We start from the raw sequence: 42,844 nt of genomic DNA, 5'->3' as shown, positions 1-42,844 counted from the left end.
ACTCAAGGACTGGAGACGGGTCGCGACACGCTATGACAGATGCCCCACCATATTCTTCTCGGCGATCTGCCTCGCCGCAACCGTCATGTTCTGGCTATGAGTCCTGAGCCTAATCAGCCAACCACTTTCATCAGACACCGATAGACAGACGTGCGACCAATTCCTGCCGCCGGGCAATCTCGGTCGGGCTGATCCCCTCCGCATTCATGGCATGGATCTGGTCGCGGTCGAAGGACGGCCTGCGCGCCTTATAGACGCTACACTCCCTGGCCGCCGTGATGCCTTCCATACGGCGTTCTTTGCGGAGGTTAGTCTCGAACTCTACGAATACTCCGCATGATCCAGAAAAGGCTTAGACTCAGGACCTATTAATTTATTGAACTAAGCCTACCTCCTCGCCTGCCATCGCACAGATCCGACCTTTTCCGGCTCTGCCGGATGGCGATAGCAAAGCTGCCTGACACGGCGCGTCTGTCCTTCTCCCCAAACGACGATCCACTATGGCAACGAAGTTAATTCCTGTGATCAATGTGCAAAATCGCATATCGAGAGTGGCACAACCTGAACCATGACGGGAGACCACACCCTCCATGTATTATGGCAAGAACGCCTTTTCGCTGCTGTTACGCTACACACTGGCTCATGAGATCGAGGAATGGGGCTGGGAAATCGGGGACCATACGTATGGTGCCAAGGGCTCTCCCATCATCATAGAAGCCGAATATGCTGGCCTGAAGATCGGGAAATACTGCTCCATCGCCCGCGAGGTGCTGATGATCCTGGGCAACCACCGCCCGGATACGATCACCACCTACCCGTTCAAGAACCAGTGCAATTTCTGGCCAGAAGCGGCTGACGCGACTGATGACCATTCCACAAAGGGGGATATCGTCATCGGCCATGACGTGTGGATCGGCGCACGGGCCAATATCATGTCGGGCGTGACAATCGGGTCTGGCGCGATCATCGCCACGGCGGCGGTGGTGACCAGAGACGTGCCGCCTTACGCCATCGTGGGCGGCAATCCGGCCCGGGTCATCAGATACCGCTTCCCCGACGAGATCATCAGGCGAATGCTGGCACTGGCATGGTGGGATTGGCCCGAGGCGGTCATCCGTGCCCGGATGCCGTTATTGATGAGCGATGATATCGAGGGGTTCCTGCGCGCATACGAGGATGTTCCGGTATAGCGCTTCGGGTGTTCATGCGAGATGATCCGTTTCCGGATAAAGGAAGCGGGATATCCCCTTTCCCGGCCATGACAGCACCATCATGACCGGCAAAAGGATTGATATTACAGACCCAGCGTACGCTTCAGGCCCGCGCAGTACGCATCCATGAACCTGCGTGACAGTTCCGCATCCGGCACGAACATGTCGAATACATGATAGGCCCCCGGCACGACCATCACCTCGGTCGGCACGCCCGCGGCCATCAGGCGGCGGCTGTAGTCCAGGTCTTCACACAGGAACAGGTCCATCGACCCGACGCCCACAAAGGTTGGCGGCAGCCCGGACAGGTCCTTGGCCCGCGCGGCAGAAGCATACGCCGGCGTGTCATCGCCCCCTGCCGCAGCCCCCAGATACGCTTCCCATGCATATTTATTGGCCGAACGGGTCCAGACATATTCACCAAAATCAGGCGCGGGATCGACCTTGGTGGCCGTACGGTCGTCCAGCATGGGATAGATCAGCAACTGATAGGCCAGCCTGTATTCCTTGCGGTCGCGCGCCATCAGCGCCAGTGCGGCACTCAGTCCGCCACCGGCACTTTCGCCCGCAACGACAACCTTGTCACGGTTGATGCCCAGTCCGGCCGCGTTTTCATGCACCCACTTCAGGGCAGCATAACAGTCCTCGATCGCGCCGGGATATTTGACTTCCGGCGCCAGACGGTAATCGACCGAGACAATGACAAATCCCATCTTGCTGGCCAGCACCTGACACTTGGGGTCATCGACCTCCGGATGGCCCGAAACCAGTCCGCCGCCATGGATATAGACCATGGCCGGGGCGTTGGGGCGCCTGACGCGGGGACGATAGATCAGCACACGTACATCCGGTGCACCTGCGGGGCCGGGAATGTATTCTTCCTGCGTTTCGACATCCGGCAGGGGGCGTCCCTCGATCAGCCTGACCGCCGTCATGAATATCTCGCGCACTTCCGGCAGCGACCGCGCGGACAGGCCGTCAAACGACGGCATTTTTTCCAGGATCGGAAGAAATTCGGGATTTACGACATTCTTGGGCATGGTGAAGCGGGTCCTCTTCAATCAGAAGCCGCCCATGGATGGGGCGTCTTCACTATGCTCGAGGGTCACGCACGCAAGCGTGACCAACCATGACCGACATCAAATAATTTTCTCTGTATTTGTATATAAAATATAAAATTATGGTTTTTTCTTATCTATTATATTTGGAAAGCAATTCATTTTCATAATTTATATTTTCCATGCAGATATGAAATATTATTCCATTTCAGAAATGGAAAAACCGCCCACCCGCACGATGCCGGCAAGGTGATGCCCCGGCCCCCTCCCCCGCCGAACCCGACACCCGGTATCGACGTTTCCCTGTTCTTGTGCCGGATGACAATGGGACACAAGACCAGCGAACAAGAACTTCTGCCTTTTTTTATGGGCATAAATTCACACATGAGAACGCATACTTCCCCACGGCATCAATAAACCATATATTCCTGCACCTTACAAAAAATAAAAGTTCTCATTCCAAATTTTTATATATAGCCTGTTCGCGTTCTCGATAAGAAAGGTTCAAGATTGGCGAACATTACGGCACTTGTTCTTGATGCAGCCCTGTTTGTTCTTCTGCCATGGGGTGTATGGCGGCTGGTGCATCGGGCCATTCCCATTGTCGTCCTGCCGATCCTGCTCGGGATCGTGCTGGCCGTCATGCACGCGCCGGTGCAGGCAATCGGCATTCCGTCCGTCTACGGCAACAACCTTGGCTGGCTGGCCGTGCTGGTGCTGGCATTTACCGCCGGACTGGAAATGTGGCAGCCGCCCGATGCCAATGCATCCGCCCATACCATTCCCCCACCGCCGCTCGGCCGCCTGCTGGGGGGCGCGCTGGTGGCACTGGGGGGACCGTTCGTGATTGGGTCCGTCCTGGTCTATTATTTTTTTCTGCCGCTGCATGGATGGCATCCGCCGCATGTGGGCCGCCTGATCGGATCACTGGCCATTGGCCTGTGCATCGCGGTCAGTGCCCTGCCGGTACTGATCGGGATCGTGCGTGAACTCCCGCCGCTGCAACGCTCGATCGGGCAGCTTGCGCTCAAGCTGGCGGTGGTTGATGACGCGGCACTGTGGATCGGACTGGTCATCCTGCAGTTCGCCGCCCGCGGGCCGGCCGCGCTGCATGGGTGGACCGGGCTGGAAGGGGTGGCGGTCATCCTGCTGGTGGCACTGGCGGTTATCAGCAACTGGGCGACGCGCAACATGCGCAATCCGCCCCTGCCGGTTATCTGGACGGCGGTGCCGGTGTATCTGGCCGCCGGGTCATGGGCCAGCATGCAGCTTGGGCTGCATGAACTGATCGGGGCGTATTTTGCCGGTGCGCTCATGCCGCCACGGTGGGTTGCGCGCCTGCCGGTGGAACAGGTCGGGCGCTTTTCGCTGATCTGGCTGGCGCCGATGTTCTTTGGCCATAGCGGCCTGCACATAAATGGCGATGCGCTGACCTGGCCCTCCGTCACCGCGTCGCTACTGCTGGTGGTCATTTCCGTGCTGGCCAAGATCGGGTCGGTCTATGCCTTCCCGCCCGCGCCGGGACTGACGCGGCGGCAGGCGCTGGGCGTGGGCGCGCTGCTGCAATGCAAGGGGCTGATGGAAATCGTGGCCGCCACCATCCTGCACGCGCAGGGCATGCTGTCGGATTTCGCCTTTGCCTCCCTCATGGTACTGGCGGTGATCTCAACCGCCCTGACCGGCCCGCTGTTCCGGCTGTTCGCCCCGCGCACGGGAACTGACCAATCATCTATTCCGGGGTAATGTCATCCAGCCGGTCCAGACGCCACAGCCCGGGGAACATCCGGATCCACGCAATGGTTATGGCCAGTGTGCCGATCCCGCCCAGCGCGACCGAGCCAACCGGCCCGATCATGCTGGCCACCATCCCGCTTTCAAATTCCCCCAACTGGTTGGATGACCCGATAAACAGCATGTTCACCGCCGAAACCCGGCCCCGCATGCTGTCGGGCGTGCGCAACTGGACCAGCGCGCCGCGCACCACCACACTGACCACATCCGCCGCCCCCAGAACCGCCAGCGCCACAATGGACACCGCCATGGAACGCGACAGGGCAAAGACCACCGTGGCCACGCCGAACACCGCCACGGCCAGGAACATGCGTGCCCCGGCATGACGGTTGAGCGGCCGCCACACCAGCACGACGGAACAGACCACCGCCCCAACGGCTGGCGCCGCCCGCAAAAGCCCCAGCCCCACCGGCCCCGCATGCAGGATGTCACTGGCGAAAACCGGCAGCATGGCCGTCGCCCCACCCAGCAGCACGGCAAACAGATCCAGCGAGATGGCCCCCAGCATGTCAGGCCGGGCGCGCATGAAATCCATGACTTCGACAAACGTGGCCAGCGACAGCGGCACCCGTGGCCGGGGAACGTAAGCCAGACGGATGCGCAGCGTCCTCATGCAGGCACAGGCAAAGCCAAGGGCGCAGACAAGATAGCACGCCCCCGCCCCCGCGCCGTACAGCAGTCCCCCCACCGATGGTCCCGTCACCGCCGCCGCCTGGAACAGGGAAGATGACACCGCCGCCGCACGGGGAAAGACATGCGCGGGCACAAGGGAGGGCAGGAAGGTCTGCTGGCATGGCATTTCGAACGCGCGCGCCGCGCCAAACACCATGACCATGGCATAGATCATCCACGGCGTGGTCCAGCCGCCAAATGCCCCGATGGCCATGAACAGGGCGGACAGTGCCTCGATGCACTGGCACGTCACCACGATCAGGCGGCGGTTGAAATGATCCGCCGCATGCCCCGCCGGCAGCAGCAGTCCTGCCATGGGCAGGAACTGCGCCAGCCCCACCAGCGCCAGCGCCGTCGTACTGTGGGTCAGGGCATAGATCTGCCACCCCACCGCCACGGCCTGCACGCAGGCGGAAAATGACGATGCCGTACGGGCGGCAAGGAACGCGGGCAGGCCCGGATGCCGGTGCAGGGGCACGGTGTTCATGGAGTGTTCGGCAACAGGCGGCGGCGGTGGGACGGAAGCAGAAGGCATGATGCCGTCACCCTAACAGCAGCCGCGAAAAATATCCTGCGCTTTCGTCCTGAAAAGTACGTTCACGTGTTTGCAAATCAGCCCCGATACGGGCAAAAGCTGTTCCATGACAGACCCTGTAGAGCATGCAGCCGTGCCCGGCACGGCAGGGGACGTAACAGGCGCACGTGACTGGCTTGATATCCGGGCCGGCACGGTCGTGGATGCACGCCCCGTGCGCGAAACGCCACGGCATACCTTCCGGCTGACCATTGATTTCGGTCCCCATATCGGGGTCCGGTCGTCGGTCGTGCAGGTCAACCACCGCTATGTCCCCGCCCGGCTGATCGGTCGCCAGATCTGCGCGGTCATCAACGTGCCCCCGCGGCAGGTTGGTTCGCTGCGCAGCGAAGTGCTGACACTGGGCATGCCCGACAGCAATGGAGAGGCCGTCCTGATCCGACCCGACGGCCGTGTTCCCGATGGAGGAAAACTTTTCTGATGGCTACAAGCTACGCAACCGTAACATGGGACCAGCTGCACCGCGATGCCCGCCAACTGGCCAGCTCGCTGATGGCCCGTGGCCCCTTCAAGGGAATCGTGGCCATCACGCGTGGCGGCATGATCCCTGCCGCGATCATCGCCCGTGAACTGGACTGCCGCCTGATCGACACCATTTCCGTCGTGACCTACGACGAGGAAAAGATGGGCGAATCCAACGTGGTCAAGACGGCCGACGCGGCGGGCGATGGCGAGGGATTCCTGATCATTGATGACCTGGTGGATTCCGGCGTCACGGCCCAGCTGGTGCGCAAGATGCTGCCCAAGGCATTCTTCGCCTGCCTGTATGCCAAGCCGGCAGGGCTGCCGGTTACCGACATGTTCGTGGTCGAGGTTCCGCAGGACACATGGATCCTGTTCCCGTGGGATACGGCACCGCTGTTCATCCCGCCCCTGGCCAGCCAGCCCACCGAAAAGGCCTGATCGGAACACCCGTTTCCCATCACACGCCTTGTTGTTCGCCGCGCCCGTCCTCACTGCTTGCCGCAGGGACGATGGGCGCGGTATTTTTTTGCAAGAATGTGCTTGCCAGAACAGCAGTTGCCACATAGGTTCCCGCTCGTGGTCGCGGGGCGTGGCGCAGCCTGGTAGCGCGCGTGTTTTGGGTACACGAGGCCCCCGGTTCGAGTCCGGGCGCCCCGACCATATCCAGGGAGACGGATAGTAATGCGAGCCCGGATTTACAGGCAGTCCAAGCCCTCCACCCAGTCAGGGCAGGCCCGGACCCATACGTGGGTTCTGGAATACGGGCAGAGCCGCCCCCGCCATGTCGATACCCTGATGGGCTGGACAGGTAGCGCGGACACCCCGTCGCAGCTGCGGCTGCAGTTCCCCGATCAGGATAGCGCGGTTGCCTACGCCACGCGGGAAGGGATCGCCTTCGATATCGAAATTCCGGCCCCGCGCCTCCGCCGCCCCAAGGCCTATGCCGATAATTTCCGTTATGACCGGATCCAGAACTGGACGCATTAGGCCCGATCTGGCACAAGCACAGGCTCGCGCCCTTAGCTCAGTTGGATAGAGCAACAGCCTTCTAAGCTGTGGGTCGCTGGTTCGAATCCAGCAGGGCGCGCCAGTTTTCAATGACTTGGCGTCCGGAAAGCTTGCACGGTTTGCAGATGGTTTGCTGTGCACTATGGCCCATTACGGTTCTGCCTTATCCCAGATGGCCCGATGTAGCGGCGATGGAGGCCATCTTGCTGGTCTCCCGCTCCTGTTGCTGTTCCCACAACTGCATGCCCGCAATCGCGACCTCAGTGCGACGCGGCAGGTATGTGTCGATGATCCGTTGGGAATAATCGATCCCGTGGCTACTGATCGAAGCGATCTGGGGCGTCGTGCCCCTGCTTCTGCCAGGCGGACGATACCCGTGCGGCGCAGGTCACGGCGTTGCCTGTGATTTTCCCCAAGCTGCTCCCTGACTTTTTCTTTCGAAAAGCCTTCATGGAAAAGCTGTCCGGCCGCCCCTTGCGCCATTCCGGCCATGACCTGCCCCCATGCATGGCTGAAATTGCGCCGTGCCCACGTCCTTCCGGTTGGGCCCGCGGTTTGGCCTTCAAATGCAGCCGACGACATTCCCCTGCTGAATTGCCGTTTCCTGATCAATCTGACGCATGCTGTCAGGCAAGTGTCCCGCCAGACATTCAGCCACCTGCCCTTGCGCCCCTGATTGGTGCGCTTCATGGATCACGGGCGCGTAAGTGACGAATCAGGCTGTGGCGGTCACTCCGGGGTAATGGCCAGTTTTCCGTTCACGTGGGACATGCAGCACGCCCTTCCCATCTGCTGAGCGTGCGATGAAATCCGTGCCCTGCCCCGGCTTCCGTCATGGCCAGAACCGCATGCGGCCCGCAACCCCGCCAGAACCGATGCGTTACATATGCAGGCGGCCGGACGGTGCTGACAGGCCGGCGGAAAGTTTTCATTAAGAAAAATAATGATAAGCTTTCAATATGTCATTTTATTTTTATAATTTTTAAATAATATTCAATTATTTTTATAGATCAACAAACAATAAATTATTTATTATATTGAATTATATTCATGTAACAATTTTTTTACTCAGGATATTCAGAACATGACAGGAAGACCATGAAAAAAACGATCCTGTGTCTGGGCATACTGGCTGTAACGGGATGCGCCACCAGACCTGCCGAAATCAATGCGCAATATGTGAACCCTGAACCTTACATGCGGCAAAGCTGTGCACAGCTTGCCCTGCTGGATGAAACGGATACGCAGGCGCTGGCTGCAGCGAGTCCCCAGCGCACGACATACGCCCGGCCTGTCCAGCCCGGTCAGTTGAAAGGCGAACTGGAAGCCGTCCATACGGCCGAACGTGGCAAGAACTGCGTGGGACGGTATAATGCAGCGGATTATGACAGCACTGGCGCGGTCTATCCTGACAGGGTCCTGTCCGATCGTCCTGCCCCGGTGGAAACGACCATCCCCGCCCGCAACACCATCCAGACCGGCACCAGTCCGGACACAAGCATGAACACTGGCACTGGCACTGGCACTGGCACTGGCACTGGCACGCTTACGGCACATTCCTCCGTCGCGGCGCAAAAACTGTCCACCCCGACCTATACCACGCCAGCCACCCGCCAATCTGGTTACCCCACGCCAACCATGCCGGTCCCGGCGGCGGGCTATACAACCTCGCCATCCTATTCCGCCAGCCCGTTCCAGTAACCTGTCGGGACATCAGGAAGACGTTTCTGGTGATGCTTTTTTCAAAAAAGATGAAGGAGCGCCGCCTTTTTTGAAAAGGCGGCGCCCAGAAGCTTCTTCTATTTTCCAATCGGCTAACAACAGGGAACACAATCCTCAGATCGTGCTGAGCACCCCGCCATCAACACGCACCGATGCCCCGGTGGTGGCGGAAGCCTGCGGGGACGACAGGTAAACCACCATGTTCGCCACTTCATCAACTGTCGCGGCACGACGAATGATGGAGGAAGGACGGTGTTCCATGACGAATTCCGCCGCAACTTCCGTCAGCGGCTTGCCCGTCCTTTCCTGTTCCGGCTTCAGCATGTCCGCCAGCCCTTCGGACAGTGTGGGCCCCGGCAGCACGGAATTCACCGTCACCCCGGTTCCCGCCATCCGTTCCGCCAGGCCACGCGCCACAGAAAGCTGTGCCGTCTTGCTGAAGCCATAATGGATCATCTCGACCGGAATGTTCAGCGCGGATTCCGAGGATATGAACACCACCCGCCCCCAGTTCCGCTCCTTCATGCCCGGCAGGTAGGCACGCGACAACCGCACGCCGGACATGACGTTCACCTCGAAAAACCGGCTCCAGTCCTCATCCGGGGTATCGAAAAAATCCTTTGGTTCAAAAATCCCCAGATTATTGATCAGGATATCGCATGACGGGTGTGCAGCCACCAGCGCGGCACATCCCGCCGCCGTGCCCAGGTCACCTGTAAACCCCGTGGCTTTCCCCGCACCAAGGGCGGACAGTTCCCGCACCGCCCGCTCCACCGCTGGCGCCTTGCGTCCATTTACCACCACGTCCGCTCCGCTTGCGGCCAGTCCCCTTGCGATGGCCAGCCCGATGCCGCCGGTTGATCCCGTTACAATGGCCGTGCGGCCCGTCAGGTCAATGTGCATGGTCTTTACCTTCTGCAATATCTGAAAACGGGCCGCATCGTACACCAGACAATATCCCAGACAACCGGCCCGGCGTCCGCCATGCGGCATGAACGGACCAGCGGCGCGGCCTGTGCTGTCCATTCCGGCGGCATGGCGTTCAAACCCTCGTGATGACCATGCAGGGATCGCATTGCCTGCAACGTCACTCCCTGCCTTGGCTGCAGGCGCATGCGGGGGCGCATATCCCTCCGGGCGTGTCCCTGCCCTGTGTCTGGCGCGCATTGACAATATACAGGTGGATATAGTCACGATGGGGAGAGCATTCCCCATACAGGTCGCCCCTGCCCGCAGCGTTCCCTAACCAGACAACCTGTTGCCGCGTTGAGGGAACGCAAACATTCGTCCGGTAATAACGCGACGGCCTGCAAACCAGCCACAAAGGATATGACACCATGAGTCCCTATCGCACCATCAACCCGGCCACGGGAAAAACGGAAAAGGTCTTTGACCTGCATGACGACAAGGTCATGCTGGCAAAGCTGTCCACCGCCCACCAGTTCTGGGAAAGCGACTGGCGGCACCGCTCGATCGCGCAGCGCCGCACGCTCATGCTCAAGGCTGCCGACATCCTGCGTCGGGACAAGGAAAAGCATGCCCGCCTGATTTCCATTGAAATGGGCAAGATCCTGCCCGAGGCCATTGCCGAAATCGGACTGTCCGCCGACATCCTCACCTATTACGCGGAAAAGGCCGAAACCTTCCTCGCCCCGCGTGAACTGCCGGTGTCCCAGGGCCATGCAACCGTGACCAGCGAACCGCTGGGCATCATCTATTGCGTGGAGCCGTGGAACTTCCCCTATTACCAGCTGGCCCGCGTTGCAGCCCCCAACCTGATGGCGGGCAATGTCGTCATGGTCAAACACGCGCCAAGCGTGCCGCAATGCGCGGAGGCGTTCGAAGCCCTGTTCCGTGAAGCTGGCGTGCCCGAAGGCGCCTATACCAACCTGTTCATTACCAATGACCAGTCGGAAAAGCTGATCGAACGGCCGGAGGTGCGTGGTGTCGCCCTGACCGGCAGCGAACGCGCCGGCAGCGCCGTGGCGGCACAGGCCGGCCGGGCGCTGAAGAAAAGCACGATGGAACTGGGCGGTTCGGACGCGTTCATCGTGCTGGACGATGCCGACCTGGACAAGGTCATGCCCATGGCCATCCGCGGCCGCATGTCCAATAACGGTCAGGTCTGCACATCCGCCAAGCGCATGATCGTCCACAAATCACTGGTAGGGGAATTCACCGACCGCCTGAAAACCGCCGTCAATGAATTCCAGTATGGTGACCCGCTGGAACAGGGTGTCACCCACGGCCCGATGAGCAGCCAGGCCGCCATGGAACGTGCCGTGTCCCAGGTGGAAAAGGCTGTATCGCACGGGGCAACTCTGGTTGCAGGCGGCAAGCCGATCGACCGCGAGGGCTTTTTCATGAAGGCCGCGATCCTGACCCATATGACCAAGGACAACCCGATTTTCTACGAGGAAATCTTTGGCCCGGTCGCCATCATCCATTCCGTGGACAGCGAGGATGAAGCCATCGCCATGGCCAATGATTCGCCCTACGGCCTTGGTGGCTCCATCCACACCGGTGACGTGGAACGCGGGCGTCGCGTGGCGGCACGGATCGATACCGGCATGGTGTTCGTCAACGCCGTGACCGCATCGGCAGCGGATCTGCCGTTTGGTGGTATCAAGAACTCCGGTTACGGTCGTGAACTTTCGGAATTCGGTATTGAGGAATTCCTGAACCGTAAACTGGTCCATACACCCTGATCCAGCCTGATCTGGCCGCCCCCTGTTTCGGCATGGGGCGGTCTTTTCATCCGGCTTACCTGCCTTCCCCCTACGGCAGTCGCCCTGCCGGGCCACTGGCACCTACCACAGCACGGGTATGTTTCATTACCAAAACAAGTAATGGAATAACCAAGGATGCAATAAAGTCAGGCGCAGATTCATTTTCCAAAAGAAATTCTAATATATACCATTCATTAAATTGTATCTTACTGTAACGAACCTAAACATTTTATGTCTGAACCGACATGAAATGTATCCATCATTATAAACTGCCTTAATTTTTTATGTTTTGCATGCCAGAAGCATTCGCATGCGCATTGTCTACATCATCAACAGCCTGAATGGCGGCGGCGCTGAACGCCCCCTGCCCGATGTCGTGGCGCAGATGCGCCGATGCGGGCATGACGTTCATGTCCTCGCCCTGGCGCGCAAAGCCGGCAATGCGACGACATGGCTGGAAGAAGCGGGGATCGTTTACGATATCCTCTCCCCAAATCCGAACAGGTTTGCCAGTTTCCCCACCACCCTTGCCGCCATCCGCCGCCATGCCCCGGACCTGATCTGGACATCGCTGACACGTGCGACCCTGTATGGACAGATGGCGGGCATCATGCTGCGCAGGCCGGTGGTCAGCTGGCAGCACAATGCCTACCTGCGCCCGTGGAACCGCTGGGCCCTGCGCGCCACGCACAGGCTGACGGATCTGTGGGTGGCGGATTCCCGCTTCGTTGCGAAATGCACGGCCCGGCAACTGCATGTTCCCGAAGGCGACATCATTCCCTGGCCCCTGTTTACGGCACAGCCCGACATGCCGCAGGCCACGCCATGGGCCGGACCGGGTGACGGGCGCGTCTTCCGCCTTGGCACGCTGGGACGGCTGGAAAAGCAGAAAAATTATGGCCTGCTGATCGAGACAATGGCCTATCTGCGTGACCATGCACCGCAGTGCCGCATCCATCTTGATATCGGTGGCGAGGGCTCCCTCGCCCCGCAGCTACGGGCCCGGATTTCGGCACTGGGGCTGCGCAACGTCACTCTGTCAGGGTTCCAGACCGACCCGTTCACCTATTGCGCCGGGCTGCATGGCTATGTGCAGCCTTCGCATTTCGAGGGGCTGTGCATCGCCCTGCATGAAGCAATGCAGGCGGGTGTCCCCTCCATCGTAACACCTGTGGGCGCCATGGCCGATATTGTAACGGATGGGCAGACAGGCCTGTTCGTGAAACCGGAGCCCCCTTTCCGGGGACACCTTCATCCATAGACGTTCAGGGAACCTCACCTGTTTGAAACAGGGCGTCACCCGGCGCCCCTTGCTGTTGTCTGTCAGCCGTTCCGCGTGAAAGACACGCCTGAACCAGTCCCTATCCTTTCAGGTGGAATATGACCGGCAGCGTGACCTTCGCGCCGTCCGTCACGCCCCCCTCCGCCGTGCAGCGAACGTTGCGCGCGGCGGCAAGGGCTGTCCTGTCCAGATCATCATAGCCCGTGCTGCTGCGCAGGCTGGCCTGTGCCACCTGTCCCTGCGCCCCGATGACCAGATCCACCATCGCGGTGCCCTCTTCATGCATGTGCCGGGCCATGGCCGGATAACGCCATGCAGGCGGCGTGCATTGTAGCGAAGACACAGGCCGGGCCGCCGAGGCAGGCGGTGGCGCATGTCCGACAGCAGGAGGCGCGCTGACAGGTCGCGTGGCGGACGCAGGGGCTGGGACCGGTATGGCGCGTGGGCCGGCAGCACGTCCTGCCGCCCCCCAGGGAGATGCAGTGGGCACGCTGGCGGGAATATGGCGGCTGGTCGCGGCCTCCTGCGTTTCCTCTGCCCGCGGCGGCGCGGCCGGTGGGGCTGTGGGGTGTGGCTGTGGCTGTGGCTGTGGCTGTGGCTGTGGCTGTGGCTGTGGCTGTGGCTGTGGCTGTGGCTGTGGCTGTGGCTGTGGCTGTGGCTGTGGCTGTGGCTGTGGCTGTGGCTGTGGCTGTGGCTGTGGCTGTGGCTGTGGCTGTGGCTGTGGCGTAGCCGGTTCAGGGACGGGCGCAACCTCCGGCTGGTCGAAAAAGACCTGAATACTGCTTTTTTCACTGGGCGCGTCCGGCGCCTTCGTACGCCCCGGCAACAGCCACGCGCCGATCATGCCATGCCCCAGCACGGCCAGAAGCACCGCCCACCCCGCCACCATGCGCGCCCGGCGGCCACGCATGTGCGCGACTTCGGGGACAAGCAGCCTGCCTGTGGTCCTGTCTTGCTGTTGCGGCACGGTTCCATCCATTACAGCCGGTATGACGGCCCGCGCCCCATTTGACAAAAAGGGATGCAGCCACGAGAACATAAATCCGTTACCGCCTTATCTTACAACCAGAAAGAACCAGTTCAATCATGGGCCACGCCCGCCACCCCTTCATGCATGACATGCCTGTGATCCGCTGGATCATGGTGCTGTGCGCGTGCCTGGGGCTGTGGGGACAGTTGCTGATTGAAAGCCGCAGCATGCCGGGGGAACTACCCCGCGGCACCATAATGCGGCTGACGGGGATCGACATCGCCCCGCCGGGACACGCGGCCACCACGGTCCACGCATCCCCCCATCATCACGCCATGATGGACGGCATGCCCGTCCACCCGCATGATCAGCAGCCCCACGCGGGGGGCCACGATCACGCCGATGGGTGCCCGCTATGCCCGCTTCTGCACCTGCCCGCCCTTGCGCTGACGCTCCTGCCCTTCCTGCCCCTGCCCCCGCTGGCATGGGCACAGGCCCGGCATGAGCCGCGACAGCCCCGCGCGCCCCCTGTTCCCGTACTTGGTCTTCCCCCATCCCGCGGGCCACCTTCCGTTTCCTGAACCCATGCGCTGTCGCATGCCCATACGGGCGTGCGCATTTCCGTTTCCTGTTCAGGACATGAAAAGTGACTTCCATAAAAAGAACGGCCGCGCCCTTTGCCGTGGCCGCAGGCGGCTGCATGCTGGCCGCCTGCCTGCACCCCGTTGTGACACGGGCTGAAACCACCGTAACCCTGCCTGGCCTGTCGATCGAGGACACGGCCGAGGACACCCCCATGGGGGACCGGCTGCTATCGGCCAATTCCCCCTCGCAGGCCGCGCGGACCACCGCGCAGCTGAGCAGCCCCGACACCGCCAACCTGTTTCGCAACCAGATGGGCGTCAGCACCTATGCGGCAGGCGGCCTTGCGTCCCTGCCGGTCATCAACGGTATGGCGGATGACCGCGTGGCGACCGTGGTCGATGGCGTGCGCATTGCCTCGGGCTGTCCCAACCATATGAACCCCGCCCTGTCCTTCATCGACCCCGACAGCGTGGAGACCGCCACCGCCATTGCCGGGATCACCCCCGTCAGCATGGGCGGCGACAGCACCGGCGGCACGATTGATGTCGAACGCAAGAACCCGCAGTTCGCACGCCATGGCAGGATACTTGTGACCGGACATGTCACCGGTACCTATCGCAGCAATGGCGGCGGCTATGGCGCATCGGGCAGCCTGACGGTGGCCAATGACATGTTCAGCCTGCGCTACAATGCATCCTACAGCCAGGCGGGCGATTACAGTGGCGGCGGGGATGCGGGGATTGTCCGCTCCACCAGCTACCTCACCTACAACCACGACGTGACCTTTGGCCTGCACAAGGACAATCACCTGTTCACCCTGACATTCGGGCAGCAGGACACGCCGCATGAGGGCTTCGCCAACCAGTACATGGACATGACCAACAACCGCTCCACCTATGTGAACGGCAAGTATGTCGGCACCTTTGACTGGGGCGAACTGGAGGCACGTGGCTACTGGCAGCGCGAGGACCACGCCATGGACTTCCTGCCCGACCGCGCGAAGACCACCCACATGCCCATGAACACCAACGCCCGCATGGCGGGATACAGCATAAAGGCCACGATCCCGCTGGCGGAGGGACAGACCCTGCGGCTGGGCAGTTCGTTCGACCATTCCGGACTGAATGACTGGTGGCCGCCCGTTGCGGGCAGCATGATGATGGGACCGGACACCTATCACAGTATCAATGACGGGCACCGCGACCGGCTGGGCCATTTCGTGGAATGGGAAGCGGCATGGACGCCGCGCGTAACCACGCTGCTGGGCTTCCGCAATGATCTGGTCATGATGAATACGGGTCCGGTGTCCGGCTATTCCTCCTCCATGATGAACCAGACCAATGTTGCCGCGGCCAATGTCTTCAACGCCATTGACCGGGGCCGGACGGACGTGAACTTCGACGTGACGGCGCTGGTCCGCTGGAAACCGCGCCGCGACCTGACGATCGAAGGCGGCTATGCACGCAAGACCCGCTCACCCAACCTGTATGAACGCTATGCATGGGGGCAGTCGGCCATGGTCACCAGCATGATCAACTGGTTTGGCGACGGCAACGGCTATGTCGGCAATCCCGACCTGAAACCGGAAGTGGCCAATACCGCCTCCATCACCGCCGACTGGCATGATCCCGACGGGGACAGGTGGGACCTGAAGGTCCAGCCGTACTACACCTACACCCACAATTACGTAAACGCGCAGCGCCTTGCATCGGCGGGCCAGTTCTACACGTTGGGATTCGTCAACCACAATGCCCAGAGCTACGGCATCAACGGCTCGGGCAATTACCGGCTGTGGCAGAACGCCCGTTTTGGCCGGGGGGAGATCGTGGCCAACATCAACTGGGTACGCGGGCAGGATCTGACCAACGGCGCCGGGCTGTATCACCAGATGCCGACCAACGGCAGCGTGTCGCTGAACGAGCGGTGGAAAAACTGGAGCGGCCGCGTGGAAATGACCTTCGTCAAGGCCAAGGACACGGTGGACTGGGTCCGCAACGAACCCCGCACCCCGGGCTATGCCCTGCTGGGGCTGGGGGGGCAGTATCACTGGCGCTACATGACGCTGGACGCCAGCATCGACAACGTGCTGAACCAGAAATACGAACTGCCGCTGGGTGGCTGGTCGCTGGCGGATAACGCCGCAACCGGCATGCTGCGCGCACTGCCCGGCATGGGCCGGTCATTCAATGTCAGCCTGACGGCCAGTTTCTGAACGGCCACGATGTTCCGGGCGCCGCCTTTTTACGCAGGGGCGGCGTTCGCCGGTGCCATCTGAAAAAAAACTTCACCAGAACCGTCCCTGGAATTTACAGGGCGTTTTCAACCACCGCTACGGGATTACATTCCGGTGCTCTTTTCAGGCACGGACGGCACGGTGGCAGGCGGGACATCCCCGGTCGCCGTGCCTGTCGGCCTGCGCCCCGGCGCCATACGGCGGAACCACGCCACGACCGGCCGCAGGCAGACAGCCAGCATGATCAGCCCGGCCACGTCGGCCGCCGCCGCCGCCCCTTCCAGATGCCACGCCATGGTCATGCCGTACACCAGCGGCAGATAGGTCAGGGTAACGATGATCCGTCCCTTGAGCACCTGCGACACCTGCCCGATCACGGTCAGCAGCGGTTCCAGTGGCACGACCCCAAGGCCGAGTATCGCGCTGCCCAGCATCAGCATAATCAGGGATCTCCCCCCATGCCAGTGCACATGCAGCATCCATGTCAGCAGGATATTGCCCACCGCCATCGCCACACCCATCAGCAGGACAGAAAAACCGCCGATCATCAGGAACAGCTTGATCGTCACGCGTTTGATGCCATACCAGTCCTGCTCTTCTCGCAGGCGGATGAATTCGGGGTAAAGCGCGGGCATCATGAGCTGTGCAGGCTTGGCGATCCCCTCGCCAATCTGGCGGGACACGCGATAGACCGCCGCATCTGCCGGACCAAGGATTCCCCCCACCAGCAGCGTGCCGAACTGGTTGAATACCGACCCCAGCAGGTGGTTGCAGCTGGTGGACAGGGTAAAGCGCCAGATGCCCGGCGCATCGCCGGCCTTAAGCGGTGTAAACAGGCTGAAGCGCAGCGTCCCGCCCGTATGGCGCAGCTGCATCCACCCCAGCCAGGTACTGCTCAGGAACATGATCAGCTGCGTCATGCTCCAGACCAGAAGGTAATAATCCAGCCCCATATGGTACATGAAGCCGATGCCCGACCCCACGGTGCGCACCAGCGCGCCGGACAGGTCGGTCAGCATGGTCAGCCAGAAGGAATTGCACAGCCGGAACACCCCGGCCGACCAGCTTGTGTTCATGAACGCGATGGTCAGCATATAGGCGCAGGCCGCCCCCTGATCCGCCGCCGGCCACCCCATATAGGTACCGAACAGCGCAACCCCCAGCGTACCCACCAGCCACCCGAGGCCACCGCTGATGTAATCGGCACGGATGCAGAACGCCAGCACGCGTGAAAACTGCGCCTTGCGGCCATTGGTGAACGGATCCGTACCGTAATGCAGCAGAGGCTGCCACGACAGCAGGTGCGTGGCCTGCGATACGGCAGCCCCGAACGTCGTGACCAGCATCAGCACGCCGAACTGCGACAGCCCCAGGGCGCGCACCGCCCATGCGATATAGACGAAACTGCAGATCGCGTTCGTCGCCCGCCCGGCGATCAGGAAACCGGTATTGCCGAAAATGCGCTTGAGCGCATCCCGTTCAGAAGTGGACATGGGCGATCACACGTACAAAAACCCGCGCCTGGAATGATTCCGGACACGTTCCCTCAGAACAACAGGCGAAAACGATAGCGCAGGCTCCCCTTGCTGGATACGGGCGTGGGTCAGGGCAGACAGGCTGCATCTGCCGTCTGTCATTCGGCGCCGTCCACCCGGGGCACTGTAGTGCGCCGTGGCAGCCGGGGCTAGTCCCTGCCATGCACGTATTGCAACCGGGATGCAACTGGCGAGACCGCCAGCGCCCACCCCGTAACCATGAACAGCCACCCGCCCGAGGGCTGCGTCAGAAACGAACTGGTGGACGCCACCGGCCAGAAAACCAGCGTGGCAACCACCGCCAGCATCAGCCGCTGCGGGTCGCGTGCCGGGGTCAAGCCCCGCCATATCTGCACCAGCAGGCAGGCAACCAGCGCAATGAACAGTCCCATTGCCGGCATACCCCCCATCGTGCCCATCAGCAGGTAATAGTTATGGGGATGCAGGTTGCAGCCCGTAGCCCCCCCGTACGGTCCCTCGGCTATGCCCAGCCAGGGCAGGCCATGGAAATAGGTCGGATCAGGGCAGGCATGGCGAAACCCGTCAAACCCCAGCCCGAACCATGGGTGCTGCCTGATCATCACCCCCGCGCGGATGAACAGCATGCCATACGGGCTGTCGGCAAAGGCATGCATGTGCGCGATGAAGTTCACGACCAGCTTGTTATACGCCTGCGGCGCCAGCACGGGCGACAGCGCGACACCGCACGCACCCAGCACCCCCACTGCCAGCAGGCCGCCCCGCAGGCGCGGCACAAGCAGCCCGGCAAGACCCATCCCCCCCAGCATGAGGAACAGCGGCATGCGCTGCGCCACCAGCACCATGGTCAGGATCAGTCCCAGCAGCATGGCGGCCGCCATGATACGCCCGCGCATACCATCACGTTGCGACAGGCGGATGGCGACGGGAAACAGTCCCGGCAGCGCCGTCATGAACAGCCCGGACCCCACGCGCGGCGCCCATAATGGGCCCAGCAGGGCGCCATCCGCCCACCGGCCATATCCCCATATGTTGCGCCCGCAGATATATTGCTGCCAGCACCCCGCCACCAGCCATATGGCGACACCCCCATAAACCCGCGCCAGAACAGCGCGTATGCGGATATCGGGCAGGACCCATGTCTGCAGGGCGGCGACAAACAGGAAATACCGCCCGAAGCACAGCGACTGCATGACCCCATGCACCTCCTGCGCCACGACAGACGACATGATGATCTGCCCCCACAGCAGGACCGCCACCACGACCCATGGCTGGCGAAGCCATGTCCAGTGCCGGGTCAGCACGGCATGGATGACAAACAGCACGGCCACCACCGTCAGGACGATTTCCGCCGGGGCCAGCGCATACAGCAGCAGCACCGGCATGGGGACGACAAGGCCGGCGGCAATCCGCCACATCCAGTGTTCAACCTGCTGCATCGTCCTGCGTTCTCCCCGCCCGCGCCAGTTCAGGGGGGATGTATCGCAAGACAGCCCAGCCGCAAAACCGGAACCGCCCGCACATGGTGACGTTCCGGCTGCTGTCATGGCACAGTTGCCCCCACGCATTTGTCAAACCAGCCGAAGACCCGCATTGTGCATGTTGACGCATGAAACCCGGGAGACGCCACATGAAAGACGAAGACGGTATCGTAACCGAACGCAATGTTCTGCTTGGCGAAATACGCACCGACCTCGAACGCCTGTCCAACACGATGGATGACACGCAAACCATCACGGACGAGATTCGTTCCACCATCGCGATGCTGGGCGACAAGCTGGATGCACTGTCCGACCTGATGCGCTGATCCCTGCCTTGCATGGCAGCAGGCCGGCGGCCCCTGATGGGCGGAACAGGCGCCATCCTGCGCCTGTTCCGCCACGACTGACATCAGGGCGTTTATGGTGACGCGTTTCCCCAAAACGCATTCCGAAACGTCACCTTTTTGAAAAAAGCCGACACTCGGAAATTTTTGTGTTTTGTGTCAATAGGTTGGTTTTAAATACCCGAAACGCCCCACGGCGTTCGATAACGTTTCGGGTAACGCTTTTTCAAAAATTTCGACGCCCGGCCCTATCGCAGGGGCGTCCCCTTATCCAGACGGGCCAGATAGGCATGAATGGCGTCGATATCCGCATCACTCAGCGCGCCGGGGGGAAAGCCCTCCATGCGTGCGGCGGGCCAGTGCCGGAGCGCGCGCGGGTTGCGCACCAGCGCGTGAAAGCCCGCCGGGGTCAGGTAGCGCACGGCATTGACCGGCAGCCCCAGGTCCGGCCCCTTGTCTGCCGTTCCGTTGCCGTTGAGCCTGTGACAGGGCATGCAGTCGCTGAGGAACAGGGTCTGCCCCTGCCATGCGGGATCGCTCCGCGGTAACGTGGCAGGCAGCCCAAGCCCCGGCCACCGGGCAATGGCCGACGTTTCCCCCTGTATCGATACCAGCCGGTCAACCCACTGTTCCTGCCCGATCCGGCCTGCATTCGCGCCAACCCATACCAGCACGAACGGCCCAAGATCTTCCCCCTGCGCCGAATGCCAGGGCCGGACGGGGTCTTCAATGGCGATCCACGGCTGCACGCCATATCCGGCAGCCGTAGTGACCGTATCCATGGGCAGTTCCGCCACGAAGCCATCCACTGCCTCCAGACGCAGGACATCTGGCGTCATGCCGGAACCCGTCACAGCGGCAAGCGGCACGGCTTCGACCTGCGGGCCGATATGTTCGGGATCGACTGCCAACGTAACCGTGCGCCGCTGCGGCAGGGCCAGCAGGGCCGCGCGGGTATAGGCCTGCTCCTTTGCCTGTCCCGCCGCCGTAACGGCCAGCGTTCCCGCCTGCGTGGCGGCAGTGGCAGGCGAGCCATATGCCCCGGCCATCATAACGACTGCCATGCAGGCAAGGGCCGCCACCATACCTGCCCGTCCGCGCCTGCCCCGCGCCTTTCGGCCCGTAGGGGACTGGCAGGTAGCGCGACCCATCCTGGCCTGCGCGGTATTCTCCCGGACATGGTGCACCAAACCGGGGCGTATCATGTCGGGGGGGGGACAGTCTGGCATTCGTAAGTCCTTGCGATACTGAAACAGACTGTATTGAGATCGTGCCAGCCCGATCACGTCAAGACCGAACCACTGCAACCTGCCTTCCCTGATCCGAGCGGAATGTGTCGGGTCACGCCAAGACGGGACAGCCCGGCTGCTGACTACAGGTCAGAAACCGAAAGCAGGGCATGATAGGGCACGCGTGAATTGTAACTTTATGTTGCCAAACGGTCGCCATATTCGGGGAGCCATACTTTTCCGCCGGCGTGCACCGCCGGAAACAGGAAAAGGAACGCAACAATGCGCAAATCCGCTTCACTTCTCGCAGCCCTGGCTGCAATTGCCGTTGCCACGCCCGCCATGGCGCAGGGCACGAATGATTTCTGCAAAGCGGTCACCAAACAGCCCAGCGGAGAATGGAAAATCAACTCGGACACCACTGTCATGATCGGGGGCGCGCGGGTCGATCTGAAGCCACAATCGGTCTATCGCGGCGAAATCAAGATCAATGAAGAAGACCTCCACAACGAATTCGACAAGAACTGCAAGAAGTAACAGGGATTCTGTCCCTGTCAGGCGACCCGGCAAACCTGCCTGGGTCCGGTAAGGGCCGCTTCGCACACGGGGCGTGTCCTTACCTTAAAAATTTCCTTATCCCACCGATACAAAATGACATTATCCCGACATGTCCCGGATACACATACCGGTTAGGACGCTTTTCTTACCTGAATGGAGGGCGTCATGATCAAGAAAATCGTCTTTCTGGCGCTGGCCATGCTGACGGCGGGACTGCTCAGTTATCCAACCATCACCAGTGCCCATCGGATTATCGGCCCGATTTCCCTGTTCGACCAGCATCAGGATACACCGGTCCGCTCCCTCTCCCGCCGCAATATCCATGACGTCCGCCCGCCTTTGCCATGAAATGGCTTATGCCGGACGATACCAGACCGACTGCCGCCTAATGGCACATACCGGGATATGGCAAGCACATGAATGTAGCGGTTTTTGTGCGCAGTAACATCTAGACGGCGGCGGAATACCTAGCTAAACAGACGATATGGAGAGGTGGCCGAGCGGTTGAAGGCAGCGGTCTTGAAAACCGCCGTGCGTGTGAGCGTACCGTGGGTTCGAATCCCACCCTCTCCGCCAGATTAGCATCCCACTCGTCACCAATCTGTTTCAGAAGGCTTGGTTTTCTCCCCTTCTGTCGGCATTCTCTGCACCTATTGTTCCCATTTTGCTTCACGCTGTTCCAGCCCATTGCGGGCATGAAAAAGCAGGAAGCGGGTAAGGGAAAATCCACATACGGACAAATCCGTTCAGACAAACTGAAAGCCAAAGCATATCGGCGTACAGATACTGACGGATTATTTGTGTATGTCATGCCAAGTGGCAGGAAAATCCGGCGGCTTCGTTATAAATTCCAGAAACGGACAAAAACGCTGACGCTGGACAATTATCCATCCGTCACCCTGCCGGACGCGCGACGGGAACAGGAAATGGCCAAGCATTTCCTGCGTAAAGGATGTGATCCGGTCCCATTTTCAGTTCCAACCGGAAGGACTGCCCCCACCACCATGATGAAACAGGTCTGGGCAGGGTATCAACACGACCGGTATTCAAACGCCGCCCCGACCAGACACCATTCATCACCAAATATCAATAAATCCACAACATATATACCGACTCCAAAATAACGCATCAGAAACAAAAAAAGGATCATCCAGATAGATGATCCTTTTTCATTTACAAGGCGACGTTATTTCACGACACCCCGGTTCTTCAGCATGGCCAGAATTTCCGGTGAAGGGTGACCATATATCTTGTTATATGTATGCGTATAATGTGCATCCATGTTTTCCAGATAACCCCAGTAATGACCATTGCCATCAAATGCAATCGTCGTGAAATTCATGCACATATGCGGCTGGCAACCGGAAATATAGGCGATGTTATTGACAACGCTTGCAGGCCCCACGACCCCGTGCAGGAACTCGTTGATAACCTTGTAATCGCTTCCCGTCAGTTTCTTGATATCAGCATTGATGTCACCTGCGCGGGAATCCTTCAGGACATCTGGCGTATACGTCTTGTTGACCCAGGAAATATCTTCAGCATGGGCGACGACCGGCAGGGCGACTGCCACAAATCCTGCCATCAGCAATTCTTTTATTTTCATTCTTCTGCCTTTCAAAATAAATGCCTATCCAAACAGCACCCTGAAAACCCCAGCCTATACCAGCTTTAGCTGATCTGAAATATGAATACCGTATTTCGTAATACCGGTTCCTGCCATGCCGTATCGTTCCCTGACTGAACGATACGATGTGCCTGCACATTCACCATACAAGTCCGGATATGGAAGACATAATCACCATGTCCAGGTCATCCACGCCGGGGAACGCAGGCGGTCCCGACCGCCCGCGCGCCCTTTATGTCACTCGGATACGTGCCCGGACATGCGTGCTGCCTCGTCGGCAATCGCCTGTTCGCGCACGCGACGGCGCGCACGCGCGCGCAGCCACAGCCATGCCCCGGTTCCCAGCATGACCGCACCCACCACACCACACAGGTACATCAGGACTGGATGGTGCGACAGGAACCAGTCCACCCACATCCAGAAGGGCAGATGACCAACCGTATAGGTGGGTGACGTGCGGTATGTCGCGAACCTGTTGCCATTTTTCAGCACAAGATCACCCTGCAGGCTGGGCAGGGCCTTACGATCATGCAGGCTTGCAATCAGGTCGTGGATATGCGCCCCGTCGTCACCCAACAGCGCCAGTACCGAACGATGCCGGACGTAGGGTGATTCAGCCCCGATCATCATGGCGGTATTGCGGATCGGGGCGCTCAGGTTGGCCGTGACACCATTACGCAGGCCGCTCCTGTCACGATCCTGGAATATGTACCAGATCCCCTGCAGGCCCATATCCTGTCCAACATGGATATGGCCGTCATCAATCTGGTACGCCGAACGCGACAGCAGGGATGCGGCAGGCCCCATCTGCTGCGCTGGCGCCAGCAGAATGACATCGCCCGAGGGCGGATGTTCGGCAAGATCCGTTGTTGTCACAAGGTGCATGCCTGCGGTGGGATACCATGTAACCGAACCAAAAAAGCCCATAAGGTCAAGATAGGCCCCGATCGTGTCGGTATCCGGCACAGGGGGCAGGACCACCGTCGTCTCCCCCAGATCGGCCATGCGGGAAAACGGGAAACCGATTGATGCGAAATAGGACAGGTTGGGCAGCGTCGTGAAATGCACCCCACGCCGGAAATCCAGCATGGAATCCGAATCAATCCCCATACGCAGGTTATCAGGCGTGCGCCGGCAGGCACCACGGTCTACCGGGCGGGTATTGAAATTGAACTGCAGGTCATTCTGCCCGAACAGAAGCCATGACGGCAGGGCCGTTACATGTCCCACGGCGCCCGCGTGCTGGGTCACCATGCGTTCGGACCATGTACGCCACAGGCTGTGGGGCAACAGCCCATAGCTTTGCAGGTAAGAGTTATTAAGACTGACATCCAGACGCGAGGCGCTGATATCCACCACCGGGTTATCCGGCGTGCGTATCCACAGATCCATCAGGAAAGGCAGACCGCGCCATGTGTACAGGTCGGGCGGCAGATGAAATGGTACATGCAGCGTGCCGGGTGCAAAACCACCCGCCTGCAGGTCGCCCGCGGTCACCAGTTCACCAAAACGCACCGGCCGGTCCGTCGGAATGAAGGCCGGCGCATCATAAGGCTGCCGGGCGCGCAGGGTCACGTCCTGCACCACGGCGGATGGCCCGCTGCCCAGCGTATCGGGGGAAAAGACCAGCGCCCGGGCCGCAACCTCCACTTCCTGCGGTGTGCGCCCGGTTACAACCAGAACCGTGCCCCACCTGTCATTCGGGTTGGCAATTTCCAGCAGCGTCGGTCCGGCCGGCGCGTGCCCCTGATCATCAACGGGAATGTTTTCCCCGATTTCAATGGCATTCCCGGTTGCCGGAATGCTGCGGGAAACGGGAAAGGACAACTGGCGCGCATCGGCCATCTTGCCGAACCATGATGCGACAAGTCCCCCGGCCTGCATGATTTCCGGCTTCGGTGTCGCAGCGGGCATGACGACCGGCACGCGCATGGCGACTTTCAGGTTGGGATCGAAAAAGGGCGTCGGCAGGCGGCCCAGATCCCGTTCGGGTACGATGCGCGCGGTGGTCAGGGTAATGCTGGACTGGTCCGATATCTGGGCCCACAGCACATCATTATACAGGTCGTTGCAATCCCGCCTGTATTCACCGGCGAAATGGAAATTGAGCTTGCTGTCCCCCGTGAAATAAAGGGGATCAACCGGGAATTCCAGTGGCCCGAAGTTCGGATGCGCGGGATCGATACGGATCGTGCCGACATACTGTTCATTCAGTGTCACGGTCAGCGCCGTGGCTTCCGGCAGGAGCGATGGCGAAATCGCCCCCGACAGGGTCAGCACCGCATGGGTTACGACCCGGTTGGCGGGCACCACCACGTCGATCCCCTGCAGTGGCGAAACCCCCCGCAGGGTCAGCGGCCCGTTTTCCAGCCCCAGGTCACGGAAGGAAATGGTACGCGTGATTTCGGTGTCTGCCACCCGGTCCGCCAGCGCCCGATCCACCGTACCGCCCATGGGGGGGATATCACCACTGTTGGTATCCCCCAGCGGGGTCAGGCGCGAGACGCCGGTCGTGCTATAGGATGGGGGCGGCAGGGGCTGGGTCGGCGCCGCGGCGACAGGGGCTGCGGCGGGGACATCGACTGGCGCGGGGGCTGGCGTGTCCTGTGCCTGCGCCGGCAGGGCCATGGACAGCAGCCCGGCCATACCCGCCACCAGCAGGGTCATGCCATAGCCGACCCCCCGATAGGTGGGTGGCAGCACAAGGCTTTTCTTTTCCAGCGTTTCTTCCTTTTGCACGCTCTCGTCACTTTCCCCGGTTTCCTGCGCCGGGCTGAGATCCCACAGATACGGCGGAGACAGAAGACCGCGTATGCTTTTTATGACCTGATATATGCTGTTCAACGGCCGGTCTTCCTTGAAATCAGCCCAGTTATGCCATGCATCGCTTCGGCCGAACACCAGGCTGACAATCTCGCGTTCCTGATCCAGCGTCTCGATTTTCCATTGCAGGTGCAGCCACGACCCGCGCTGCCCCAGGATCGTGGCGGGAACGGACACGCGAATGCCGTCATCGGGCTTGTCATAACGCAGGGTAATGTCCTGCGGGGTGTCCATCTGCCGGGGCAGCTTGAGGGTAACCCCCGCCCCGCCAAGCGAAATATCGGTGGTATGGGCATGGTATTCGGTGCCGTCTTCGAAACAGATATCAACTGGCAGCCTGACCCGCACCCGTGGCTTGTGTCGGATCTGCCGCGTCTCTCGCCCCACCGCGATGGAGGCAAGCACCACGATCAGGCTGATGCTGATCCAGAACGTGTTGAGCACGAAGGACTGGAACGCCAGTTTCTGATGGTACTGGAAAATCATGCCCACGATGCCCCGCACCATGCCCAGGAACAGGATCCCGGCCATGATGACGTTGGGGTACACCGCGCTGAAATCGAAATATCCCCGCGCCAGCAGGCCACCCTTGTCCGTCACGTTGAACTTGCCTTTGTGCGGCTGAAGCAGGGTGACGATGGTGATGCGCACCAGAAACAGTGCCAGCGAGGTCTCGTAAATTTCACTCCAGAAGGAATAGCGCCACCGTCCCTCGATCCGCGACAGGGTCATGATGGAATGAAAAATATGGGGCAGTGCATAGACCATGATGGCGAACGGGGACGCCGCAATGATGTTCTGCCCGAAAAACAGGAACCCCAGTGGTGAGACAAGGAAGGTCACCCGGGGGATGGCGAACAGGAAGTGCGACATGGCTGACAGGTAGCACAGCCGCTGTTCCCACCGCAGGCCCGGCCCCAGCATGGGGTTGTCCAGCCGCATGATCTGCAGCATGCCACGCGCCCAGCGCACACGCTGGCCGATATGCAGGATCAGCCGTTCGGTCGCCAGCCCCCCTGCCAGTGGCTGACGCAGATAGGCGGTCCCCCATCCCTTGCGCTGCATCTTCAGCGCGGTATGCGCGTCTTCCGTGACCGTCTCGGTCGCGAAGCCCCCCACGCTCAGCAGCGCCGAACGGCGGATGGCGGCACAGGACCCGCAGAAGAACGTCGCATCCCAGAAGTCATTGCCGTCCTGCACCAGCCCATAGAACATGTTGCCTTCGGGCGGCACGTCATAACCGGCGGCAAGGTTACGCTGGAACGGGTCGGGGGAATAGAAGTGGTGCGGCGTCTGCAGCAGGGCAAGCTTGGAATCGGCCACCATCCAGCCAATGGTCTTGAGCAGGAAGGACCGGGTTGGCACATGGTCACAGTCGAAAATCACCACGTACTCGCCCTTGGTGATCTTCATGGCGTGGTTCAGGTTGCCCGCCTTGGCATGGTTGTTCTCGGAACGGATGATGTAACCCGCGCCGGATTCCTGGGCAAAATCGTAGAAGGACTTCCGCCGTCCGTCATCCAGGATATAGACATTCAGCTTGTCCGCAGGCCAGTGCAGGTCCAGCGCGCCCAGCACCGTGGAGCGCACAAGGTCCAGATCCTCGTTATATGACGGGACATAGACATCCACCATCGGCCAGTCATCGGGATTGTCAGGCAGTCTGTGCGGCCTGCGCCCAAGGGGCCACGACATCTGGAAATAGCTCAGGCACAGGGTGGACAGCGCGTAGCCTTCCGCCATCAGCAGGGCGACCGACATGACAATCTGCAGCGGCCCCGTGAACTGCACCGTACTGCCCAGCCGCCAGATCAGGTACCTAAAGGACACGAACAGCGACAGCATCATGAGGATGCAGGTGATATGTCGCCCTTTCCTGCGGTTCAGCACAAAGAACAGCGCTACCGTTCCCACGGAAATATAGGCCTGCTGCCCCGGATCAAGGGTAATGTTGCCAATGGACAGGCAGAGGAACGCCCCCCCTGCCGACAGGAAGAGGATAAGCCAGTTCAACCCGCGCGGCGTGGCCATGAACGCCTGACCGCCCGACTTCAGCCACAATTCCCTTAGCATAATTTTACAACCAGACTGACCTGAATAAAAACCTGCCGATATACCATGCCCTGCAGGCGCCGGCATGGTACTGCGCCCCTGCGCCACGTATGATCTTGTTTTCTATGGTAAATGGTTCCGCTGAAAAAAGTGTCTCTTTCCCGTGGCTTTCTCAATGGGAAGGAACAATAAATGACGCACTGTCGGAACCGCAAGGTCTTATGTGAAATGCAGATTTATTTTTGAATACCGCCTGCCCGAAATAAATCTCGTCCCGCGTGCATAATATCGGCATGGATACAAATCATGAATATACATTGCATGACAAATCATCGCGACCGGATTACTCGGTAAAAGCTACCTGCACTGCCCTGCCCCGCTGATAAAACGTAAAAAAGGCACCCGGTCACATGGACCGGATGCCTTTCCCATATCATCACACCGGGCGGAACCGCCGCGTATGGTCAGACCGCGCGGCGCGATGCACCGCCCGGGCGGCCACCGCCGCCGGGACGGCCGCCACGACCACCACCGGGCGGACGGCCACCACCCGCCGGGCGACCACCGCCACCGGGGCGTCCGCCACCGGAACGGCCACCGCCGCCACCGCGGCCACGACCACCCCCGCCGCCCAGCACGGGCGGACGCATGGTGGAGTTCTCGGCCCCTTCCGAATGGTAGGGATGTTCGGACACGACCGGGATCTTCTTGCCGATATTCTTTTCAATATCGCGCAGCCACGCCCGCTGTTCCGCATCACACAAGGAAACGGCCCAGCCTTCACGCCCGGCACGCGCCGTGCGGCCAATGCGGTGCACATAGCTTTCGGGCACGTTGGGCAGGTCGTAATTGAACACGTGGGTCACGTCATCCACGTCAATGCCACGGGCGGCGATATCGGTCGCCACCAGCACCTTGACGTTGCCCGACCGGAACCCGGACATGGCACGTTCACGCGCACCCTGCGACTTGTTGCCATGAATGGCTTCGGCCGTGATTCCGTGTTCGTTCAGGAAGGCCGCCACCTTGTTGGCTTCATGCTTCATCAGCGTGAAGACCACGGCACGTTCGACCTTGGGCGAATCAACCAGCAGCTTCAGCGCCTCGCGCTTGTTGCCGGTATCGACAAACATCACGGCCTGGCGGATACGGTCCACCGTGCTGGATGGCGGGGTGACCTGCACCGTGGCGGGATCACGCAGCAGGCCATGCGCCAGATCGGAAATGGTCTTGGGCATGGTTGCCGAAAACAGCAGCGTCTGCCGGTCGGTCGGCAGGGCCGCGACAATCTTGCGGATATCGCGCACGAAGCCCATGTCCAGCATGCGGTCGGCTTCGTCCAGCACCAGTACCTCAAGCCCGGACAGGTCGACATGCCCCTGTCCCATCAGGTCCAGCAGGCGGCCGGGGGCGGCAACCAGCACGTCCACGCCACGGCGCAGGGCCTCGATCTGGCGTCCCTGACCTACGCCGCCGAATACGACGGCATGGCTGAAGCGCATGTGGCGGGCGTAGGATGCGAAGCTTTCCCCGATCTGGGAAGCCAGTTCGCGGGTCGGCGCCAGCACCAGCGCGCGCGCGCCCTTGGGGTGGGCACGGCCCTTTTCGCGGAAAAGCCGGTCAAGGATCGGCAGCGCGAAAGCCGCGGTCTTGCCTGTTCCGGTCTGTGCCAGCCCCAGCAGGTCACGCCCTTCCAGCAGATAGGGAATGGCGCCAGCCTGAATGGGGGTGGGCGTGGCGTAGCCTTCCTCGTCCAGTGCCCGCAGCAGCGGCTCTGCAAGATGAAGATCGGCAAACGTTGTCATGAATGGCGCCTCCTGGCGCGAAAAAACAGGGCCGCGGGGCGTACAGGAACCTGCATGCCCGGATGGCGAACTGACAGACATACCCGACACCGGCCCTTGTATGCACGGGGGCACTCGGTCTGTCGTCGCAAGGATATCATGTAAGGGATAAAGGCCGGTCCAGTCTGCTTCTGTATCGTGTCCCCCGCGTCAAGGACACGTGCAATCAAACCAGCACAGGGAACAGGCGCGGTCTGTTCCCAAGCGTGAGGCTGTATAGGGTTGCAGGAAGGACCGCAAGCTTTTTCATGCAGCCTTCCTCCCCTTTTTGTCCCGCCATGCGGGACGCCCCCGGTTCAGGCCGGGGGAAAGCGGTCAGTCAGGATGACCTCGGCATCGGGCAGCCTGCCCACGCGCGGCGGGGCCTGTTCCGTGCCTTTGCCAATGACGACAAACATCGCCACCACATGGTCGGCGGGCAGGTTGATCAGCCGGCCGACCGCATCATAATCGAACCCGTCCATGGGACAGGACTGGTACCCCCTGGCCGTCGCGGCCAGCATGAGGGTCTGTGCCGCAAGCCCTGCACTGCGCATGGTTTCGTCCTGCTGGACCCATTCGCGACCGTCGTAATAGCCCCGGATCATGTCGGCCATGCGCTGCTTCACGTCATCGGGCGCGCCATCGAAATAACGGGCCGGATCCTTCTTCCACGCATCACGGTCGGCACAGATCACGATCAGGGCGGAAGCATCGGTCACATCCGGCTGGTCCCACGCCACCTTGCGCAGTTCACGACGCAGGGCCGGGTCCTTCACCACTACGAAACGGCAGTGCTGGATATTAAACGCCGAAGGGGCATGGCGGGCAGCCGACAGCAGTTCGTGCAGGTCCGCCGGACTGATCTCATGCGTCGGGTCATACGCGCGGATGGCGCGCCGGGTCCGGATGGCCTCAAGAGTATCCACTATCACTTCTCCCCACCGTGGCGACTTTATTTCCGGGGGGTGGTGTCCTTGCGCCGCAACAGAAACAGCGCCTGCTCCCCGAACAGGTTGGCCAGCCGGATCGAACGCCGCCACGGTGCACGCTCGCCGTCTTCATCAACGGCCATCCACTGCTGGACAACATAGCCCTCATCGCGACACAGCGTCAAAAAGTCGAGGATCGTGCATGGGTGGATGTTGGGCGTGTCGTACCACGGCGTGCTCCACACGCTGGTCATGGGCATGCGCCCACGCAGCAGAAGCTGCAGGCGCAGGCGCCAGTGGCCGAAATTGGGAAACGACACGATGGCGTACCGCCCGATGCGCAGCATCTGGCGCAGCACCTCACGCGGGCGCTCGACCGCCTGCAGGGTGCGCTGCAATACCACGTAATCGAACGCATTATCGGGATAATGGACAAGGTCATGGTCCGCATCACCATGCATGACCGGCAGGCCATGGGCGACCGAGCGCGTAACCTCGCGCATGTCGATCTCGATCCCGCGCGCGTCACACCCGCTGTTGCGGAACAGGTAATCCAGCAGCGCGCCGTCACCGCTGCCCACATCCAGCACGCGGGTCCGTGGACGGATCATGCCTGCGATCAGGCGCTGGTCAAGCCGCATGGTCAGCCAATCCCCGCATGTTCGGCAGCCCCGCACAGGAAGCCGCGGATCGTCCGGTCAAAATCAGGCTCATCAAGCAGGAAGGCATCATGCCCCTTGTCGCTATCGATCTCGACAAAGGACACGTTTGCCGCGACCTGATTAAGTGCCCGCGCCAGAAGCCGCGCCTGCGAGGTGGGGAACAGCCAGTCGGACGAAAACGAGATGATGCAGAACCGCGTGCGCGTTCCCCTGAACGGACGCGACATGTCACCATCATGCTCGGCGCCAAGGTCGAAATAATCCATCGCGCGCGTTATGGTCAGGTAGGAATTGGCGTCAAACCGCCGCACGAACGTCGATCCCTGATGCCGCAGGTAGCTTTCCACCTCGAACATCTCGCCAAACAGCGCGCCAGGTCCCCCTGCCGTCCCCCGTCCGGGGGACGTGCGCACGCGGCGGCCGAACTTGCGCGTCAGCGCCGCTTCGGACAGGTAGGTGATGTGCGCCATCATGCGCGCCACCGCCAGCCCCCGGGCCGGGATCTCGTTACATTCCCAATAGCGGCCGCCATGCCATTGCGGGTCGGCGAATATGGCCTGACGGCTGACCTCGTTGAACGCGATGTTCTGCGCCGAATGGAAGGGCGATGTCGCGATGGGCATGGCCGCGAACACCTTATGCGGATAGGTCGCGCACCATTCCAGCACCTGCATGCCGCCCATGGACCCGCCCACCACCGCCAGCAGGCGGTCAATGCCCATATGTTCGATCAGAAGATGCTGCGCACGCACCATGTCGCGGATGGTGATGGCGGGGAAATCCGTGCCCCATGGCTCTTCCGTGCCGTCTTCGCGCACGCGCAGGCTGCGCGGACCGGTCGTACCCATGCAGCCGCCCAGGACATTCACGCAGATGACGAAAAAACGGTCGGTATCAATCGGCAGCCCCGGCCCGACCATGCGCCCCCACCATCCGGGCTTGCCCGTCAGGGGATGGGGGTCGGCCACGTACTGGTCGCCCGTCAGCGCATGGCAGACAAGGACCGCATTGTCACGCGCGGGCGACAGGGTGCCATAGGTGCGGTACGCCACATCCACCGGGGCAAGGTGGAAGCCACAGTCCAGCTGCAATCCGTCGGGAAAGGTAACGTGCTGGTGCGACAGGGTGGTAGCGGGATTGGTCTGGTCCATTCTGTATCCGGCATTGCGTCGACAGGGACAATGAAAAAAACAGGCAGGGGTTGCGTATGACACCGCAGCCCCGCACATGCAAGGTTCATGACATCCCTGCCCGCGCTTTGGCTACGGGCCTAGAACTGTTCCACTTTACCCACGCCTTCGATGGCCTTGATCATCTGCGCCACGCGTGGCGTTACACGGTAGCGTTCGGCCAGCGTCAGTTCCACGTCGCGCGTTTCCGCAACCGATGGTAGCAGGATCACCCGCCCCCGCCCGTTGCCATTGCCCTGCAGCACGTCACGGATCGGTTCCAGCGCATCCGCCCGGTCGAACCATATGCGCAGTTCGGCCGCCGCTTCCGCCGCCGCCTGTTCCAGTTCCATCACGTCGGACGCGGTGATGCGCAGTGCTTCGCCATCCATCTTCAGATCCGCCGAGACAACCACCGCATTGCCCGCCACCAGGATTTCGCGCGATCGCGACAGCACTTCGGAAAAGAACGTGATCTCGCACCCGCCAGATGCATCGGACAGGCGCACCCACGCCATCTTGTTACCCGTGCGTGTGGGGCGTTCCTTTCGGTCCACCACGCAGCCCGCGATCTTGACGCGGCCGATGCCCGCCTGTGCCGCCGCCTCCAGCCCCGTGGCCCTGACCGCGCCCAACCTACGCATAAGCGGACCATAGGAATCCAGCGGATGCCCTGTCAGATGGAAGCCGATGGCGTCCGCTTCCATGTTCAGCCGTTCGAATTCAGGCCAGTCGGCACAGCGCGGCAGGCGCAGCGGTTCACGCTGGGCCGGTGCGCTGCCGCCACCGCCAAACAGGCCGATCTGGCCGCTGGCCGCTTCCTGCGCATTGGCCTGCGCGCGCCGCATGACGGTTTCCGCCGCCCCGCAGGCCTGCGCACGGTTGGGCAGGATGGTATCGAACGCCCCCGCGCGGGCCAGGTTTTCCAGCTGCATCTTGTTGACCTGCCGGGGGTCAAGACGCGCGGCCAGATCCTCCAGATCCCTGAATGGCCTGTCACCACGCACCGCCACCAGCGACTGCATGGCGCTCAGCCCCACCTTCTTGACCGCCGCCAGCGCGTAGCGGATGCCATAGGTCTGGCCATCGGGCATTTTTTCCACCGTGAAATCCGCGCCGGAAGCATTGATGTCGGGCGGCAGCAGCGGAATGCCCAGCCTGTCCGCTTCCTGCCGCAGCCCCGCCAGCTTGTCGGTCTTTTCACGCGCAAGGGACATGCACGCGGCAATGAAGGCAACCGGGTGGTTCGCCTTCATCCACGCCGTCTGGTACGACACCAGAGCGTAGGCGGCGGCATGGGATTTGTTGAACCCATAATCGGCGAACTTGGCCATGAGGTCGAATACCTCGGCGGCCTTTTCGCGCTCGATGCCGCGCTTCATCGCCCCTTCGGTAAAGATCACGCGCTGGCGGTCCATTTCCGCACGGATCTTCTTGCCCATGGCGCGCCGCAGCAGGTCGGCCCCGCCCAGGCTGTAGCCCGCCATTTTCTGGGCGATCTGCATGACCTGTTCCTGATAGACCATGATGCCGTAGGTCTCTTCGAGGATATCGCGGATCTCCTCGTGCGGTGGCTCCCACGGCTCGCCATGCTTGCGCCGGCAGTAATCGGGAATGTTGGCCATGGGGCCGGGACGGTACAGCGCCACGGCGGCGATCAGGTCCTCCAGCCGGGTCGGGCGCATCTGCTTGAGCACGTCGCGCATGCCCGCGCCTTCAAACTGGAACACGCCCCCCGTATCACCACGCGCCAGCATGTCGTAGGTCAGTTCGTCATCCAGCGGCAGGGCCGACAGGTCAACCTCGATCCCCATGCCATGCAAGAACTGCACCGCGCGTTGCAGAATGGTCAGCGTGGTCAGGCCGAGGAAGTCGAATTTGACCAGCCCCGCCTGCTCCACGAACTTCATGTTGTACTGCGTGACCAGCATGTCACTCTTGGGGTCGCGATACAGCGGCACCAGTTCCACCAGTTCGCGGTCGCCAATCACCACGCCGGCCGCGTGGGTGCTGGCGTGGCGGAACAGGCCTTCCAGCTGCTGGCCGATTTCCAGCAGGCGGCGGATGGCCTCGTCCTCGTCGCGCATTTCCTGCAGGCGCGGCTCGCCCTCGATCGCCTGCTTCAGCGTCACCGGCTGGGCGGGATTGTTGGGAATCAGCTCCGCCACGCGGTTGACCATGCCAAACGGCAGGCCCAGCACGCGCCCCACGTCACGCACCGCCGCGCGCGCCTGCAGCTTACCGAACGTGATGATCTGGGCCACGCGGTCGGGACCATATTCATTGCGGACGTAGCGGATGACCTCGTCACGCCGGTCCTGGCAGAAGTCGATGTCGAAGTCAGGCATCGACACGCGTTCGGGGTTGAGGAAGCGTTCGAACAGCAGGTTGAAGGGAATGGGGTCGATATCGGTAATGGTCAGCGCCCATGCCGCCAGCGACCCGGCCCCCGACCCACGCCCCGGTCCCACGGGAATGTCGTGCGCCTTGGCCCACTGGATGAAGTCGGCCACGATCATGAAATAACCGGGGAAGCCCATCTGGGCGATGATGTCGAGTTCGAATGCCAGGCGCTCTTCGTATTTCGTGCGCGTTTCGTCATCGACAGTCATGCGCGACAGGCGGTTTTTCAGGCCGGTCACCGCCATATGCCGCAATGTCTGCTCTTCGGTCTGTCCCTCTTCCACCTTGGGGCAGACCGGCAGCAGGGGCTTGCGCGTTTCCACCGCAATGGCGCAGCAGCGTGCGATATCCAGCGTATTGTCGCATGCTTCGGGCAGGTCGGCGAACAGTTCGCGCATGACCTCCGGCGGCTTGAACCAGTGTTCGGGCGTCACCCGCCAGCGGTCGCGTTCGGCCATGGTGCGGCCCTGCGCAATACACAGCAGCGCATCATGCGCCTCGTACATATCCGGTTTCGGAAAAAAACATTCATTGGTGGCCACCAGCGGCAGTCCCATGCGGTCGGCCATGGCGATCATGCCCGGCTCCACCGCGCGTTCCGCCGCCTGTCCATGGCGGTGCAGTTCCACCGCCATATGGCTGCCATAGGCTTCATGCAGGCGGTCCATGAGGCGCGCGGCCTCCCTCTCCTGCCCCTCGGCCAACATGTGGAATAATGGCCCCCGGCTGCCGCCCGTCAGCAGGAACAGCCCGCCCGCGCGTTCGCACAGAAGTTCCACCGGCACGGTCGGTTCATCCGTTTCGTGCTGCAGGAACCCCGAGGAGGACAGGAACTGCAGGTTGGCCAGCCCTTCCGCATTGCGCGCCAGCAGGACGACGGGCTCCGCCGGGCTACCGGGCTTGTCACTGCGCGACGGCAGGCCGATCTGGCAGCCGATGATGGGCTGCACGCCCTTCTTGCCGCAATATTGCGAAAACTCCAGCGCGCCGAACATGTTGCCCGTATCGGTAATGGCGACGGCGGGCATGCGCATGTCATGCGCCAGCGCCACCAGTTCGGGCACGCGGATGGCCCCCTGGCTGAGGGAATAGGCGGAATGGACACGCAGGTGAACGAAATCGGCATGGGACATGGCCGCATCCTACCCCACACCGCATCTGATTCGCACGCCCCCATGCGCGGGGCGTGACCTGCCTCCCCCTGAAAATGATAAAAGTTTCCGGGCGCCGCCTTTTTTCAAAAAAGCAATATTCTCTGAAGCTTTTTGAAAAAGCTTCACCAAAACCTTTTTACGGTTTTTCAGGCAGCGGGCGCGACCGGCACAACCAGCCCGTCCCGCAGGGTCACGATCCGGTCCATGCGGCGGGCAAGGTCCATGTTATGGGTCGCGATCAGGGCAGCGACCCCATGGGCCCGCACGGTTTCCAGCAGCGCGTCAAACACTGCGTCAGACGTATGCACGTCCAGATTACCCGTCGGTTCATCCGCCAGCAGGACATGCGGGCGGTTGGCCAGCGCACGGGCAATGGCCACGCGCTGCTTCTCGCCCCCCGACAGCTTGCCCGGCAGGTGATCCAGCCGGTGCCCCAGCCCGAACAGGCCCAGCAGTTCATCGGCCCGCGCACGCGCCGCCTTACGCGCAACACCCGCGATCATCTGCGGCAGCATAACGTTTTCGCGGGCACTAAATTCAGCCAGCAGGTGATGGAACTGGTACACGAACCCGATCCGGTCACGCCGGATTTCGGTGCGCCGGGCATCCGTCAGCGCGCCCGTGTCCTGCCCCGCCACCATGACGCAGCCCGCATCCGGGTGCTCCAGCAGTCCCGCCAGATGCAGCAGCGTGGACTTGCCCGTGCCCGATGGCGCCACCAGGGCCACGATTTCACCGGGGTGCAGCGTCAGGTCAGCGCCACGCAGCACATCCAGCGTTTCCTCCCCGCTGACGTACCGGCGCGCCACGCCGTCCATACGCAGGGGGGCGGCATCCACACTCAGGACGTCACTCATGGCGCAGGGCCTCCACCGGGTCCGTCTTCGCCGCCCGCCATGACGGGTACAGCGTCGCCAGCAGCGACAGCACCAGCGCCATCGCAATCACCTCGATCACCTGCGACCAGATCAGTTTGGATGGCAGGTGTTCAAGGTAATAGACCTCGGGATTGAAAAGGTTGGTGCCGGTAATCCGCTGCAGGAGCTGGCGGATATGTTCGATATTCATGCAGAACACGATGCCAAGCCCCGTACCGGCGAACGTGCCCGTCACCCCCACGGATGCCCCGCACATGAGGAAGATGCGCATGATCGCCCCACGTGTCGCCCCCAGCGTGCGCAGCACGGCGATATCTGCGCTCTTGTCCTTGACCATCATGATCAGCGACGAAATCACGTTGAAGGCCGCGACAAGGATGATCAACGTCAGGATCAGGAACATCACGTTCTGTTCCACCTGTACCGCGCCGAAGAAGGCATTGTTGGTCTGTGTCCAGTCCATCACGCGCACGTTGCCATCCATGGCTTTCTCGATCGCCTGACGGACCGGGATCACGTTTTCCGCGTCCCGGGTCATGATCTGCACCTGCGTCACCTGCCCCGGCATCTGGAAATACACCTGTGCGGCATGCAGTGGCAGGAAGACATAGCTGGCGTTGTAGTCATTCACGCCCGCGTCGAATATGGCCACCACGCGATAGGCGCGCACGCGGGGCATGGTGCCGAACGCCGTCGCCGCCCCCTGGGGGGAGACTAGCGTCAGCCTGCCGCCAACCGTCAGCCCTGCGCGTTCAGCCAGCGTGGTACCGACGATGATGGTGTCATCCCCGCCAAAATCATCCAGGGCCCCTGCCACAAGGTTGTCGCTGATTTCATGCAGCCCCAGCAAATCGGCCTGCGTCATGCCGCGCACCAGCCCGCCGGCGTTGTAGCTGCCGGAATTGAGCAGCACCTGCGATTCAACCAGCGGGGCCGCCGATACGACACCGGGCACCCTGCGCACCCGGGCCGCCACATCATCATAATCGCTGATGGTGCGCGTGACGCCGAATACGCTGAGATCGCCATTCAGCCCGAGAATCCGCCCCAGCAGGTCGGCCTTGAACCCGTTCATGACCGACATGACGATGATCAGCGTAGCAACACCCAGCGCAATCCCCACAAGCGAGAAGATCGCGATGACGGACACGAACCGCTCCCCCCGCCGGGCATGCAGGTACCGCCCGGCGACCATCCGCTCGAAGGGACCAAACATCAGGCGCGGATTTTCGCGATAAGGGCCAGTGCAGCGTCCACCGTTTCCTCCGTGCGTTCACCCGTGCGGCGGTCCTTGACTTCCACCTTGCCATCCTTCGCCCCGCGCGGGCCGACAATCAGCTGCAACGGATGGCCCAGCAGGTCGGCATCGGCAAACTTCGCGCCCGCGCGCTCGGCGCGGTCATCATACAGCAGGTCGTCAGGGGCTGCCGCGTACAACTTTTCACAGATGGCGTCGCACTGCGCATCACCATTCTTCAGATTGATGATGACGGCCCGGAAAGGGGCGACGGATGCCGGCCAGATGATGCCGTTATCATCATGGCTGGCCTCGATGATCGCCGCGACAAGGCGCGAGACGCCGATGCCGTACGACCCCATTTCCGGATACAGCGGTGCACCGTCGGGACCGCTTACGGCAATATCCATGGACTCGGTATACTTGCGCCCGAAGTTGAAGATATGCCCGACCTCGATGCCGCGCCCCTCGCGCTGGCGTTCGGCGGGCACCTTTGCCCATGCATCCGCATCATGCATTTCGTCCGTCGCGGCATAGAACGCGGTCATGCCGGTGAAGAACTTCTCAAGCGAGTCCCGGCTGGTCACATCCACGTTTTCACCCAGCCAGTCCTGGTCCTCCAGCGCGCTGTCGAAGAACACGCCGCTTTCCCCCGTGGGGGCCAGGATCAGGAATTCGTGGCTCAGTTCGCCACCGATCGGCCCGGTATCGGCCCGCATGGGAATCGCGCGGACGCCAAGGCGCTGGAACGTGCGCAGGTAGGCCAGCATCATGCGGCGATAGGTATCGACGGCAGAGTCATGATCAAGGTCGAAGCTGTAGGCGTCCTTCATGTAGAACTCACGCCCACGCATCACGCCGAAACGGGGGCGGACCTCGTCACGGAACTTCCACTGGATCTGGTACAGAACCTGCGGCAGTTCCTTGTAGGACTTGACCGCCTGACCGAACAGGTCGGTGATCATTTCCTCATTGGTCGGACCGAACAGCATGTCGCGTTCATGGCGGTCACGGATGCGCAGCATTTCCGGGCCATAGGCGTCATACCGGCCCGAGCGCTTCCACAGGTCGGCTGACTGCATGGTGGGCATCAGCAGTTCCTGCGCGCCCACGGCGTCCTGCTCATGGCGCACGATGTTCGCAATGTTGCGCAGCACCCGCAGGCCGACCGGCAGCCAGGCATAGATACCTGCCGCGGTCTGGCGAATCATGCCCGCACGCAGCATGAGCCGGTGGGACGTGATCTGGGCCTCGGCCGGATTTTCCTTGAGAGTCGGCAGAAAACTGCGGGACAGACGCATATCCGTATGAACCTTGAAGTATGAGAACCGATAATGCTGCGGACCCTAAACCAATCACAACGCCCGTGGAATGGGGCATGTGCGTGTCCCCTCCCCGCGCCACACCGAAGCGTGATGGACAAAGCCCCCCGAAGCGAAAACATCCGCGTGAGGGGGCATGGCGGCAGCGACGTCCGGGGCGTAAGCTGCGCAGGCAAATCTGGTTGCACAGAAAAACGCCGGGTTTAGGGAAAACGTACCAAAAAAAATGGCAGGGAACGGCCCGTCCGTTCCCTGCCATAATCATTTGCGGCCCCTGCCCGCAGCCCCTTACACCCGCAGCAGGTGGACATCCACCAGCGGGCGCTTCTGCAGCTTGCGGCCCAGTGCGCGGCGCAGGGCGGTCTTGGCCGCTTCGCGGAAGGTGGCGTCGTTTTCACGCAGTTCATCGGGGATTTCATCCAGCGCATTGCCGAATTCCTCGGTCACGCGCTGCGTCTCGGGGTCGTCAGCATCCAGCAGGCCCGGCGCGCTGACCTTCGGATCCCCGATCAGGTAGCCTTCATCATCCACCGCGAAGCTGCCCATCACCATGCCGTTGAACAGCATCCGGCGCCGTGCCGACAGCACGCCACCATTCATGGGCAGGATACGCCCGCCATCCAGCACCAGCCGCCCGGTGGGGGCAGTATCGCCAATTTCGACCCCGTCGGCACGGATATCGAGGATATCCCCGTCTTCCAGCAGCACGGGTTCGATATTCAGTTCCTGCGCAATGGCGGCATTGGCGGTCAGGTGACGCCATTCGCCATGCACCGGGATCAGGAAGCGCGGGCGCACAAGATCATACAGCCTGCGCACGTCACCACCCGTGGCATGGCCCGATACGTGCACAAGATGGTCCTTGTCGGTAATGACATGCACGCCACGCCGGGTCAGGCTGTCCTGCACCTGGATCACCGCCTGCTCGTTCCCCGGGATCATGCGGCTGCTGTAGATGACCGTGTCCCCCTCACCCAGCGCGATGTTGGGGTGGGTGTCTGCCGCGATGCGCGACAGGGCCGAACGGGGTTCGCCCTGGCTGCCGGTCACGATCAGCAGGATCTGGTTGTCGGGGATGGAGTTGGCGTCCTGTTCCGACAGGAAATGCGGCACGTCCGACAGGTAACCGCATTCGCGCGCCGCGACCTCCAGGTTGCGCAGGCTGCGCCCGACCACTGCAACGCGGCGGCCAGCAGCCTTTGCCGCCATGGCCAGCGTTTCCACGCGGGCGACGTTACTGGCGAAACAGGTGACCGCAATCCGCCCCTCGAGAGAGGCGATGAGGCGCGTCATCTCACGCCGCACGTCGGCTTCGGACGCGGACGGACCTTCGGTACGGACATTGGTGCTGTCGCACACCATGGCCAGCACGCCCTCGCGCCCCAGTTCGGCGAAGGTTTCAAGATCGGTGGGGGGGCCGACCTGCGGGTCGGGATCGATCTTCCAGTCACCGGTATGGACAATGATGCCCTGCGGCGTGCGCAGCACCAGCGACTGTGATTCCGGCACTGAATGCGTGACCGAGACGAAACGCAGGTCAAACGGCCCGACCGTAAAGGCGCTGCCGGGCGCGACCACATGGATGGGCACCTGCTGCAGCAGGCCCGCCTCCCCCAGCTTGCGGCGCAGCACGGCAGCGGCAAACGGGGTGACATAGACCGGGCAGCCAAGCTGCGGCCATAGATGGGCAATGGCGCCCAGATGGTCTTCATGCGCGTGGGTGACGACCAGACCGGCCAGCCTGTCCCTGCGTTCGGCAATGAAAACCGGATCCGGCAGGATGATCTCCGCCTCCGGCGTATCATTGCCGCTGAAGCCGATGCCACAATCCACCGCCAGCCATGTCTCACCCTGCCGGTACAGGTTGAGGTTCATGCCGATTTCGCCTGTTCCGCCCAGCGGAAGGAATGAAACGCCTGTCATATCATTCATCAATAAATCCTGTGTCAGTTACCATTGTTTCAGATGCGTTTGAAAAATGGGCCCGGAACGCCTGTTCCGTGCCGATCTGCGTGCCCTGCTGTCAGCCCGGTCGGGGCCAAAATCCTGTCTGGCGCCAGCATGCCGCCGGTCCGCCTGCCCTGCTGGCGCGGGTGGAGCAGCGCATCCCCCTGCCCGGATGGGGGACGGCGCTCGACACCTTTCGCCATAAAATCCTGCACGGGATTATCATGTAATCCCGCCAACTTAAATCTCTTTCCTTGATCCGGGCCGATTATTCTCGGTTCACCGGGGCCAGCAGCACCTCGCCCGTCACCACGCGCCGCACACCCGCGGACGTACGCAGCAGCAGGATACCGTCATCCTCCAGTCCTGCAAACGTGCCGGTAAACTGCTGGTTTCCCGCCGCAACCCGGATGGGGGTGCCAATCGCGTGCCCACGTTCCAGCCAGGCCGCGCGAATGGCGTCAAAGCCATGCGCGCCATACCGCGCCAGCCACAGGTCAAGATGGTGAAGCAGGGCGCGCGCCATCTCGGGCGCCGCAGGCACGTCTCCCCCGCAATCCGCCAGGCAGGACAGCGCGCGGCCAGCGATATCAGGCCTGCCACGCAGGTTCGCACCAATGCCGATCACCTGCCATGACACGCCGCCTTCCGTTCCAGTCTCGATCAGGATACCGGCCATCTTCCGGCCATCCAGCAGCAGATCATTGGGCCATTTCAGTTCCAGCGCGTGACCCGGGGGAACATAACCCGCCATGGCGTCATGCAGCGCCAGGCCGGCGATGAACGGCCACAGCCCCACCGGCACCACCGCCCCGGGTCCCACCAGCATGATGGACAGGGCCAGGTTGCCACCGGGATCATGCCATTCCCGTCCCCGGCTGCCCCGTCCCGCCGTCTGTTTCAGCGCCAGGATGGCGATGCCATCCTCCCCTTGTCCTGCATCAAGCCGGTTCTTGCACAGGTCGGATGTCGATCCCAGCCTGTCATGCACCTCCATCCGCCATGCCCCCCCATTGCCACGGGGTATGGATACGACGGAGGGGCAGATGGCGGGTTGGGTCATGCGTTACCTGAACAGTGCGCTCGCCGCCGCCTGTGCTGCTGTCGCGACAGGACCAAGCCCCACCACGAAGAACGTGGTCACCAGCCCCATTCCCACCGATACGAAGGAGACGGAAACAGGCGAGCGGTCCAGCGCCGGGGCAGCGGCATCGAAAAACATGATCTTGACGATCCGGATATAGTAATACGCCCCGATCACGCTGCTGACGATACCAATTGCCGCCAGCGCGTAAAGATGCGCGTTGATCGCGGCATAGAACACCATGAGCTTGCCAAAGAACCCCGCCAGCGGCGGCGCCCCCGCCA

General features: G+C 61.7%; 35 protein-coding genes, 3 tRNA genes and 1 pseudogene (1 of these 39 only partly in view). 18 read left to right on the top strand and 21 right to left on the bottom strand.

Annotation, left to right across the window (positions count from 1 at the left end):
• A pseudogene (locus HNO79_RS05850) lies at positions 1–100 on the top strand (IS5/IS1182 family transposase); the annotation flags it as partial.
• Between the two features lie 30 nt (positions 101–130).
• Here HNO79_RS05850 and HNO79_RS05845 read toward each other — a convergent pair.
• The gene (locus HNO79_RS05845) at positions 131–289 is read right to left on the bottom strand and encodes a hypothetical protein (protein WP_244987438.1); all 159 of its coding nucleotides are present in this window, start codon (positions 287–289) and stop codon (positions 131–133) included.
• A 301-nt stretch (positions 290–590) separates the two neighbouring features.
• Between HNO79_RS05845 and HNO79_RS05840 the strand changes: the two genes are divergently transcribed.
• Positions 591–1,190 (top strand): CatB-related O-acetyltransferase, encoded by a 600-nt coding sequence (locus HNO79_RS05840; RefSeq protein WP_200409530.1) that lies wholly within the window; start codon positions 591–593, stop codon positions 1,188–1,190.
• Between the two features lie 104 nt (positions 1,191–1,294).
• On the opposite strand, the gene HNO79_RS05835 is transcribed toward HNO79_RS05840, so the two are convergent.
• The gene (locus tag HNO79_RS05835) at positions 1,295–2,251 is read right to left on the bottom strand and encodes an alpha/beta hydrolase (protein ID WP_048855527.1); all 957 of its coding nucleotides are present in this window, start codon (positions 2,249–2,251) and stop codon (positions 1,295–1,297) included.
• A gap of 528 nt (positions 2,252–2,779) precedes the next feature.
• Between HNO79_RS05835 and HNO79_RS05830 the strand changes: the two genes are divergently transcribed.
• Positions 2,780–4,012: a cation:proton antiporter gene (locus HNO79_RS05830; protein ID WP_010512986.1), complete on the top strand. Its 1,233-nt coding sequence runs from the start codon at positions 2,780–2,782 to the stop codon at positions 4,010–4,012.
• Here the strand turns inward: HNO79_RS05830 and HNO79_RS05825 are convergent.
• Entirely contained in the window at positions 3,999–5,267 is a 1,269-nt protein-coding gene (locus tag HNO79_RS05825) for an MFS transporter (protein WP_214165903.1), read from the bottom strand. The genes HNO79_RS05830 and HNO79_RS05825 overlap by 14 nt on opposite strands.
• Before the next feature lie 106 nt (positions 5,268–5,373).
• Between HNO79_RS05825 and HNO79_RS05820 the strand changes: the two genes are divergently transcribed.
• The 6 genes from HNO79_RS05820 (at position 5,374) to HNO79_RS05795 (ending at position 8,501) form a co-directional block, all read left to right on the top strand.
• Positions 5,374–5,748 (top strand): tRNA-binding protein, encoded by a 375-nt coding sequence (locus HNO79_RS05820; protein ID WP_048855550.1) that lies wholly within the window; start codon positions 5,374–5,376, stop codon positions 5,746–5,748.
• Positions 5,748–6,230, top strand: a complete 483-nt coding sequence (gpt, locus tag HNO79_RS05815; RefSeq protein ID WP_010512982.1) for a xanthine phosphoribosyltransferase — start codon at positions 5,748–5,750, stop codon at positions 6,228–6,230. The genes HNO79_RS05820 and gpt overlap by 1 nt, the downstream gene beginning before the upstream one ends.
• Before the next feature lie 145 nt (positions 6,231–6,375).
• Positions 6,376–6,452: transfer RNA gene (locus tag HNO79_RS05810), tRNA-Pro, on the top strand.
• 21 nt (positions 6,453–6,473) lie between these two features.
• The gene (locus tag HNO79_RS05805; RefSeq protein WP_010512981.1) at positions 6,474–6,779 is read left to right on the top strand and encodes an ETC complex I subunit; all 306 of its coding nucleotides are present in this window, start codon (positions 6,474–6,476) and stop codon (positions 6,777–6,779) included.
• A 26-nt stretch (positions 6,780–6,805) separates the two neighbouring features.
• Positions 6,806–6,882, top strand: a tRNA-Arg gene (locus HNO79_RS05800).
• A gap of 1,016 nt (positions 6,883–7,898) precedes the next feature.
• Positions 7,899–8,501: a hypothetical protein gene (locus HNO79_RS05795; protein ID WP_214165902.1), complete on the top strand. Its 603-nt coding sequence runs from the start codon at positions 7,899–7,901 to the stop codon at positions 8,499–8,501.
• Between the two features lie 135 nt (positions 8,502–8,636).
• Here the strand turns inward: HNO79_RS05795 and HNO79_RS05790 are convergent, their stop codons facing one another.
• Positions 8,637–9,425: an SDR family NAD(P)-dependent oxidoreductase gene (locus HNO79_RS05790; protein WP_029329223.1), complete on the bottom strand. Its 789-nt coding sequence runs from the start codon at positions 9,423–9,425 to the stop codon at positions 8,637–8,639.
• 434 nt (positions 9,426–9,859) lie between these two features.
• Between HNO79_RS05790 and HNO79_RS05785 the strand changes: the two genes are divergently transcribed.
• On the top strand, positions 9,860–11,230 hold the full coding sequence (locus tag HNO79_RS05785; protein ID WP_010512977.1) for an NAD-dependent succinate-semialdehyde dehydrogenase: 1,371 nt from the start codon (positions 9,860–9,862) through the stop codon (positions 11,228–11,230).
• A 331-nt stretch (positions 11,231–11,561) separates the two neighbouring features.
• Positions 11,562–12,512, top strand: a complete 951-nt coding sequence (locus HNO79_RS05780; RefSeq protein WP_244987437.1) for a glycosyltransferase — start codon at positions 11,562–11,564, stop codon at positions 12,510–12,512.
• A 100-nt stretch (positions 12,513–12,612) separates the two neighbouring features.
• Here the strand turns inward: HNO79_RS05780 and HNO79_RS05775 are convergent, their stop codons facing one another.
• Positions 12,613–13,512 (bottom strand): energy transducer TonB, encoded by a 900-nt coding sequence (locus HNO79_RS05775; protein WP_214176803.1) that lies wholly within the window; start codon positions 13,510–13,512, stop codon positions 12,613–12,615.
• A gap of 107 nt (positions 13,513–13,619) precedes the next feature.
• Between HNO79_RS05775 and HNO79_RS05770 the strand changes: the two genes are divergently transcribed.
• Together HNO79_RS05770 and HNO79_RS05765 are read left to right on the top strand one after the other, a co-directional pair.
• Positions 13,620–14,084: a DUF2946 family protein gene (locus tag HNO79_RS05770; protein ID WP_234448263.1), complete on the top strand. Its 465-nt coding sequence runs from the start codon at positions 13,620–13,622 to the stop codon at positions 14,082–14,084.
• A gap of 65 nt (positions 14,085–14,149) precedes the next feature.
• The gene (locus HNO79_RS05765; RefSeq protein WP_214164972.1) at positions 14,150–16,300 is read left to right on the top strand and encodes a TonB-dependent receptor; all 2,151 of its coding nucleotides are present in this window, start codon (positions 14,150–14,152) and stop codon (positions 16,298–16,300) included.
• A gap of 125 nt (positions 16,301–16,425) precedes the next feature.
• Here the strand turns inward: HNO79_RS05765 and HNO79_RS05760 are convergent, their stop codons facing one another.
• Together HNO79_RS05760 and HNO79_RS05755 are read right to left on the bottom strand one after the other, a co-directional pair.
• On the bottom strand, positions 16,426–17,814 hold the full coding sequence (locus HNO79_RS05760) for a lipopolysaccharide biosynthesis protein (protein WP_214164973.1): 1,389 nt from the start codon (positions 17,812–17,814) through the stop codon (positions 16,426–16,428).
• A gap of 191 nt (positions 17,815–18,005) precedes the next feature.
• Entirely contained in the window at positions 18,006–19,382 is a 1,377-nt protein-coding gene (locus tag HNO79_RS05755) for an O-antigen ligase family protein (RefSeq protein WP_244987435.1), read from the bottom strand.
• An 83-nt stretch (positions 19,383–19,465) separates the two neighbouring features.
• Between HNO79_RS05755 and HNO79_RS05750 the strand changes: the two genes are divergently transcribed.
• The gene (locus HNO79_RS05750) at positions 19,466–19,642 is read left to right on the top strand and encodes a hypothetical protein (RefSeq protein WP_010512969.1); all 177 of its coding nucleotides are present in this window, start codon (positions 19,466–19,468) and stop codon (positions 19,640–19,642) included.
• A gap of 266 nt (positions 19,643–19,908) precedes the next feature.
• Here HNO79_RS05750 and HNO79_RS05745 read toward each other — a convergent pair whose 3' ends face one another.
• Positions 19,909–20,724 (bottom strand): cytochrome c, encoded by an 816-nt coding sequence (locus HNO79_RS05745; protein WP_244987434.1) that lies wholly within the window; start codon positions 20,722–20,724, stop codon positions 19,909–19,911.
• Positions 20,725–21,171: 447 nt separating this feature from the next.
• Between HNO79_RS05745 and HNO79_RS05740 the strand changes: the two genes are divergently transcribed.
• The 4 genes from HNO79_RS05740 to HNO79_RS05725 all read left to right on the top strand — a co-directional run bounded on the left by HNO79_RS05740 (position 21,172) and on the right by HNO79_RS05725 (position 22,571).
• Positions 21,172–21,426, top strand: coding sequence for a hypothetical protein (locus HNO79_RS05740; protein WP_010512967.1), 255 nt, complete (start codon positions 21,172–21,174; stop codon positions 21,424–21,426).
• 186 nt (positions 21,427–21,612) lie between these two features.
• The gene (locus HNO79_RS05735) at positions 21,613–21,795 is read left to right on the top strand and encodes a hypothetical protein (protein ID WP_214164975.1); all 183 of its coding nucleotides are present in this window, start codon (positions 21,613–21,615) and stop codon (positions 21,793–21,795) included.
• A gap of 138 nt (positions 21,796–21,933) precedes the next feature.
• A tRNA-Ser gene (locus HNO79_RS05730) sits at positions 21,934–22,023 on the top strand.
• 119 nt (positions 22,024–22,142) lie between these two features.
• Complete coding sequence (locus tag HNO79_RS05725; RefSeq protein WP_214164976.1) at positions 22,143–22,571, top strand: Arm DNA-binding domain-containing protein; 429 nt, start codon at positions 22,143–22,145, stop codon at positions 22,569–22,571.
• Between the two features lie 62 nt (positions 22,572–22,633).
• Here HNO79_RS05725 and HNO79_RS05720 read toward each other — a convergent pair whose 3' ends face one another.
• The 13 genes from HNO79_RS05720 to nuoN form a co-directional block, all read right to left on the bottom strand.
• Positions 22,634–23,053, bottom strand: a complete 420-nt coding sequence (locus HNO79_RS05720; RefSeq protein ID WP_214164977.1) for a hypothetical protein — start codon at positions 23,051–23,053, stop codon at positions 22,634–22,636.
• A 258-nt stretch (positions 23,054–23,311) separates the two neighbouring features.
• On the bottom strand, positions 23,312–27,970 hold the full coding sequence (gene bcsA / locus HNO79_RS05715; protein ID WP_214164978.1) for a UDP-forming cellulose synthase catalytic subunit: 4,659 nt from the start codon (positions 27,968–27,970) through the stop codon (positions 23,312–23,314).
• Between the two features lie 443 nt (positions 27,971–28,413).
• Positions 28,414–29,754 carry a DEAD/DEAH box helicase gene (locus HNO79_RS05710; RefSeq protein ID WP_048856882.1) on the bottom strand — a complete coding sequence of 447 codons (1,341 nt, stop codon included), beginning with the start codon at positions 29,752–29,754 and terminating at the stop codon, positions 28,414–28,416.
• Between the two features lie 335 nt (positions 29,755–30,089).
• Positions 30,090–30,701 (bottom strand): nitroreductase family protein, encoded by a 612-nt coding sequence (locus HNO79_RS05705; protein WP_010512960.1) that lies wholly within the window; start codon positions 30,699–30,701, stop codon positions 30,090–30,092.
• A gap of 26 nt (positions 30,702–30,727) precedes the next feature.
• Entirely contained in the window at positions 30,728–31,345 is a 618-nt protein-coding gene (gene metW, locus HNO79_RS05700) for a methionine biosynthesis protein MetW (protein WP_010512959.1), read from the bottom strand.
• A 2-nt stretch (positions 31,346–31,347) separates the two neighbouring features.
• Positions 31,348–32,517, bottom strand: a complete 1,170-nt coding sequence (gene metX, locus HNO79_RS05695) for a homoserine O-acetyltransferase MetX (RefSeq protein WP_214164979.1) — start codon at positions 32,515–32,517, stop codon at positions 31,348–31,350.
• A 119-nt stretch (positions 32,518–32,636) separates the two neighbouring features.
• Entirely contained in the window at positions 32,637–36,071 is a 3,435-nt protein-coding gene (dnaE, locus tag HNO79_RS05690) for a DNA polymerase III subunit alpha (protein WP_010512957.1), read from the bottom strand.
• A gap of 167 nt (positions 36,072–36,238) precedes the next feature.
• Positions 36,239–36,949 (bottom strand): ABC transporter ATP-binding protein, encoded by a 711-nt coding sequence (locus HNO79_RS05685; protein WP_200409564.1) that lies wholly within the window; start codon positions 36,947–36,949, stop codon positions 36,239–36,241.
• Positions 36,942–38,186: a lipoprotein-releasing ABC transporter permease subunit gene (locus tag HNO79_RS05680; RefSeq protein ID WP_010512955.1), complete on the bottom strand. Its 1,245-nt coding sequence runs from the start codon at positions 38,184–38,186 to the stop codon at positions 36,942–36,944. The genes HNO79_RS05685 and HNO79_RS05680 overlap by 8 nt, the downstream gene beginning before the upstream one ends.
• Entirely contained in the window at positions 38,186–39,508 is a 1,323-nt protein-coding gene (gene proS / locus HNO79_RS05675) for a proline--tRNA ligase (RefSeq protein WP_200409566.1), read from the bottom strand. The genes HNO79_RS05680 and proS overlap by 1 nt, the downstream gene beginning before the upstream one ends.
• A 309-nt stretch (positions 39,509–39,817) precedes the next feature.
• Positions 39,818–41,461, bottom strand: coding sequence for a ribonuclease J (locus tag HNO79_RS05670; RefSeq protein WP_200409567.1), 1,644 nt, complete (start codon positions 41,459–41,461; stop codon positions 39,818–39,820).
• A 283-nt stretch (positions 41,462–41,744) separates the two neighbouring features.
• Entirely contained in the window at positions 41,745–42,539 is a 795-nt protein-coding gene (locus HNO79_RS05665) for a biotin--[acetyl-CoA-carboxylase] ligase (RefSeq protein WP_214164980.1), read from the bottom strand.
• Positions 42,540–42,542: 3 nt separating this feature from the next.
• Positions 42,543–42,844, bottom strand: partial view of an NADH-quinone oxidoreductase subunit NuoN gene (gene nuoN, locus HNO79_RS05660; protein WP_010512949.1) — the 3' portion only. 1,123 nt of this gene lie beyond the right edge of the window; only the last 302 of its 1,425 coding nucleotides appear in the window; its start codon lies off the right edge, out of view; it ends in the stop codon at positions 42,543–42,545.

It is taken from the genome of Komagataeibacter oboediens, assembly GCF_018491655.1.
GTDB lineage: Bacteria > Pseudomonadota > Alphaproteobacteria > Acetobacterales > Acetobacteraceae > Komagataeibacter > Komagataeibacter oboediens.
Note: the sequence above shows the minus strand (reverse complement) of the source record. Positions and strands in the feature narration are given on the sequence as shown.

What these genes read in the sequence shown, in the direction of transcription:
- HNO79_RS05845 (WP_244987438.1), bottom strand. Translation starts at nt 289, where the DNA reads ATGGAAGGCATCACGGCGGCCAGGGAGTGTAGCGTCTATAAGGCGCGC.
- HNO79_RS05840 (WP_200409530.1), top strand. Translation starts at nt 591, where the DNA reads ATGTATTATGGCAAGAACGCCTTTTCGCTGCTGTTACGCTACACACTG.
- HNO79_RS05835 (WP_048855527.1), bottom strand. Translation starts at nt 2,251, where the DNA reads ATGCCCAAGAATGTCGTAAATCCCGAATTTCTTCCGATCCTGGAAAAA.
- HNO79_RS05825 (WP_214165903.1), bottom strand. Translation starts at nt 5,267, where the DNA reads ATGCCTTCTGCTTCCGTCCCACCGCCGCCGCCTGTTGCCGAACACTCC.
- HNO79_RS05820 (WP_048855550.1), top strand. Translation starts at nt 5,374, where the DNA reads ATGACAGACCCTGTAGAGCATGCAGCCGTGCCCGGCACGGCAGGGGAC.
- gpt (WP_010512982.1), top strand. Translation starts at nt 5,748, where the DNA reads ATGGCTACAAGCTACGCAACCGTAACATGGGACCAGCTGCACCGCGAT.
- HNO79_RS05805 (WP_010512981.1), top strand. Translation starts at nt 6,474, where the DNA reads ATGCGAGCCCGGATTTACAGGCAGTCCAAGCCCTCCACCCAGTCAGGG.
- HNO79_RS05795 (WP_214165902.1), top strand. Translation starts at nt 7,899, where the DNA reads ATGAAAAAAACGATCCTGTGTCTGGGCATACTGGCTGTAACGGGATGC.
- HNO79_RS05790 (WP_029329223.1), bottom strand. Translation starts at nt 9,425, where the DNA reads ATGCACATTGACCTGACGGGCCGCACGGCCATTGTAACGGGATCAACC.
- HNO79_RS05785 (WP_010512977.1), top strand. Translation starts at nt 9,860, where the DNA reads ATGAGTCCCTATCGCACCATCAACCCGGCCACGGGAAAAACGGAAAAG.
- HNO79_RS05780 (WP_244987437.1), top strand. Translation starts at nt 11,562, where the DNA reads ATGCGCATTGTCTACATCATCAACAGCCTGAATGGCGGCGGCGCTGAA.
- HNO79_RS05775 (WP_214176803.1), bottom strand. Translation starts at nt 13,512, where the DNA reads ATGGATGGAACCGTGCCGCAACAGCAAGACAGGACCACAGGCAGGCTG.
- HNO79_RS05770 (WP_234448263.1), top strand. Translation starts at nt 13,620, where the DNA reads ATGGGCCACGCCCGCCACCCCTTCATGCATGACATGCCTGTGATCCGC.
- HNO79_RS05760 (WP_214164973.1), bottom strand. Translation starts at nt 17,814, where the DNA reads ATGTCCACTTCTGAACGGGATGCGCTCAAGCGCATTTTCGGCAATACC.
- HNO79_RS05755 (WP_244987435.1), bottom strand. Translation starts at nt 19,382, where the DNA reads ATGACAGCAGCCGGAACGTCACCATGTGCGGGCGGTTCCGGTTTTGCG.
- HNO79_RS05750 (WP_010512969.1), top strand. Translation starts at nt 19,466, where the DNA reads ATGAAAGACGAAGACGGTATCGTAACCGAACGCAATGTTCTGCTTGGC.
- HNO79_RS05745 (WP_244987434.1), bottom strand. Translation starts at nt 20,724, where the DNA reads ATGGCAGTCGTTATGATGGCCGGGGCATATGGCTCGCCTGCCACTGCC.
- HNO79_RS05740 (WP_010512967.1), top strand. Translation starts at nt 21,172, where the DNA reads ATGCGCAAATCCGCTTCACTTCTCGCAGCCCTGGCTGCAATTGCCGTT.
- HNO79_RS05735 (WP_214164975.1), top strand. Translation starts at nt 21,613, where the DNA reads ATGATCAAGAAAATCGTCTTTCTGGCGCTGGCCATGCTGACGGCGGGA.
- HNO79_RS05725 (WP_214164976.1), top strand. Translation starts at nt 22,143, where the DNA reads ATGAAAAAGCAGGAAGCGGGTAAGGGAAAATCCACATACGGACAAATC.
- HNO79_RS05720 (WP_214164977.1), bottom strand. Translation starts at nt 23,053, where the DNA reads ATGAAAATAAAAGAATTGCTGATGGCAGGATTTGTGGCAGTCGCCCTG.
- bcsA (WP_214164978.1), bottom strand. Translation starts at nt 27,970, where the DNA reads ATGCTAAGGGAATTGTGGCTGAAGTCGGGCGGTCAGGCGTTCATGGCC.
- HNO79_RS05710 (WP_048856882.1), bottom strand. Translation starts at nt 29,754, where the DNA reads ATGACAACGTTTGCCGATCTTCATCTTGCAGAGCCGCTGCTGCGGGCA.
- metW (WP_010512959.1), bottom strand. Translation starts at nt 31,345, where the DNA reads ATGCGGCTTGACCAGCGCCTGATCGCAGGCATGATCCGTCCACGGACC.
- metX (WP_214164979.1), bottom strand. Translation starts at nt 32,517, where the DNA reads ATGGACCAGACCAATCCCGCTACCACCCTGTCGCACCAGCACGTTACC.
- dnaE (WP_010512957.1), bottom strand. Translation starts at nt 36,071, where the DNA reads ATGTCCCATGCCGATTTCGTTCACCTGCGTGTCCATTCCGCCTATTCC.
- HNO79_RS05685 (WP_200409564.1), bottom strand. Translation starts at nt 36,949, where the DNA reads ATGAGTGACGTCCTGAGTGTGGATGCCGCCCCCCTGCGTATGGACGGC.
- HNO79_RS05680 (WP_010512955.1), bottom strand. Translation starts at nt 38,186, where the DNA reads ATGTTTGGTCCCTTCGAGCGGATGGTCGCCGGGCGGTACCTGCATGCC.
- proS (WP_200409566.1), bottom strand. Translation starts at nt 39,508, where the DNA reads ATGCGTCTGTCCCGCAGTTTTCTGCCGACTCTCAAGGAAAATCCGGCC.
- HNO79_RS05670 (WP_200409567.1), bottom strand. Translation starts at nt 41,461, where the DNA reads ATGAATGATATGACAGGCGTTTCATTCCTTCCGCTGGGCGGAACAGGC.
- HNO79_RS05665 (WP_214164980.1), bottom strand. Translation starts at nt 42,539, where the DNA reads ATGACCCAACCCGCCATCTGCCCCTCCGTCGTATCCATACCCCGTGGC.